Here is a 57,671-nt window from a genome sequence, read left to right on the forward strand (position 1 = left end):
TGGCAGGTGTTCAGGCGACTTACCGCTTCTAATTGCTGAGTAGATATTAGATACAAAAATGCCACTCAATCGAGTGGCATTTATTTTTCTATTTTTTAGTAATCGTCGATTTCGTCTAGCAGGTCGTCATCCAGATAACTCTCATCTAGCTCTGGTAAATCAGCCGCCTTACCGCCTCGGGCTTTAAACTCTTTATTCTGAAGGTAAGCATCACGCGCAAACGCGTATGGATCCGGTGAGTTGGTCAGCAAGCTTTCCTGTTGAACCAGGGCAGCTCTGTCTTCCATCCCTTCAAACATCCATTTCAGAATTGACTGCGGAAATGTCAGCAATGACAGTGGTGGATACAACCCATCGACGACATCCCCCGCCCCTTCTCTCAATGTAATAGGGCCGTAGACCGGGAACATAAAGTAAGGCCCTTGCCCAACATCGTAGTAACCCATTGCATCACCAAACTGGCGATCGGCAATTTTAGGGACATTTGCTGCCGAGGCGATGTCGATTAAACCACCAATACCAAACACAGTGTTTAGCCAAAAGCGGTTGAAGTGCGTCAGTGCTGCATCGCCATCAAGCATGACAATACTGTTCACCATGCTAGCGGGCTCTTCGAGGTTACTGAGAAAGTTGGAGATACCGGTTCGTGTCCAGCTTGGCACATAGTTCACGTAAGCCAACGACACGGGTTTCGCCACGTAGGGGTCAAGGTAGTCGTAGTTAACAGTCCACATCGCCCTGTTGAATCCCTCAAAAGGATCGTTAGGATGCGAAATATCGAACTCGGCATTGGTTTCAGCGTCAGCCTGTGACTCTTCCGGGGATTGGGCACAACCACTCAGTAAAACCAGCGCGCCAACTGCCAGAATAAGTTGTTTCCACATTGTTATAATTTGTCCTTTAGGTAAAAAAGAGGCCGGTTAAATACCGACCTTTTGTCATTATTTTGGCAGTATAAAGCACTTACTGCTTTTGGTTAATCACTAACTGTGAACTTCCACCGAGCTCAAACGGTACGGTTTCCCCAAACCAATCACCGTCACGGGTCATTACGTTGCCATCGTTATCGATGCGGGCTTTCACCATCACCTCTGGCAATGAAGACATCAAACGCTCAGGGATCATGCTGTCAGCATCTGTCAATTCGACCTCTACCGGGAAGCGGCTCAGCGGTAAACGCTTCGCTGCAACGGGCATTGGCGCACCATCTGCCGAATGAACCGATACAATTAATACACCTTCGCTTGGTAATTGGACTTGTTCATCCAGCGAAATTGTCACAGAAACGGACTGCCCTTCACCAACACCCATTTGCGCTTCCGCGCGTTGAATGCTGCGCTCCAGCATAGAGATACGTGGATCGTCCGCAGGCAGCAGTTGTTTCATGGTTGACCAAGCAGCCACAGCTTCGTCATAGGCTCCGCGCTCAAAAGCATCAAATGCAAGCAATGAGAACGCTTGGAGGTTGCCATGATCCACTCGAATCACTTCGCGCAACAAGTTGCGCGCTGTATTGCTGTTTTGCTCATCACCAGACAGCATCAGAGACTGCGCATAGCCGAGTTTCACATCGCTGTCGTCAGGCATCAGATTATAGGCTTTTGCCATCGCACCTTCCGCGGTTTGCACATCACGGTTAGCCAAACCAATTCTACCCAGAAGTAACCACCCCATCGCGTCATCAGGCGTCTGTTGAAGCTTTGTGCGAAGGGACAATGTTAGATCAGCCATTTCCTGATCTGTCATCGGCTCATTGGTATCTGCCATCAAGCGACGGGAAAGTTCAGGCAAACGAGATGCTGTCTCCTGCCAGGAAACCACTTCACGATAGTTGCCCATGGTGCTGTATAGACCATAGCTCATCGCAATCATAATAAGAATGCCTGGTACCAAGACGACAAAAGGGACCTTGCTTTGTGTCGCTGATTTTTCACTGGCTGGAATGTCATCCAACAGCGACTGCTTGAGTTCTACCGCCAATTCGTTCTGGTTCTCTACCAGACCTTCCTCGGCTTCTTCATTAAGCTCTTCCATACGATCACGGAAAAACGCTTTGTTCAATTCATCACGGCTCGCCGCTTCGTCCTGTTCCTTACCGCGGTAAATCGGCAAAATAAATAAGCCAACAGAGACCACCATCATTAAGGCTGTGATCAGCCAGAACCACATTTCAGTCATCCGTTGTTATCCTTATTCTTATTATCTGCAGACTCTTCATTCAACAGCGCGTCCAGGCGCGCTTGCTCTTCGATGTCGAGTTCAGCTTTTGCGGTTTTCACTTTAGGCTTGCGGCTGCGCATTACCAAAACGGTAAAGCCAATCACAACAAACAATGCTGGGCCAGCCCAAAGAATCAATGTCGACGCCGTTAGTGGCGGGTTGTAAGTCACGAAGTTTCCGTAGCGTGCAACCATATAGTCCACAATCTCATCTTCGTTCTTACCTTGCTTGAGCATTTCATAGACCTTCAAACGAAGGTCCTGAGCCAGGCCTGCATTCGAGTCAGCGATGTTGTTATTCTGACACTTAGGACAGCGCAACTCTTTACCCAACTTTTTAAAGGCTTCTTCCTGCTCAGGCGTATCAAACTCATACACTTCAATGGCCGCTGAGACAGAAAACGCTGCGCTCGCAGCCAGCATGATTGCTAACAGAAAACGTTTCATCAGCCTTTTGCCTCCGCCAGCATTTGCTCATACATTGGGCCCAGCTTGTCATTCCAGTTACGATCATTCACATCACCGACGTGACGGTAGCGAATCACACCATTGGCATCGATAAGAAAAGTCTCTGGCGCGCCATACACACCAAGATCCAAGCCCAACATACCGTTACCATCAAACAGGCTGATCAAGTACGGGTTACCCAACTGGTTCAGCCAGCCGATCGCTTTTACACGGTCGTCTTTGTAGTTCAGGCCAATAATTTTTACGCCATTTGCCGCCAACTCATTCAGGTAAGTGTGCTCTGCATAACAAGTAGGACACCAAGTTGCCCACACGTTCAAAAGCAGAGGTTCGCCTTTGAAAATGTCCTGATCGTAAAGCTTGCCAGCTTGCGCCAGATCTTCGAGACGAAACTCAGGCACAGGTTTACCTACAAGGACAGATTCAAGCTTGGTTGGGTCATCACCTTCGGCGTTTTTACCCAACTGCACAAAGAAAACACCAACCAGCACCATAAAGAGTGCAAATGGAATAAAGAGCAAAGGTTTGTTCACCTTTAAGCCTCCTTCACTGGCTCAGCAGAGACTTCTGATTGAGCTTTCTTACGGAAACGGTAGCGCTTGTCAGAGATCGCCAACAATCCACCCAGTGACATCACCAAAGAGCCGAACCAAATCCAACGCACAAATGGTTTGTAGTAGATACGCACTGCCCAAGACCCATCGTCCAAACGTTCACCCATTGCCACATAGAGGTCACGGGTAATACCGCGGTCAATCGCCGCTTCGGTCATCATGGAGCGCTGAACCGTGTAGAAACGTTTCTCAGCATGCAGTGTGTTCACGCGCTTATCGCCACGGTAAATGTCAAAGTCCGCGATATAACCATCGTAGTTCGGACCATCTTTGTCACGAAGACCAGCGAAGTGGAAATCATAACCTTGCAGTTCAATGCGATCGCCTGGTGCCATTTTCACGTCGCGCTCAATGTCATAGTTCTGAACCATTGCAATGCCAAGCACGGTAATTGCCAGACCGATATGACCAAGCACCATCGCCCAATGGCTTCGACCCAGCTTACCGAGACCGGTGACCAAGTCATGACGATGAGTCGCACGCTGATACACTTCAATGCAAGACAGAGTGATGACCCAGAGACCCATCACAGCACCCAACGCCGCCAGCGGCATAAAGACATCAGCAAAGATCCAAACCAGTGCAACGCCAAGAACCACAGAAACTACGCCACTAAACAGCAGTTCTTTTTTCACGTTCTTCAGGTTGTCTCGCTTCCAGCGGATCAGCGGACCAATACCAAGAAGGAAGGCAAACGGCACAGACAGCCAAGTGAACAGAAGGTTGAAGAATGGTTCACCAATGGAAACCGACCCCAGACCAAGCTGTTTGTGAACCAATGGCAACAATGTACCAAGCAGGACAACAACCAGTGCAGCAACCAAAAGAATGTTGTTCGCCAACAGGACGTTCTCACGGGAGACCAGCTCGAAGTTACCACGCACACGGACTTCTGATGCACGCAATGCATAAAGCAACAGCGACCCACCAATAACCACCACTAGGAATCCAAGAATAAACAGGCCGCGGCTTGGATCAGAGGCGAAAGCATGTACTGAAACCAGTACACCAGAACGTACCAGGAAGGTGCCTAACAAACTTAATGAGAATGCAGACAATGCCAACAATACAGTCCATGCTTTGAACGTGCCGCGTTTTTCCGTCACTGCCAATGAGTGCATTAACGCGGTACCCGCAAGCCAAGGCATAAAAGAGGCGTTTTCTACTGGATCCCAGAACCACCAGCCGCCCCAGCCAAGTTCGTAGTAAGCCCACCAAGATCCCAGTGCGATACCCAGCGTCAGGAATACCCAAGCTGCAGTCGTCCAAGGACGTGACCAACGTGCCCACGCCGTATCAAGACGACCCGCCATCAAAGAGGCGATTGCAAAGGCAAATGCCACAGAGAAACCCACATAACCCATGTAAAGCATCGGCGGGTGAACAATCAGCCCCGGATCCTGAAGAAGCGGGTTGAGGTCACGACCATCAACTGGGAAATAAGGCAGTGTGCGCTCAAACGGGTTCGAAGTCAGAATGATGAACAGCAGGAAGCCGACACCAATCATGCCCATCACTGCCAATACGCGGGAGACAGACTCCAGCGGCATACCACGGCTGAAAATGGCAACGGCCAGTGTCCAACCAGCCTGGATAAGCACCCAAAGTAGCAACGAGCCTTCGTGTGCGCCCCAGACTGCCGTCAGACGGTAGTACCACGGCAAGGCACTGTTTGAGTTACTCGCCACGTAAGTGACCGTAAAGTCGTTAACGTAAAATGCCCAGCTCAATGCGATGAAAGACATCAATAGCATCAGGAACATGCCGATAGCCAATGGACGCGCGGAGCGCATCATGGCCTGGTTTCCGACGTGAGCCCCCCAAAGAGGGTAAATGCTCAGAAGGACGGAAAAACCAAGAGAGATAATAAGGGCGAAGTGCCCTAATTCAGCAATCATTAGTAGCTACCCTGTTTTTGCTGCTCGGTGTACTCAAGCGGTTTATGTCCCTTGTTCATCGCTTCTGCGATTTCAGGTGGCATATATTCTTCATCGTGCTTCGCCAAAACTTCGCTTGCGAACACGGTGCGTTCATCAACCAGCACACCCTGTGCAACAATTCCCTGACCTTCACGGAAAAGATCTGGCAGAATGCCTTCAAATTCAACGGTGACTTCTGGGCCAATATCTGCCACGCGGAAACTCACTTTCAAAGATTCCGGGTCGCGCTCAACCGAGTCACTCACCACCATGCCACCAATACGCAGACGTTGACCCACCTCTGGTTTGGTGCCATCCGGCTTACCATTAACCAGCTCAGTTGGTGTGTAGAACAAGTCCATGTTTTGGTTCAATGCGTAAAGCACCAATCCAATCGTCGCGCCTACACCAAACACCAGGGCGAGAGCCAGCCCCAGTCGTTTCTTGCGTCTCGGGTTCATAGTGTGTTCTCCATTTTTTGGGCATTCTTAATGCGTTGCTCTCGGGCAACTTTGTTCTTAATTTCTTTAAACAATTTGCGACGGGCGAAGTGAGCCGCCAGTGCTACCCAAGCCAGTGCAATGAAAGTGATCGCGAAAGCGCCCCAGACGTATCCGGCGTAGCCGCCCATCGCTAGAAACTCAGAGAAAGAATCGAAATGCATGATTTATCCCCTTTCAACCAGCTCACGGACCCAAGGGCGGTGTGCTTCACGTTGTAGTATTTTGTTTTTCAATCCCATCAGCGATACAGCGCCGAAGAACAGAGCAAAGCCAAGGATATTCAGAAGCAGTGGCCACAGCATCTCTGGTGCAATGGAAGGTTTCGCAAATTTGGTGATAGTTGCGCCCTGATGCAGCGTATTCCACCACTCAACAGAGAAGTGAATGATAGGCAGGTTAATGACACCTACAATCGCCAAAATACCGGCTGCGCGACCGGCAGTGCGATCATCGTCAAAGGCGTTATATAGGGCAATCACGCCAAGGTACAGGAAAAGCAGAATCAACTCAGAAGTCAGGCGCGCATCCCACACCCACCAAGCACCCCACATAGGCTTACCCCATATTGCACCAGTCACCAAAGCGATAAAGGTGAATACTGCACCAACTGGTGCCATCGCAGCGGCTGCCCAGTCCGAAGTTTTGATTTGCCAAACCAAGCCGATAAATGCTGCAATCGCCATCGACATGTATGCGCCCATTGACCAGATGGCCGCAGGAACATGAATGTAGATGATTCGGAAACTGTCCCCTTGTTGGTAGTCTGACGGCGCAAATGCCAGTCCCCAAACGGTACCGGTGATCAGTGACAGTACTGCCAATACCGCAAACCACGGCAACAGCGTGTTACACAGTTGGTAGGTTGCCTCGGGCTTGGCATATGGATGAAGCCATTTCCACATTGCAAATATCGCTCTCAGTTAATATGAAGGGTCTGCTGACCCTATTAATAATTAGTATTATTGGACGCTCACCCGTAGGGCCGCAGACACGGCAAACGGAGAAAGCGTGGCCGAACCTGCCAGCATTGCGCCCATGATGGCAAGCTGACCGTTAATTGGAAATCCTCCAGCGGCCATATCAATCGCAGATGTCGCGAAGATAAGAACCGGAATAAACAACGGAAGGACTAAAAGGCTTAGCAGCGCGCCACCTTTTCGTAGACCTACCGTCAGCGCTACACCTATCGCGCCAAGAAAGCTCAATGTTGGCGTGCCAAGTAACAAGGTGAGCACCACCGCTTTATATGCTTCCCAGTCTAATGACAGTAATACCGCTAGAAGCGGACTTATGATCAAAAGTGGTAAGCCAGTCAGTAACCAGTGCGCAATAATTTTCGCAAACACCAGAACTGATAAAGGTTCTGGCATCAATAACATCTGCTCAAGTGAGCCATCCATAAAATCATCGCGGAACAGTCTGTCTAACGACAAGACTGCCGCTAACAGAGCAGCTACCCAGATAATACCGGGTGCGATTTCTGCCAGGAGATTCGGCCCGGGACCAACGCCCAATGGAAACAACGTGATGACGATGATGAAAAACCATAGCGGGTTCAGCATGTCGGACTGACGGCGAAACGCGACGAGAAGCTCTCGGCGGATCATGTGAAACATAGCAGATCCCATTACGCCCCCAACCTGATCCGACGCAACAATGGGTTGCCTTCGAACATATCTTGATGGGTTGTAAACAACACCATGCCTCCATCATTTACATGCTGTTCAAAAAGGTTCTCTAATACCTTCACGCCCTGTTTATCAATCGCTGTAAGCGGCTCATCCAAAATCCAGAGTTTGGATTGGCTAATCCAAAGTCGTGCTAAGGCTACCCGGCGATTTTGACCTGCAGATAGTTGAGCAGCCGGTACATCTTCACGACCCGCCAAACCCACTCTGGCAAGGGCTTCCCAAAGTCTCTCTTCATTCTCTTCACCATGCATACGCTGGTAAAACGCCAAATTTTCAAACGCGGTCATTTCACGCTTTACACCCGTGCTATGACCTAGAAACAGTAGATTGCTATAAAACTCTTCACGGGCTTTATTGACCAATTCTCCATCCCAGAGTACATCCCCAGACTCTGCCAGCCCTAGCCCGGCAATGATCCGTAAGAGTGTGGTTTTACCTGCGCCGTTTGGACCTTCAATTTGGACAAGATCACCGGATGACAACGTAAAACTGAGATCTTCAAACAGCACCCTTTCATCACGGATACTGCTGAGCTCGCGCACTTCCAACATGAGAAATTAGCTTTCCCGATAAAGTTATGAAAAATTTGCCCGATAATACCATAGAGGCGTTTAAAGTCGTTAGCCGCGAGGTCTCGCTAATGTCACTCAAGCAATCAAATCCTACTGATTGATGAGGTCTGGGTATATGCGCTAAGCGTTAATAATTGTGAGTAAATATGAAAATCGACAATATCAATCACATCAATACATTAACGCAGGAAACATTCAAAAATGTTCCAGTAAAAAGCTTGCTCGAAATGGGTAAGCCACTCCAACCATCCGGCCACACAGGCAGCCTGGGTAACGGCCAGCGTTCACAGCTTTCCCAGTTACTCGCCCTTATGCCACTTTATTCCCTGTTGCAAACAACCAAGTCGGACGCAAAAACACTCGCCCCTGTTGTCATCGCTCTTCTAAAGCAACTCACCATGCCCAGCGATAGCAAACAGGCTGCCAAATGGCTAGCCGAGCAACAGGCTGATAAAGGGTTGCTGGAAGCATTACGTCAAGCAACAGCTGCGGCAGGTGAACAAGACGGTGCAGGAAAACTTAAGTCATTACTCATGTTGATGGCTGAACAGCGCATCAACGAGCAAACCAAGCCTGGTGACTACCACTGGCTGTTCCCGTTCAGGGACAACAACCTTTCTCCGGTGCACATCAACGTCGAGAAAAAGACCGGAAGGAAAAAGAAAAAGTTGCGCTGGTGCGTCACGCTTAACCTGACTCTAGCCAAAAACCGTCACCTCACTGCGACAGCAGAACTTGAGGACAATTCCCTTTCTCTCAGCTTTTCCACCGATGCTGATGGCTTACGAAATCAGATAGAGACTGCAATGCCCAAACTGGAGGAAAAACTTGCCCAGCATCATATTGCACTGGAGCGATGTGAGATCAACACCTTAGAGAGCGTGCAGACAGAAACCATTTCGTCAGGAGTGAATATTCAGGTATGAAGAAAGCTAAAAGCGCAGTGGCGCTTAAATACGATGGTGTTAATGCGCCAAAGGTCTCTGCCAAAGGCTACGATGTGTTGGCCGAAAAGCTCATCGAAGAAATGGAGAAGAACGGCGGACTCATTCATAGTGACGAAGCCCTGATGAATTGGTTGGCTGCATTAGAAGTGGGTGACGAAATCCCTGAACAACTCTATTTGGTGATCGCAGAGTTGATTGCTTTTGCCTGGTACTTAGACGGAAAAACCCCGCCCGGTTGGGAGGGGTCAATGGTCAACAAAACGGTCTAATGTTTTAGGTATCAGATTAGCGCGTCATACGCTGCTTTCGGATATTCAGAAGAAGCTCTGCTTCTGCTTTCGGCAGGTCACATTCTTCCATCAACTCCCGAAGATCCGCCCCAAGCTCTACCATCTTACTGGCACGGCTGTATAGGCGACCATCTGGGTCCTGCATTTCCATCTCGTTTTGCTTATCGAGCAACTCATCAAAGCGCTGCGACAGTTCCGCAAGCTTTTGGCTCATGCCAATGGAGCCCGCACGCAATTCGTTGAATTGCTTAGACAGGCTCTCTTGTTGCTGACGGGCATTTTTATAAAGTAGCTCCATGGCTTGGAATTTCGCCTCCAAACTCTGGCGGGCTTTCTTTTCCCGTCTTAGCATCAGCAAGGCAACCACCGCAACGCTCAATGAAACGCCCAGTGGTAACCATTGCAACACAAGGTCGAGCATTACAGCATTGCCATCTCTGACCACTCTTCATCAGAGAGCAGTTTGTTCAGATCAACCAAGATCAGCAAGTGACCATTACGGTTGCTGACACCCTGGATAAACTTGGCGCTTTCATCGGTACCCACACTTGGTGTAGTGTCAATTTCAGATGTCTTGAGGTAAACGACCTCAGCCACACTGTCGACCATAATACCAATGACCTGAGATTCCGCTTCAATCACGATCACTCGGGTGTTGTCAGACACTTCACCTTGGGCAAGGCCGAAACGTGAACGGGTGTCGATAACTGTCACTACGTTACCGCGAAGGTTGATGATGCCAAGAACATAGTCTGGCGCACCTGGTACCGGCGCGATTTCGGTGTAGCGCAATACTTCCCGAACCTGCATAACGTTAATGCCGTAGGTTTCGTCTTCCAGCTGGAAAGTCACCCACTGCAAGACTTCGTCATTCACGTTTTCTTTTTGAACTTCAGCTACCTGAGACATTTATTTTCCTCTTTTCGTGCTGTGCTGCGTCACTTACGCCAACGCATTGGCATCAATACCCTGATTCAGCATGGCAATCAGCGCTTCGACGTGGATCAAGGCGCACATTTTTTCTTTGACTAATCCGGCCAACCAAGGCCGTTTGCCAGCTTGTTCGCGCCATCGCACTTGTTCACCATTGAGTGACTCTGTCCCGAGGAGGGCATCACAAGCCAAGCCCCATTTACTGTCACCCAAGATCACAATATAACTATAGTCATCGCGATGGCTGTTATCCGCTATTTTTTCCGGCATCACCCATTTGGCAGTATCTACTACATCCAACTGCTGATCCCGTTCAGTCTGGAGGCCCAGATACCAGTCCGGCCTTCCTATCAAGTGATTGCAATCTTCGAGTTTATGAATCCCGCCCAACTCAGCCAGGGGAACGGCGTATGTCACGCCAAACGACTCAAAGAACAACACCTGAAACGCATACTCAGAAGCAATGTTTTGCCAAGGTGGCGCAATGTCTTCATCAGCCTGAGTTTCTGGCTCACTAGCGGTTTCAGTCTCTGTATCGACAGAATCGGTCACTTCTTCAGTAACAGTTTCCTCAATTGCGACCTCAACCTCAGGCTCGGCAACAACTTCCGCCTCTACAGCTTCTTCCACCATTGCTTGAACATCGGTTTCCACAATGGTTTCAACGACTGGCTCCACGACCGCTTCTACCTCAACGGTAGTCTCGACGTCAGTTTCTACAGCCGCTTCGACATCAACCGCAGCTTCTGTGACGGTCTCAGTCTCTAAGACAGTTTCGGTTTCTACCTCAACCTCTATGTCTGTTTCTGTCTCAGTCAGCGCTTCAGTATAGGTTTCAACAGCCTGTTCACTGTTAACGATCACTTCCGTATCTGTCGATTCCTCGACTTCTACTTCCATGTCTTCATCAAGCTTGAGCTGACTAAGCAGTTTCTCTACCGAAGACAAGTCACGTTTGTCTTTGGTCAGCGTCGCGCCGCTGAATTTTTCAACCGGTTCCATCACCACTGGCTGAGGTTTCAGCGCAACACTGTCCTCTTCGGCCTGTGGCGTCACATCCGTGTCATGCTGCTGAGAAAAGTAATCTTCTTCCAACAGTGCATCAAAATAGTCATCCAGCGCCTGAACACTGGATAAGGCACGGCTATCTTTCATCCTGTTCAAGTCGCTCCAGATAAGAGAGCAGCGTTTTGTAGGCAAACACGCCGCGACAGTTTTTTGCGTAATACGATGGCGGCATGTGCTTTAAACTTGCATCGCGGAATTTTGTATCGATTGGCACTGCTGACGTCCAAATCTGATCCGGGTAACGCACCTTGAGCTCTTGAAGCGTTTCAAGAGATGCACGGGTACGTTTGTCGTACATGGTTGGGACAATACAAACTTTGAACGCTGATGCCCGGGACTTTTGCATGATCTGCAACGTGCGCACCATGCGTTCAAGGCCTTTCATCGCCAGAAATTCCGTTTGAACCGGGATAAGAATGCGATTGCTTGCTGCCAACGCGTTAACCATCATGACACCTAGAATAGGTGGACAATCAATTAAGGCGTAATCGTATTCTTCTTCAAGACATGCCAGCGTTTTCTTCAGCATCAAGCCCATACCACCGCGGTTGCCCATGGCACGATCGAGCGTCGCCAGTGACATGTGCGATGGGAGAATATCAAGATTTTTGTATTCGGTATTGAGGATCAGCGGTTTAACCGTATCACGGTTGATAGCCTGCAATTGGAACAGATCGAACAAGGTACGGGGCAACTGCTCCGAATCGTAATTCAGATAGGTTGTCAGCGACGCATGCGGATCGGTGTCGATCAGCAAGACTCGCTTGTTCTTTTCACTGAGAAGCCCAGCGAGGGTAATGGTGGTGGTGGTTTTCCCCACACCCCCTTTCTGGTTTGCAATGCTCCAGACTATCACAGCCGCTCCTTAAACGAGGTTGAGCTCAACGAGAATACGCTCGGTGATGCGGTCCAACGGCAAGTCTTCGGTTGATATTCCCGCTTTAGCAACAGCTTGCGGCATACCGTAAACAACACAGCTATCTTCGTCCTGTGCCCATACCGTTGAACCTTGTTGTTTCAACAATCTTGCACCGTCTCGGCCATCTGCGCCCATTCCTGTCAATACCATCGACAACACTTTGTCGTTGTAGACTTTGGCTGCAGAGCCGAAGGTTACATCCACGCACGGCTTGTAATTCATACGATCGCCGCCGTCAATAATTTTCACACGAGCAGCCCCCGGGCGTCCATCGATCATCATCTGCATACCACCTGGTGCCAAATATGCGGTACCCGGTTGCAGAGGATCACCGTCTTGCGCTTCTTTTACTGATATTTTGCATAGACCATTGAGACGCTGTGCAAAAGCAGCAGTAAAAGTAGACGGCATATGCTGGATGAGCACGATAGGCAATGGGAAGTTCGCCGGCAGTCCACTCAGCACTTTTTGCAGCGCAACTGGCCCACCGGTTGAGGTCCCAATCGCAACGAGCTGATAGCGTTTTCCGCTTGCTTTGAAACGTGCTGGCGATGATGCAGGTCTCACCGCTGGTGCAGCAGGTGCACCGCCCGTCGATGGACGGACTGGCGCACGCGCTGTCGGTGCGGCAGCGGTTGCTGGTGCAGCAGTTGCAGGCCGAGCAGCCGGTGCGGGTCTGCGCATGAACGCGCGCTTACGAGCAATTTCGCTCACGCGCTGTTGCAGCAGACTGACCGCTTCATCACGGTTACGTGCGATGTCTTCGAATTTCTTTGGCAGGAAGTCGAGCGCCCCTGCATCCAACGCATCTAACGTGGCTTTTGCCCCGTCATGCGTTAACGAAGAAAACATCAGAATCGGCGTAGGATTATTCTGCATGATCTCACGAACTGCAGTAATACCGTCCATCACAGGCATTTCGATGTCCATGGTAATGACATCAGGTTTTAGCTGTGCTGCCTTTTCAACTGCGTCTTTCCCGTTAACTGCACAGTCGATGACTTGAAGGCGAGGATCCCCGTTAATAATTTCACTAACACGGCGGCGGAAAAAACTTGAATCGTCCACCACCAAAACTTTCACTGCCATGTCGTTCCTTATGATTTTATCGACCAGCGTATCGCTTGAGCAGATTCGGCACGTCAAGAATCAATGCAATGTGGCCATCACTGGTGATGGTTGCACCCGCCATACCTGGCGTACCTTGCAACAACTCGTCCAGTGGTTTGATTACCACTTCTTCTTGACCAATCAACGAATCAACCACGAATGCGACTGGCTGGTGTCCCATCTGGATGATGACCACGTGGCCAGTCTCTCGATTCGTCGAGCGACTTGGGCACAGCCAATCCTGCAGATAGAACAGCGGAATTGCTTTTTCCCGGACGATAAGCGTGAGCTGACCATCAACGGTGTTTGTCTTCGACAAATCCAAGCTGATAATTTCGTTTACGTTCGACAATGGGAACGCAAATGGATTATTACCAATACCCACCATCAGCGTCGGCAGAATTGCCAGTGTCAAAGGCACTTTGATAGAGATAATGGTGCCGCGGCCCAATTCTGAGTCGATAGAAATCGTACCGTTCAGTTGGGTAATCGCCGTTTTCACCACGTCCATGCCCACACCACGGCCAGAGATATCTGAAATCTCGGTTTTGGTAGAGAAACCCGCCGCGAAGATCAAGTTGTAGGCTTCAGTGTCGCTTAGACGTGCTGCGGCATCGGCATCCATTACGCCACGCTCTACCGCGATAGAACGCAATTTCTCTGCATCCATACCGCCACCATCATCTTCGATGGTCAGCAGAATGTGGTCACCTTCCTGCGAAGCAGCAAGGGTGATGGTACCTGTGCGCGGTTTGCCTTTTTCCTCACGGACATCCGGCATTTCAATGCCGTGGTCAACCGAGTTTCGTACCAAGTGAACCATTGGGTCCGCAAGTGCCTCAACCAGGTTTTTATCCAAGTCGGTTTCTTCACCGCGCATTTCGAGCACGATGTCTTTTTTCAAGCTTCGTGCAAGGTCACGTACAACGCGTGGGAAGCGACCAAACACCTTCTTAATTGGCTGCATACGCGTTTGCATGACAGCGCCTTGAAGGTCAGCAGTGACAACATCAAGGTTGGTCACCGCTTTCGCCATGTTTTCGTCGTCGCTGCTCGCACCCAAGCTCACCAGACGGTTACGCACCAGTACCAGCTCACCCACCATATTCATGATGGTGTCTAGGGTAGAGGTGTTAACACGTACAGTTTGTTCAACCTGAGGTGCTGGTGGCTTTTTGTCGTCAGCTTTTGCTGGCGGCTTAGCAGCCGGCGCAGGCGGTTTCGCTGCCGCAGGCTCAGCTTTAGGAGCTGGCGCTGGTGCAGGTTTTGGCTCTGCTTTTGGTGGAGGCGGAGGTGGTGCTGAAGCAGCAGGCGCGGCACCACTCGCAATTGGACTCTTACCTTTGCCGTGTAAATCGTCCAAAAGCTTTTCAAACTCGTCGTCAGTGATTTCATCACTGGCAGGGCTTTCTACAGACGCATTTTGTGGTGGTGGTGTTGCGGCTTCCGCAGCTCCACCAGCCAGTGGACCTTTGCCTGAGCCGTGCAGATCGTCCAACAGTTTTTCAAACTCGTCATCTGTGATGTCATCACCACCGCCTGCGGCACCTGCATCTGCGGCAGGTGCAGGCGCGCTTCCGCCCGCTTGTGGTCCTTTGCCCGAACCATGCAGCTCATCCAGAAGACGGTCAAATTCGTCATCTGTAATTTCATCAACAGAATCACCAGCAATCGCTTCGCCGCCTTCAGCAGGCGCCTCAGCAACGACTTCTGGTTCTGGTTCCGGCTCGGGTTCTGGCGCAGGTGCAGCCGCTTCTACCGCTTCATCTTCTGAAGCAGGACGACTGTATCTGTGGAGTGCTTCAATGAGTGCAGGATCGGCCGCGGGCACCGGTTCGCGCTCTTGCACACAAGCAAACTGCTCGTTAACGGTATCCAACGACTGGAGGATGGTGTCCATCACTTCCGGCGTTAATTCACGTCCGCCATTACGCAGATTATCAAAGATGTTTTCTGCACCGTGGCAGGTTTCAACCAGCTCGGTGAGCGACAGGAAGCCTGCACCACCTTTGACGGTATGGAAACCACGGAATATTGCATTGAGCAGGTCTCTATCATCTGGTGATTTTTCCAGGTCGACCAATTGCTCGGACAACAACTCCAAAATCTCACCGGCTTCAATTAAGAAGTCCTGGAGGATTTCTTCATCCATTTCAAAACTCATAACGCACCCCTAAAAGCCCAGGCTGGAAAGCAGATCATCGACGTCATCCTGACTTTGCATCACTTGTTTCTCTTGACGCTCTTTCTCGGAGACGACCGGACCTTCAGCCACAATGCCAGATTGCTGTTGTTCTGCTTCTGTTTCTGGTTCTTTCTGATCGTCATCCAAACCAAAAGCGGTAAGGATTTCAACCAGTTGTTTTTCTACTTCCTGCACCAATTCAATGACACGACGGATAACCTGTCCGGTTAAGTCCTGGAAATCTTGTGCCATGAGGATTTCGGTCAATTGACCGTGGAGCTTGGTGGTGTCCCCTTCAACCTGTGTCAATAAACCATCGAGTTGGTGACACAAGTCCTTGAAGCTCGTTATATCAATCCGCCCCCCCATGAGGTTATTCCACTGCGGACGAACCTGAGCAAGGCATTCTTGTAGGTTGTCGGCGATTGGAAGGGTAGCTTCCACTGCATCCATGGTACGGTTCGCAGCCAGTTCCGTTTTTTCCATCACAAAGTTCAGGCGATCTTTTGCATCTGGGATCTCGCTGGTAGCCAGATCGCTGACGCGTGGATCTAAACGGAAATTGGACAACGAGTCATGAAGTTGTCGGGTCAGTTTTCCTACCTCATTGAAGAGCGGATTGCGCACGTCACTGGCCAGCTTAGCCAGTAATTCGTTCGCGCCGTCCTGATTCCCTTCTTCAAGCAAACTGACCAATTCTTTAGCTTGGTCGAGAGTTATCATCGTCTAAATAATCCTTCACTGCGCGAAGAAGAAAATCACATGCGCTCGAAAATCTTATCCAGCTTTTCTTTGAGCGTTGCGGCAGTAAACGGCTTAACGATATAACCATTCACACCAGCCTGAGCAGCTTCAACGATTTGCTCACGCTTGGCTTCTGCGGTGATCATCAGAACTGGCAGATGCTTGAGCTCATCATCAGCACGGATGTTCTTCAGCAGATCGATACCTTGCATGCCCGGCATGTTCCAGTCAGTAACGACGAAATCAATACCGCCTTTCTTGAGGATTGGCAGTGCTGTCAGGCCGTCATCTGCTTCAACAGTGTTGTTGAAACCCAGATCTCGAAGGAGGTTTTTAACGATACGGCGCATTGTTGAAAAATCATCAACAACGAGGATTTTCATATTTGTGTTCAAAGTGGCCTCCAGTGAGGTTCCTTATTATTGTAGAAACTTACTTTGACCAAGCGGAAAGCTTGGTCCGTAACCGCTGCATTGCCTGATTTTGTATCTGGCAAACCCGGGATTCACTAACCCCGATAATGGCCCCTATCTCCTTGAGGTTGAGTTCCTCGTCGTAATAGAGAGAGAGTACCAAAGCTTCTCTTTCAGGGAGTCCGCGGATGGCGTTCGCTAAGTGCGATTTAAAGCTGTCCCCGGCTACCTCCTCAAAGGGAAGGTTTTCGTCACGATGACTTTCTGTCACGAAAGCATCTTCTGAAACGCCTAAGTCATCGATACCAATCAGTCTTCCTGCGTTGATGTCGTTTTGAGCTTGGTAATACTGATCCAGGCTCATACCCAGACGTTTCGCAATTTCTTTGTCGTTGGGGTCTCGCCCCAACTCGCCTTCCAGCTGTGAAATCACTTCGCTGATTTGGCGGTTATTCTTATGAACCGAGCGAGGTACCCAGTCGCCTTTGCGGATGTCATCCAGCATGGCGCCACGAATTCGGATACCGGCATAGGTTTCAAAACTCGCTCCTTTTGTGGAGTCGTAGTTCTGTTGCGCTTCAAGCAAGCCAATCATGCCTGCCTGAATAAGATCTTCAACCTGCACATTTGGGGGCAAACGGGCTATCAGGTGATGTGCAATGCGCTTTACCAATGTGGCGTATTGCTCAAACACCGTTTCCGTTGATGCTCCTGTCCTGCTGTAGGTGAGCGCCCTATTCACTGAGGTAATCCCCCGCTGCCTCGTCTCGAACCAGCAGTCGCTCAACAAAAAACTCCAAGTGTCCGCCCGGGTTGCGCGGTACAGGCCATGTTAGGGCCTTGTTAGCCAGCGCATTCAGTGCAAGCGCGGCCGGAGACTTTGGAAATGCATCAATCACTACGCGTTGCTTCTTCACCGATTGACGCACATGCTCATCTAATGGAACACATGCTACTAATTCTAGATTAGCATTTAAAAATCTTTCTGTTACACGAGTTAATTTTGTAAATAAGTCTCGGCCTTCGCGATAACTGCGCACCATATTGGCAACGACTTTGAATCGGGTAACGCCGTGTTCTCGGCTTAACAGCTTGATCAGAGCGTAAGCGTCCGTAATGGAAGTCGGCTCATCACACACCACAATCAGTACGTCCTGCGCGGCACGTGAGAAGCTCAACACCATGTCGGAAATACCGGCTGCAGTATCCACCAGCAGTACATCGACGTCTTCTTCAAGTGTACCAAACGCCCTGATAAGACCTGCGTGTTGAGCCATACTCAACTCAGTCATCCCGCGCATGCCCGAAGACGCTGGTATGATCTTCATACCGTGCGGACCTTCGACAATGATGTCTTTAAGGTCGCATACGCCCTGCATAACATGGCTAAGGTTTTTACCTACACGCAAACCCAACAGAACATCGACATTGGCCAGTCCCAAGTCCGCATCCAACACCATCACTTTTTTGCCTTGTTTGGCCATGGCTGCAGCCATACCCAAAGTGATATTGGTTTTACCGACGCCGCCTTTACCACCCGTGACGGTTATGACTTTGGTGCGAGTCGGGTTTGTCAGGCGGCGGAGGCCGCTTGCTTGATCATGCATGGTTGTCTCAATCATAAAAGTCCGCCGCATTCGACTCTGGTACATCATGACTCCAGAAATGGTTTTGCTGCTCTGAATCTTGATCCATCAGTTCACTCGCCTTGTTAACCAGGTATCTCCCACTTGCCTGGCGAATGTCCTCGGGTACACGCTGGCCATCAGCCAGATAGGTAACCGGAAGGGCGTTTTCTATGGTCACACTCAATAATTCCCCCAGACTGAGGGATTCGTCCAACTTCGTCAGCACGCACCCTGAGAGGGGAATGCGTCGGAAGTGATCAATGGTCTCCTGCAGCACGCGACGCTGTGAGGTCGCTGGCAATACAAGGAGGCTTCGGATATGTGAACCACTGTTTTTGATAAGGGTATCAAGTTGTTCTGAAAGCCTAAGATCTCGCTGGCCCATGCCTGCGGTATCCAACAGGATCAGTCGACGGTGACGTAACTGATACAGTATATCGGCCAGTTCATCCGCATCTTTAGCAACTTTTACGGGGCAACCTAAAATTCTGCCATAGGTTGCCAGTTGCTCATGCGCGCCGATACGGAAGGTATCTGTCGTCACAAGAGCAATTTCTTCAGGGCCGAAGTCCATTGCTGCCCTGGCTGCTAACTTCGCAATAGTCGTTGTTTTACCGACACCGGTAGGACCAAGCAGTGCAATCACACCGCCCGACTCCAGCAGGTTTTCACTGGTGGTAATGACTTGATCTGCCACTAAGTCCAGTAACTCCGACCACGCTTCATTCGGTGGGGTATCTTCAGGAATGTAACCAGCCAGTTGGTCAGCCAGAACCGGGGAGATACCCATTTTTTCAAGTCGTTTGATCAGCATGGCACGCAGAGGCTCTTTACGCTCTACTTCCTGCCACATCAAACCGGAAAGTTGGTGCTCAAGCAGGCTGCGAATCGTCGCCATTTCTTTGCGCATCGCTTCGATTTCTTCGTTGCCTTGGCGTGCTGGCTGTCGATGAGGCTCGCTACGCAACTCAAAGCGATCATCACGACCCGGAGCACGGCGGTCTTGCTCGTCACGTTTTTGACGATACAGGCGGTCAAGCTCCTGACCTTTAGCCTGTTGCTGCGAGCGTGAGAAACCGTTGTTACCGTTATTGGTTGCGCCATTGCGATTGCCATTGCTCTGACCGTTTTGCCCGTTATGACCATTTGGGCGACGGGCTGGTGCAGCACTGTAAGTGTTTTCGCTTTGACGGGTGCGGGCGTCATTTTGACGTGCTAACAGCGCACTCAGCGAATCAGCTTCTTTCTGAGGCTCATCGGAAGTGTTGTTTTCCGGCAACTGGGATTGATAACGGTCAAGCAAGCTTGAGAACTTGCTACCGAGTGCTCCACCCAGTGGTTTTCTGGCTGCCTCTTTGTTGATGTCACGGCGCAGGTGCACAGTGTCGTCAGCCAGTCGGCGTGTTTGTTGAGCGCGGTCCATGTTTTGCGCCATCTGCGTTCTCGCCGCTTCCTTGCGCACATCACGGGTTGGTGCGTCAGTATCTACTGCCGCCACGATTTCGACACCGCCAGTCACTTTTTTGTTGGACATGATGACAGCGTCTGCGCCGAGTGCTTCTTTCACTTCGGCTAGCGCTGTTCGCATGTCTTTGGCAAAAAATCGTTTAATCTTCAAAATCGTCGTCCTGAGTTACTGATGTCGCAACATCAGTTGCCAACCGCTCTTACAATTCTTATTTGTTTTTCATCCGGCACTTCCTGATAAGACAGGACCCGCAGCGACGGAATAGTATTTTTTACAAACTTGGCCAGTGTTGAACGAAGTACCCCTGAAGTCAGCAGGACTGCTGGTTCACCTTGCAGTTCCTGATGCTGGGTCGCTTCTGACAGACTCTGTTGTAGCCTTTCTGCCAGCCCCGGTTCGATACCGGTCGATTCGCCACCTGACGCTTGCATAGTTTTATGCAATATCTGTTCCAGTTCAGGAACCAAAGTGATAACAGGCAATTCTGGCTCTACCCCATTGATTTCTTGAACAATCAGGCGTCTGAGCGAAATTCGTACAGCGGCAGTGAGAATGTCGGGATCTTGACTCTTCGGCGCGTACTCAGAGAGTGTCTGTATAATAGTCCGTACATCACGAATAGGAATCGCTTCATTGAGAAGGTTCTGCATCACTTTCACCACAGAGCCCAGTGAAATGAGATCAGGAATCAGACCTTCCACCAATCGAGGTGACTGCTTAGCCAGCATATCTATGAGGTTCTGTGCTTCTTCATGGCCAAGCAAGCGTTCTGCATTGTTGGTCAGCATCTGGCTCAAATGGGTTGCCAATACCGTCGCGGAATCAACCACCGTATAGCCAAGTGCCTGGGCATGTTCACGCTGTGACTTCTCAATCCACACCGCTTCCAGACCAAATGCCGGGTCAACCGTGCCTTCCCCATCTACTGGGCCAAACACCTGACCTGGGTTAATTGCCAGTTCTTTGTCAGGACGGATATCCGCCTCGCCGACCGCTACCCCCATCAAAGTGATGCGATAGCTGTTTGGTGGCAATTCCAAGTTGTCACGGATATGAACCGGTGGGATAAGAAAACCAAAGTCTTGTGATAGCTTCTTACGCACACCTTTCACGCGGTCAAGCAGCTCACCACCCTGGTCGCGGTCAACCATTGGAATAAGGCGATAGCCGACTTCGAGACCAATCACATCTACAGGCTGCACATCATCCCAAGACAGTTCTTTCGGCTTCGGCGGAGCCACTTCTTTGGCTGGTGCTTCTTCAGCTTCTTTCTTGGCTTTAGCCTGCTCTTTGGTTTTCCAATAAGCGAAGCCACCGCAAACAAGCGCCAGCGTCAAAAATGGAATGTGTGGCATACCCGGAACAATACCCATTACGGTCAAGATACCCGTCGCGATAATGAGTGCGCGTGGGTTGTCCACGAGTTGGAAGACCAGCTGCTGACCCATGTCTTCGTCAGTGTTCTGACGGGTCACCATGATGGCAGCGCCAATCGATAGCAAGAGCGACGGGATCTGTGCCACCAGACCGTCACCGATAGTCAGCAGGGTGTATATCTCAATGGCATCTGAAAAGCTGACGTCGTGCTGAATCATACCGATGGAAAGACCACCGATAATGTTAATCGCCAGAATCAAAATACCGGCGATGGCGTCACCTTTAACGAATTTTGATGCACCGTCCATCGAACCATAGAAGTCCGCTTCTTTGGTGACTTCCTGACGGCGGGTACGCGCTTGATCCTGATTAATCAGACCTGCGTTCAAATCCGCATCGATAGCCATCTGTTTTCCTGGCAAGGCATCAAGGGTAAAGCGTGCACTTACTTCAGAAATACGGCCCGCACCTTTGGTGACAACCATGAAGTTGATGATCATCAGGATAAGGAACACCACCAGACCAACCGCATAGTTACCACCGATCACCACTGAGCCAAAAGCATCAATCACCTGACCGGCTGCGCCCGGACCTTCATGACCATGAAGCAGCACTACACGGGTAGAAGCAACGTTCAGCGCCAGACGCATCAAGGTCGCAATCAGCAACACCGTTGGGAATGCCGCGAAATCCAGCGGTCTACGGGTGTAAACGGTAACCAGCAGCACGACCAAAGAAAGGGCAATGTTAAAGGAGAACATCAGGTCGAGCAGCAATGGTGGCATCGGCAGCACGACCATCGCAAGGGTTGAGAGTACGAGGAGCGGCGCACCAATCGCAGGGAATGCAGACCCTCGCTTGAATGGAATTTTGTCCTGTACCTTGTCGTAGAACGGCAAAGAAAGCTTCATGTGTCGTTATATGTTCTTCTGGGCTTAATCACTAAGTCCTCAGAAGCAAAAAACGAACCAGTTTTACAATACTTATTAATCAATAAGTTATTGATGGCATATAGCCAAGTATTACATCAGCGACGTAATTCCGGCGGTATTGGCAATTGCTGATCGGCGAGCGGATTAGGTTTACGTCCACGCCCTTTCTTGTACTGCTTCAACTGGAACACATAAGCGAGCAACTGAGCGATCGCCGTAAACAAGCCATCCGGGATCTGCTGCTCCAACTCGGTACTGTAATACACTGCACGGGCGAGCGGCGGTGCTGGCACGATCGTGATGTCATGTTCAGCGGCTATTTCCCTGATTTTAAGTGCCAGGAAGTCCGAACCTTTGGCGACTACCACTGGCGCTTTATCGATTTTACTGTCGTAACGAAGCGCAACCGAGTAGTGCTCCGGGTTGGTGATAACGACGTCTGCAGATGGGACTTCTGCCATCATACGACGCTGCGCCATTTCGCGCTGGAGCATCCGGATCCGCCCCTTAACTTCAGGCTTACCCTCGGTTTCTTTGTATTCGTCTTTGATTTCCTGCTTGGTCATCTTGAGCTGTTCATTGTGCTGCCAGATTTGGAAAGGCACATCAATCGCCACTACCACCAGCAATGAGCAGCAAATCAGCAGTACGAAATTCATCAGAATCTCAAGCGCGTGATAGAGGTTGGTCGGAAAGGTTTCGATGTTCAGTTGGTAGAAGTCATCGAGGCTCGCCCACATGAGGTAGAAAGCAACACCGGATACCAGCGCCACTTTCAGAATCGACTTGAGAAGCTCAACCCAGCTTTGCTTGCCGAACATCCGTTTAATGCCCTGCAACGGACTCATTTTGGACAATTTAGGCCTTGCTGCTTCCCAAGAAAAGGAGACACCCCCCAGCGCGGAAGCACCAATCAAACCGGCAATAAACAACATCAGCAGTACAAAGGTGATCGGCCAGACAATATGAAATATCGCCCCATAAGAAATCAGCCCCAGCGAGGTGACGTCAAAAATCTCCTCACGCGTGAGCGTAAAGAGTTTTCGCATCATCTCCATCAAGGCTTTACCAAGACTCTCACCAAACCACATCAATGCAACAGCGCCCACCACGAGCACTGCGACTGATGCCAGTTCTCTTGAGCGCGGTACCTGACCTTTTTCCCGCGCCTGCTGTCGCCTTCGGGGCGTGGCGTCTTCTGTGCGTTCCTGACCGTCGTTCTCTGCCATCAGGCACCTCCACCTACTGTGCAGTCGAGACGGATAAGGTCACAGATAGTATTCAGCCCTGTGTCCCAGTGATTCAGGTAATGCGGCAAAATTCCGTTGAGCAGATACATACAAATCATCAAACCCACCAGCAACGCAAATGAGAAACCGAGTGAGAAGATATTTAGCTGAGGTGCGGCACGGGTCATGACACCGAAGGAAAGGTTTACCGTGAGCAAGGCGATAATCCCTGCCAGTGCCATTCCGAGCGCCACGCTGAACATGATGCCAAACCAACTCGCTAGCGCGCGGTAATCGGCAACACCGAGCATTTCACCCACAGGTAGGGTTATAAAACTCATTACGACCAGATTAAGCATCTGAAGATGCCCATCGGTGGAAAGGAAAATCATGGTCGCCACGAAAAGATAAAACTGACCCAGCAAGGGCGTGTTCTGCCCATTGGCCGGATCGACCATAGAGGCAAAACCCAAGCTCGACTGCATACCGATGATTTGACCGAGCAACACGAATGTTTGAATCACAAACTGGGTCACAGTGCCCATCGCAATGCCAATCAGGATTTGTTGCGCCAGTACCACAAAGCCGCCAAAAGAAACCAACTGGATAGTTTCAGGCACTTGAGGAAGCGCGGGCATCACCGCAAAGGTGATAGCCAGAGACAGATACAAACGGATGCGAACCGGCACAAATCGAGCACCGAAAAACGTCATCGTCATCATCATTGATGAGATGCGCGCAAACGGCCAGAAGTACTGTGCCAGCCAATTAAGAATGATATCTGCCGGGTATTCCATGCCTGATGCTCAGTCAGTAAAGCAGCTGAGGTATTTCTTCAATCAATCGGAAGAAATACTCCATCAGCATGCGCGTCATCCAATGGCCGAAGAACATCAGCGCCACAAGCGTCGCAATCAAACGCGGCAGAAAACTCAAGGTCTGTTCGTTAATCGAGGTCGCGGCCTGAAAAATCGCCACCAGTAAACCAACGATAAGACCGGGGATGATAATGGCGCAAACCATGACCAGGATGAGATACAGCGCATCCTGGAACAGTTCGACAAAAGCTTCTGGTCCCATGATTCACTCCTACCCGAAACTGCCTGCGAGGGTCGACAGGATAAGGTTCCAACCGTCCACCAGCACAAACAACATCAGCTTAAATGGCAAAGACACGATCATTGGCGAGAGCATCATCATACCCATCGCCATCAGTACCGAGGCCACCACGAGGTCGATAATCAAAAACGGCAGGAACAGCATAAAGCCTATCTGAAAGGCGGTTTTCAGCTCTGAGGTGATAAACGCTGGGATAAGCACAGTCATCGGTACTTCTTCCGCTTCTGTCACTTGCGAGCCGGACATGTTCACAAAGGTTTCGAGATCTTTAACCCTTGTCTGTTGCAGCATAAATTCACGCAATGGCACCTGAACACGGTCAAACGCTTCGCGGGCAGTTATTTCCTCATTGAGATAAGGCTGAACCGCTGCGACGTTCATTCGGTCGATCACAGGCGACATGATGAAGAAAGTCAGGAACATGGCGATACCGATGATGACCTGATTTGATGGTGTCTGTTGCAGACCCATGGCCTGACGCAGTATTGCCATCACAACCACAATACGGGTGAAGGACGTCATCAGAATAACAATCGCAGGCAGGAAGCCGAGCGCTGTCATCAACGCCAAGATCTGCAAAGTGACCGAGTAGTCTTCACTGCCATCCGGGTTGACAGTCATGGTCAGTGCTGGAATGCCACCGCCATTTCGCGCCTGGATCATCGAGGCTTCGCCCGCATCGTTAATCAGGGTTTCAGTAATGGTTTCTGACGCTGGCGCTGGCTCTTCTTCAGCCAGTGCAAACGGGGTGACAAAAAAGCAGCAAAGCGCCAGAAAAATGGCAGTGACGGATTTAAGACGCATCATTTTTCTTCAGGATTTGGTTGAATTGGGAAGAGAAAGATTTCGTGGATTCCGAATCAGTAATCGGGTTTTCCAGCGATTTTATCAGTGTAATTTGCTGGGACGTGACACCAACCAGTACCTGTTCACCATTTACATCGAGCACCACAACACGCTCCTTCTGGCCTAAGGGAAGCTGGCTAACCACCTTCAGCCCAGATTTCGTGCCCATCAGTGATGGCACCTGCATGCGTTTGAGCGCCCAGGCCAAGCCGAAAATCACACCAATCACCAGCACCAACGCCCCGAGGGTCGTCGCCAGATCTTGGCCATCCGGTGCTGCCGCGTAGGCGCTTGGGGCAAACATCAATCCAATTGCAGCTCGTCGCAGGAATACCATGAACTCTCTTTCTCAGCCTATGTTTTTCGGGTAATACACCCCATTAAGCAAAATCCAGGCCTAAAAAAACGCCCACCGCAAAGCGGCAGGCGTCTTCAATACAGCAAGCAAAGAGTTTGTCGTTAACGCAGCTTTTTAATTCGTTCTGTTTGGCTGATAACGTCAGTGAGTCGGATACCAAATTTGTCGTTTACCACAACAACTTCACCGTGGGCGATCAGAGTGCCATTCACCAGTACATCCAGCGATTCACCTGCCAGACGGTCCAGCTCAACGACCGAGCCCTGATTCAATTGAAGCAGGTTACGAATGTTGATATTGGTGCGGCCCACTTCCATTGAAATGGTCACCGGAATATCAAGAATCGCGTCCAGCTTTCGGGCTTCATCCGCGTTGATGGGTGGCGTTTCATCCACCAGCTCATCCAGCGGGGCAGTCTGTACATCATCACCGCCTTCTACTACAGCCTGTTCGGCAAGCGCTGCAGCCCAATCGTCTTCTACATCACTCATGATTATCTACCAACGTATTAGTTATTCGTCCGAATTTTTGTCGCTCAAATCTTCGAGCAGCTCAATCGGGTCGTCTTCCAACAGGGTGACATCACTCTTCATCACTTCAGGACGTTTGAGCTTGTCAGTAATCTTTATTGCCAGATTGTCGTTTGACTGTCCCATCTTGCCGCGGAATGTCGGCAAATCTTCGATGTAAACAGTACAGGCATCCGGCATTTTCACGGGGATCACATCACCCGCTTCCAATTCCATTAAATCACGCAGCGAAAGAGACGTTTCCAGCAATTTGGCTGTCAATCCCACTTCCACATCCATCACCTCATCCTGCAGCGCTTTGGACCAGCGCTTGTCAGTATCCATCTTGTCACTCTGGATACCGGCATCGAGCAATTCACGGATTGGCTCAACCATGGAGTAAGGCATGACTACATGGAAGTCACCGCCACCACCATCAAGTTCGATGTGGAACGAGCTCACGACAATCACTTCTGTCGGGCTCACAATGTTCGCCATAGCCGGGTTCACCTCTGAGTCGAGGTATTCGAACTCAACCTTCATGACCGGCGCCCAAGCGTCTTTGTAGTCTTCAAATATCAGCTTAAGCAGCATTTGAATGACACGACGCTCAGTTGGGGTGAATTCACGGCCTTCGATACGCGCATGGAATCGGCCATCACCGCCAAAGAAATTCTCTACCAAGATGAAAACAAGGCGCGCTTCCATGGTCACCAGTGCGGTACCTTTCAGCGGGCGGAAGCGAACCATGTTCAAACTGGTCGGTACAAACAGTGTGTTTTGGTATTCGCCAAACTTCACCATCTGTACGCCGTTAATTGACACTTCAGCCGTTTTGCGCAGCATGTTAAACAAGCTGATACGCATATGACGTGCGAATCGCTCGTTTATCAGCTCCAGGGTGGGCATTCGCCCACGGACGATACGGTCTTGTGAGGAGAAGTCAAAATTCGAGGCCGAGGCGATATCGCCGCCACCGCCGCCGGAATCCTGTTCCTCTTCTTCAACGTCGTCTACACCATGAAGAAGCGCATCAATTTCGTCTTGACTGAGGAGATCGGTCACATTGCACCTATTGCATTACAAAGCCAGTAAATAACACCCGCTCAACCACTGTTTTGCCGGTGACTTTTTCCATTGCAGCCTGCACAGTATCGACAGCCTGCTTGCGGACTTCCACCTGTCCTTGCGGCGTACGCAGTTGCTCAACGGTTGCAGCCCCGAACGTTGTCAGAAGGCTATGTTCAACCAGAGGCAAATTCTGCTTCGCCAGTGTCTCATTCTGGTCGCCACGCACCATCAGCTGCACTTTTACCTGTACTAACCGCTGTTGCATGTCGCCGGTTACGTTAAACACAAAAGGCTGCGGCAACGTAACGTAAATAGCTTGAAGGTTCACCGGTTCAGGCTCTTCAATCACGATATCTTCCTGCGGCGCGCTATCGCCGCCCATCAGGAAGAAGAAAGCACCTGCACCACCACCGAGTAACAACACTGCCGCCACGATGATAATGATCAGTTTCTTTTTACCGCCACCACCACCGCCAGCTTCAATATCTTCATCTGCCATGATTCACCTCAGTTAGGGTTTAATTCGATTTCCAGTTTCAAAACAAGCGCAGCAAGAATGCTACATTAAGCATAATAGTCAACACGATCTTTTGGTGTGTTGACATAGAGCTCATGGTTTGTCACAGAGTGATCTGCGTCTTGTTCATCGCCTCGCCCAAACCCGGAGGAATGACCTTGTCCGTTCTGTCCGCCCTGACCTTCACCTTGTTGGGCTTGGTTCCCGGCAAAAGACTGTCTGCCGCCTGCATCTTGATGCTGCACGGAAGACTGCGCCAGTTGCAGGCCTTGTTGCTGCATCATTTCACGAAGACGTGGCATGGACTGTTCCACCAGATCTCTCGCCGCTTGATTCGCCACCGTAAACTGCACGGATGCCTGATCGCTGTTTACTGACAGTTTGATTTGCAGCCTGCCAAGCTCTGGCGGGTCGAGGCGAATATCAACATGCTTGAGGTTTTTCGACATCATCATGTTGACGCGTTCAGACAAGGCATTTGCCGCTTCTGTCTGGTTCTGACTCATTTGCAATGGCGTCTGTGCAGCTGCAGCATCAAGTTTCGCTGCGGTTGTACCCGCCTGCTGACCAAAGCTCGATGCCAGCTGCTGTGCCAAATGATCGGCTTTTGCTTCAGTACCTGGGCGCGCTGTTTCTGTCAGTTGCTGAGCTGCGGTGGCTTCTAACATAGCCAGACTTGCCGCAGGTTGAGGTTGATTCGCGCCATTTTGCATTGCCGCTGGCGTCCACGGTATAGCGGCGAACGCTGACATTGGAGTCGTTGGCTGGGTTTGCGGATTCACTGCCGCCTGAACTGCTGAGGCAGCTTGACTCATGTTTGCCTGAGCAGTGGGAGTTAGCCCTTTCGCCTGCAATTCTGCCGCGAGTGCTTTATCTGGCCCACCATTCATGGTCGATGCTGCAGCCATTTGGGCTCGCATCATCATATCCTGCTGTGCTTTAGTTCCCGCCCACTCCGGAGACTGACTTGCTTTTGCCATCATTTCTGGTGTGATTTCCACGTCACCATTTGCCGCTACCATTGAAGCTGCCTGAGCCATTACCGGCGCTGCAACAGTAGGTGTATCAGGTTGTGTTATTTCTTGTGCTGTCGATGCGCGAAGGGCATCCACTGCGGCAATCAGCTCTGCGTCGCTCAAAGGTTTCGTTTCCGTTTTTGTGACACCACTTTCTGATGACACATCCAGTGAGCCTTTTTCCGATTTAACGATAAGCTGCTGAATAACAAGCTTTTCTTCGTTAGTCAGAAGGTTAACAGGCTTGGAAAGCAAAGCATCTACTTCAGCTTCCACTGCTTTATCCAAGGGAGGCTTGACCATATCAGTGGGGAGCTTTCCGTCAGACTGACGGGTAGCGGCTTTCAGTTCTGCTTTCGGTGCCTGAGCCTGCAACGCCAGTGCAGCTTTTACCTCTTCAGGCAAGGCTTCACTGTTCTTGGCTTGTTGCGGCAAGCTTTTGCCTTCAGCCTTAACTGCTTCTACCTGGGCCACTTTCAGCTCTGGTGAAGCCTCTTCTGGCTTGGTCTGAAGCACTTGATTGGATTCATTCAATCGTTGAAGCAGGACTTCACCGTCCTGTTTAGCGACCTGTTGGCGATTCGCGATACTTTCATCACCACTCTCAATCGCTTTTGTGGCTTTCAGGACTTCAGCATCTGACTTACCATCAATAGCAGGCTTAACGGTTACTTCTTCACCGTCTGCGTCAAAAATCGCTTCATCCAGCGCCAACTTTTCGGCATCTTCACCTTCAGCGCTTGCCAGTGATTTGGTCAGTGCGGCATTAATTGCCTCTTCACTGGCAGCATCACCTTCTGTAGCGACTGCTTTTTCACCTGATACGGCTTCGGCTTCACCGTCACCAGAAACCAGCTGTGCCAGTTGTGCGAAGAAACCTTCTCCTTCACTTTCAGACACTTCTGGAGACATGACAGCGTTGCCTTCGCCCATTGGCGCTTTGCTGTTTGATAAACCGGAAAGTAAGAAACTGGTTTGGCTCATAATTATCCCGCTTCAGATTCTTTGTCGTTTAACGCCGGAAACCTTGTCCGGCAACGTGTTAGAAAGGTAAAAGCAATTATTAGGCCAAAATACTAGAACGAGGATTTCTGACGGGTGTAGATCAAGGTGGCGAACTCATCCATCTGCTTTTGCTCCAGACGTTCAGCCCGCATTTTTGCTTCCTTCTGGCGCTTTTCAACCAGCCACTCCAGCGACTTGGTCTTTTGGCGACATTGCTGCCAATGCTCGCGGCACTGCTCGACATTGTCTTCAAAATCCATTGCCGCCTGGCGCTGTTTTGCCAGTGTTTCATCAAGTTGGACGATAAAGCGGTTAAGGTGGCCATAGCTACTGGCGCTCAAACCAGCCTGTCCACGTTCAGACATCTGGCGAAAGTAGTCCAGACGGTATCGCTCAATTTGCTCGACCTGGATGTAGTAGCTTTGCAGCTCCTGCTGAGCAGCAACCAGCGCCAAATGCGCCTGATGTTCCTGCTCTTTGGCTTGGTCGATAAGAAGGTTCATTGCTGCTTCTGACATGATTCACCTATTGGAGGGTCGAGCGCAGCATGTTGACGCACATGTCATACGGCACTACGTCTTTCATACCCTGTTGGAGGTACATATCCAAACGTGGCTTGAGGGTGAATGCTTGGTCAATAGCCTGATCGGTGCCCGGTTTATACGCACCGATTGACACCAAATCCTGATTTTTACGGCAAACGGAAAGCACTTGCCGCACCGCACGCGCCATCAACATATGCTCATCATTCACGATATTTGGCATCACGCGACTCACAGAGCGTTCAACGTCGATCGCCGGATAATGCCCTGCATCTGCCATTTCGCGGGAAAGCACGATATGACCATCGAGAATCGCTCGTGCAGCATCTGCAATCGGGTCCTGAAGATCATCGCCTTCGGTCAAGACGGTAAAAAATGCGGTAATTGAGCCCTGCCCTTCGTTACCATTACCGGCACGTTCAACCAGCGCTGGCAATTTAGCGAAGACTGAAGGCGGGTAACCTTTAGTTGCAGGCGGCTCGCCAACAGACAAAGCAATTTCACGCTGAGCCTGAGCGAATCGGGTCAGTGAGTCCATGAGAAGCAGGACATCCAGACCCTGATCACGGAAAAACTCTGCGATAGTGAGTGCCGTCTGACATCCTTTCAAACGCATCAGTGGTGATGCATCGGCAGCCGCTGCAATCACGACGGAACGCTCACGGCCTTCCTTACCAAGGATTTCATCAATGAACTCTTTGACCTCACGGCCACGCTCACCAATCAAGCCAACCACAACCACCTGTGCAGTCGTACCTCGGGTCATCATGCCGAGCGTCACCGATTTACCGACACCGGAGCCAGCAAACAGACCAATACGCTGGCCTTTACCTACGGTTAGCAGGCCATTAATGGCTTTGATGCCAACATCCAATGGCGTATCAATGGGTTTTCTTGCCAAAGGATTGATAGCAGCAGGCGTGAAAGGAGCCGTTTGTCCGGTAAAGATATCCCCTAACCCATCCAGAGGATTACCAACACCATCAATCACACGACCAAGCAATTCGAGGCCAACAGGAATACCTTGTTCGCCAACCATTGGAGTCACACGTGCCCCCGGTAACACACCGGAGATCTGCTCGCTTGGCATCAAATACAGGGTTTCACCGGAAAAACCCACCACTTCAGCTTCAATCGTGCCGTTGAGGGTGTCGACTTTACAAAGGCTACCAACCGGGGCGCGACAACCAATGGCTTCCAGAGTTAAACCGACGACTCGCACCAGCTTGCCAGAGGCAACCGGACGCGTGGAAAGATTATCGGTTTTTAGCGTGGCGAGCCGCTCAGACAGGCTGACCATCGTCATCTCCTGCCTGAACGTCTGCGTCAGGGATTTCTTCGTCTGCAGATTCTGCATCTTGTGCAGGCTCAGCAGCAGATGTGATTACGTCTTCATCCTGAGGTTCAGACGAAGGCTCTTCAGGCTGCTCAGGCATATCGCCTGTCACAACTTTGTCGGCACCCTGAAGGACATCCGCGCCCAAGCCATCGGCAGATGGTTCAGGCTCTTTCGTCATGTTTTGGCCAGCAAAACGGGTCAGCATTTCACGAATGCGATCTTCCATGCGGTAATCCACCACAGAATCTCCGCACGCGACCTGAATATCACCTCGGTTAATCGCGGGCTCAGCAATCAATCGCCATTCGCGATCGCGCAGTGACTCCATGCTATGAGCTGTGGTCACCACATCCAAATCTTCAGGGTGAAGATAGATAGTAATTTGACGGCCCGTCATTGGCAGCGCATTCACGGCTTCGCGAAGCGTGTTTAAAATCACCTGAGGGTTCGTTTGAACTTCAGTCTGAATCACCGCTTTAGCAAGGTGCAACACCAATTCGACCACTTGGTTTTGAACTTGGTGGTCAATCTGCTCCAACGGGAATGCAAGCTTGGAAAGGATGGCATCAAGGTGATGGCAGCGATTTTCAATCAACTGCTGACCATCATCCATGCCTTGCTGGTAACCTTCTTCTTTACCTGCTTCGAAGCCTTCTGTTTTGCCTTCTTCAAAGCCAGCCTCTTTACCTTCCGTAAAGCCCGCTTCGCGGCCTTCTGCCATACCCTCTTCAACAGCAGACTGGCGGATTTGCTCCAACGAGTCAGCGGTCAGCATGGAAAGGTCAAGTTCCGGCTCCTGATCTTCTTCGAGAAGCTCAGCAGGTTCCCAGCCCGGATCGTAGTTCATCGCCGTATCACGCGGAGGCGCGTTGGACGGATCGTAATTTGGAATATCCCAACGCTCCAGAACGCCTTCTGGCTGCTCGCTTGCACGAATATATCCGCGACGACGTTCTAAGCTCATGTTGCTACCTTATAAAACTCTGTGTTGAAGCGTTGTTGAAATTGAAAAAGGGGCGGAGTTACAAGAACTCGTCCGCACCACCACTGCTCAGCATGATTTCGCCAGAGTCGGCCAGCTTGCGTGCCACAGACAGAATTTCTTTCTGTGCTGCTTCCACATCTGCCACTCGAATAGGGCCCATGGCTTCGAGATCGTCCTGCAACATTTCTGCCGCACGCTTCGACATGTTGCCAAGGATCTTGTCGCGAAGCCCTTCTTCCGCACCTTTGAGCGCTTTGAGCAGTGCTTCTTGAGGCACGTCTTTGAGAATGGCCTGGATACCGCGGTCGTCCACATCGGCAAGGTTGTCGAAGACGAACATGAGATCCTGAATTTGCGATGCCATCTCTTCGTCGGTCTGACCGATTTGTTCCATCAGTGCCGACTCGAGTGAATTGTCCATGTAGTTCATGATATCTGCAGCGGCTTTCAAGCCACCAATCTTCGCAGCCTGCGCACCGGCTTGACCTGCGAACTGTTTCTCCATGATTTCATTCAGCTCATGCAATGCTGCTGGCTGAACTTCTTCAAGGTTGGCAATACGCATCACCAGATCGAGAGCATCACGCTCCGCGAACTGGGTAAGAATTTCAGCTGATTGTTCCGGTTCCAGATAAGAAAGAACGATAGTCTGGATCTGAGGGTGCTCGTTAATGATGATGGACGCCACTTGGCGGGGATCCATCCATTTGAGCGAATCGAGACCTTTTGAGCCACTGCCCAGAACAATTTGGTCAACCAGGTTGTTGGCTTTATCTTCACCCAGTGCCGCAACCAGCGCGTTACGCACAAAGTCTTCACTGCCCATACCTATGGCGGTATAACCCTGAATTTCTTCGAGGAATGCACGATGAACCGCGTTCACTTTGTCCTGGTTCAAGTCAGCCAGCTGCGTCATGGCACCACCTACTTTCTGAACCTGCTTAGGTTCCAAATGGCGGATGATGCTCGCAGCATCCTGCTCAGTCAGGCTAAGCAGAAGAATAGAGGCTTTTTCTATACCTGATAGCTGCGAGACGTCAAAGTCACTCGCAGCGCCGTCTTTATCGTCGTTAGCCATCGTTACTTACCCAGCTTTTCACTACCTGAGCAGCAAGATCAGGTTCATTGGCAACCAATGCCCTGACTGCTTTAAGCAGGTCTTCATCTTTGTGGAGATCAGGCAGGTTGAGGTTCGACGAGCTCATACCAAAGGCATTTGAACCATCGAGTTCTGCACCAATCAAACCAATATCGTCATCCGGGCTGAGCGGCAGACCGTCTGGTCCTAGCATCTCGCCGTTTGGTCCCAGCATGCCATCTTCGTCTTTCGCTGGGTTGATAAGTTTGGACATGGCTGGGCGAATCAATACCAGCACCACCACGATGATGACGAGTGATGCAGCCAGCCAGCGTACCCAATCATTGAAGTTCTCGTGTTCCCAGATAGGCACTTCACCCAGCGCCACTTCTTCCGGCGTCACGAACGGCACAGAAATCACTTCTAGAATATCGCCACGATTCTCGGCGTAACCTACACCGCCAACGAGCAGGCGGCGAATTTTCTCAAGCTCTGCATCACCCACTGGTGTACGGGTAATTTCACCGCTTTCCGGGTTCGTTGAAGCAATATAGTCCACCGCAACAGAGACGGTTTGACGGGCAATGGTGCCAGTCTGACCGCGGCGATGGCTGATGGTGGTATCCAATTCAAAGTTTCGGGTCGCTTCGCGGCTCAATGAACCTTTGTCTCCAGCACCGCCGTTTTTCAGGTCCTGCACATCCTGAGGAATGGCAGAGTCAACTGGTGGCTGATTGCTGAGTGCGCCCGGAACACCGGCTACGTAATCGGTGTTGTTGTAATTCTCACGGGTATATTCACTTCGCGTCGACGAAGTCGCAGGGTCAAAACGCTTACGGGTTTCCTCGATCGAACTGAAGTCCATGGTGACATCAACCTGAGAGGTATAGTTACCCAGACCCAGTACAGGGATCAGAATCGCATCAATTTTCTCGCGCAAAGCTTGCTCTTGCTTACGCTCAAGTTCATATTCCTTGCGGCGCTGTGAAGCCATTGGATCCTGACTACCCGAGCTCAGCAGACGGCCATGTTGGTCTGTCACCGTCACACGGGAAGGTTTAAGGCTTGGCACAGCTGACGCCACCATGTCGACAATAGAATCGACTTCTTCCTGACCCAGTTGCGTGTTGCCACGAACGGTGAGGAAAACGGTGGCCGAGGCCTCCTGATTGTGGCGAACAAAGACACTTTGTTTTGGCATTGCCAACAGCACGCGGGCTTTACTGACTGCACGGATTTTTTCAATGGCTGCGGCAAGCTGACGCTCACGGCTCAATTTGAGGCGTTCACGTTCCAGTTGCTGGGAAACACCAAAGCCCATGTCCTGCATCAGAATGTCATCACCTTCTTCGGAGGCTGAATTCAGACCTGCACGGCTCAGGTTCAGTTTGATGGTCGAGTAATCTTTGGCAGGCACACGAATCGTGTTGCCTTCCAGTTTGTAATCGATTTTCTGTTGGTCAAGGTGGTCAAGAACCGGGATCAGTTCTTCAGTTTCATAGGTGCCCAGTGGGCGCATTTCAGGTTCCTGAACCCACAAAAACAGCAACACAACAAGGGAGATACAAATGGCGACGGCAGCGACAAGGATGAGTTGACGCGCGATGTCAATCCCACCCAGCGGACCGGTTGGGGTGACATTACGCTCCATCATATCCGGATCAGCAAGCGAAGATCCGCTATCCGTGGTGGCGGGTAATGCCGCGGCACCATCGTTGAGGGCGAGTTGTGTGTTGTCGTTATCTTCCGCCACAGGTTACGTCCTACATTAAACAGGCATGTTCATCAGTTCTTTGTACGCTTCGACCAGCTTGTTGCGGGTCTGTACAGTCGCTTCGAATGCTACGCTTGATTTGTTGCGAGCTATCATCACGTCTGACAGGCTGACACTGCGGTCACCCTGGTCAAAACGCGTCGCCAGTTCACTGGAGGTCTTTTGGATGCCATTCACTGAGTTGATGGCACCTGACAAAAGTTCGCCAAAGTCTTGTGAGACCTGTTGACCAGTCGCAGCACGTGACGTGTTCTGCGCTTCCAATGCCATGGTCTGCATTTCATGCTGCATCGGGTTAATTTTCATAGGTCATCCTCGCTGTCAAAACTTTGGCAATTCCCGTCAGTTCGGGCTTTTTGGGCTTTCTGATTACTATTTATGCAATTATTAAGCCAACCATTATAACGCACTCACTCAACAAAAAGCATCGCTTCACTGAGGAATGTCGATGCCCGCATCACGCATTTTGGCGAGTTTATAGCGAAGCGTACGTGGGCTGATACCGAGACGCTCTGCTACATCCTTACGGCGGCCTTCGCACGCACGAATGGTTTCCAGAATGATGGCAAACTCTTGATCGCGAAGCTCACTTCCAAGACTGTCGGCCGAAGCCACGATAGATTCCGGGCGGTGTGGGACCGCTTGAGGCTGGATCACTGGCTGTACGATCTCGCTGGAAGCCACCAGATTTTGTAGGCTACCTGCATCTTGCCAGTCGACGCCTTCCAGAAGGATATCTCCAGCTTCAATCACGCCTTGATGACAAAGGATCAGCGCACGCTGCATCACGTTATCCAGTTCGCGCACGTTACCAGGCCAGCGGTACTGTGTCAGTTTCCCGGCAGCGCCCTGAGTCAGTTGAGGAACCGCTTGTCCCAGCTTGCAGCAATGGCGTTTCAACAGGTGTTCAGCAAGCGGAATGATATCTCCTGCACGCTCGCATAGAGGCAGCCAGGAGATTGGAAAAACGTTCAGGCGGTAGTAAAGGTCTTCACGGAAGTTACCTTCTTCAACATACTGGCGAAGATCGCGGTTACTGGTGGCCAGTACACGCACATCCAGTTTGATGCTCTTACGGCTACCTAGACGTTCCACTTCACGTTCCTGAAGCACACGCAGCAGTTTGGCTTGGAGTGCCAAATCCATCTCACTGATTTCATCAAGCAAAATGGTGCCGCCTTGCGCTTGTTCGAATTTACCCGGGCATGCCTGAACAGCACCGGTAAATGCACCTTTCTCATAACCAAACAGGGTCGCTTCCAACATGTTTTCTGGAATCGCAGCACAGTTAATGGCAACGAAAGCCCCTTCAGAACGCAGTGATTGACGGTGAATATGACGCGCCATGACTTCTTTACCCGAACCGCTTGGGCCCAAGATCATCACATTGGCATCAGTTTTCGCCACCCGATCTGCCAGAGCAATCAGCGCCTGGCTTTTCGGATCTGCCACAACGGCATCGCTGTTGTCTGCTTTTACCGGCGCATAACGGCTTACCATGTTCAACAGCACTTCCGGTGCGAAAGGCTTTGCCATGTAGTCGATTGCGCCTTCTTTCATGGCAGCAACGGCATCCTGAATATTGGCGTAGGCTGTCATCAGAAGCACTGGTAGGTTTGGATAATTCAGTTTGAGGTTTCTCAATAACCCCAGACCATCCATGCCTGCCATCTGTACGTCAGAGACCACGATGTCGACCGTTTCATTTTTCAGTAGCAACAAAGCCTGCTCGGCGCTGTCTGCTTCCAGCCACTGGTAACCTGCTAATGCAAGGGTATCCACCAAGGCTTCGCGCAAGCCTTCATCATCTTCAACGATAAGTACTTTGCTCTGATTCATTGTGCTTCTCCTGATACCTCTTCCTGCGTGGTATCGCAGTTGTCTGCCAGTGGTAGGCAGAGCGTAAAACAGGCACCCTGGCCCGGTTGAGATTGAAGTGTCAGCCTGCCTTTATGGGCATGGCAGACCATTTGAACAACAGCGAGACCAAGGCCTGTGCCCTGTTGTCTCGTTGTGAAAAAGGGTTCGAGAATCTTGCTTTGTAGCTCTGGTGCGATACCTGGACCATTGTCAGCCACAGACAGGAACAGTTGTCCCTGAATCTCCCGGGCATCGACAACGATTTTGCTGCCTTTGCCTGCCACTTGAATGGCATTAACCACCAGATTCGACAGTGCACTCGCCAGTGCATTCATGTTCCCGAGTAGCTGATGAGATTCATCATCACAGTTGATTTCAAAATCGACTTGCTGACTGCTCACCAAGGCTTCGACCATAGGTTCAAATTCATTAAGCAGGTGCTCTAAGGTAAAGGTATTCACGACTTTGTTGTCGCCACCTTTGGCGAACAGCAGCATGTCGTTGACCTGCTTTTCGAGATCATGAAGCCTATCCACCAACTTCATCTGGAAGCGTTTGCGGGTAGGCTCATTAAGATTTGGCGCGCCAAGGTTTGCCGCATAAAGCAAGGCACTGGAAAGCGGTGTACGCACCTGATGCGCCAACGAGGCAACCATCTTACCCAGCGAGGACAGGCGCTGGAGATCGCTGACACGCGATTGCAAAAGGCGGGTTTCTGTCATATCGGTGATCATAATGAGCTGACCGGAATCAGAGGCGGAAATACTAAGCTTCACTTTGCGCCCGTCACGCAGCGAAACTTCATGACCGTCATCTTCACGGGGCGAAAAAGCGCGGTTAATCACATCAACCCAGCGTTCTTGGGTTAACGGTGTGCCGAGCAGACGAAATGCTTCTGGGTTGGCCTCCGCTACACGACCGAACGGGTCCAGCAATATCACGCCTGCTGGCATGACATCTAATACTTGTTTGTATCTCAGAACCTGCTGATCAACGGTTCCCAAAGGAGAATGATTGGCTTCCATGATGCTCGACTATTTAGCTCTCTTTTTCTGACGCTAGATAGCTCTAAGCAGGTAATGTGCCAATTATTAATTCATTACAATTCAGTAAATTAGAAGAAATAGGAACAAAAAAGCGAAGTCAAAAAAATGACTTCGCTTTCATATCAATCAATTCAGTATTACGGCGGACAATTGCGTTCAGGTAATATCTTCTTTGTTGAGACCATACTTACGCATCTTCTCAACCAGTGTGGTGCGTCGCATACCCAGCATATCCGCTGCACGCGCCACAATGCCCATTTGCGCTTCCAAAGCCTGACGAATCATTTCAACTTCCAGATCAGCCAGCATGGCTTTAAGGTCAACACCTTCCGGCGGGAGCCCAGCGGTAGAAGGGTTAGAGAAACCTGGCATCTCTTCTTCCGGTTCGTCCATCGCAAACACCGCATGAAGCGCATCACGTTCCAGATCTTCCTCAGCTTCAAAGCCACCCAGAGTTTCAGGTTGGAATTCAGGAATGTCGCTGTAACGATATTTCTTCGGTAGTCGGTTTACATCCACCATCTGGCCTGGATACAGGATAACCATGCGTTCAATCAGGTTCGCCAGTTCACGAACGTTACCCGGCCAGTCATGTTCCATCAGCGAGCTGATAGCACGGGGGGTCAGATGCACTTGGTTGCCACCTTCTGCTTCCAGACGCGCCATCAATTCCTGAATCAGCAGCGGTGTGTCTTCAATACGCTCTCGCAGTGCAGGCATTTCGATTGGGAACACGTTCAGCCGATAGAAAAGGTCTTCACGGAATGAGCCTTCTTCAATCATGGTATCCAGATTGCGGTGTGTGGCAGCCACAACACGTACATTGACCTGAATGGTCTTGTTGCCGCCGACACGCTCAAAACAGCGCTCTTGAAGCACACGAAGCAGTTTGACCTGCATCGGCTGAGGCATATCGCCAATTTCATCTAAGAAGAGCGTGCCGCCTTCAGCCAGCTCAAAACGGCCTTTACGCGCAGAAATTGCACCGGTAAATGCCCCTTTCTCGTGACCGAACAGCTCACTTTCCAACAGTTCAGGTGGAATCGCACCACAGTTTACAGGCACAAATGGCCCTTTCCCGCGTTGCGAATGGTAATGGATGTTACGTGCAACGACTTCTTTACCGGTACCGGATTCACCCAGAATCAGTACGCTGGCGTCGGTTCCTGCAACTTGCTCAATAAGATGACGAACATCGGCAATCGCTTCACTGCGACCTACCATGCTTCTGAATAGCGTATTTTTTCGGCTAAGTTGAGGAATATTAAATGCACGCTTGCCGGAAAACTCCTGACAGTGTCGGAGTGCATCAGCAAGTTGGGGATAATTTAGTGGCAGCTCAAGCTCACCGACAAAATTTGGCAGTCCAGACAATTCCGTTTTGTGTTTCGCAAGTGCAATAACAGGAATGTGATTGTTTATCGCCAAACTATCCAGCACTTGGGAAAAGCGCTGTGGTGAGTGGATGTTACCCAGAAAACAAGCGCCCTCGGCTTGCTTCCAGTGCGAATCATTTAGCTCAGTGGTTGCACATAGCAGGTATTGCTCACCAATAAACTCCAAGATAACGCCTAAATCGTGACGAAATTTTTCATCATCCTCGATAACAAGAATCTTCGTTAAACCTTGCATGTGTGAGATATATCTGCCCTAAAACCATCTAAGTCATCGGCGCGACGGATGTCACCAATAACAGAATAATCCAGCTATTGTAATTATTGCTTGGTATAAGGCAACCAGAGACACAATAAAGCTGTGACTCCAGTGCCAAGACAGATTAGATTGTAGTGAATCTGACGCGATTTTATGCGTCTGCAGAGGTGATATTGTGATACTCAGCCGGTATTTGATCCCATGCTGATTTAATTTCGCGCAAAATATCGATCACATCATCGATGGGCGCATCCAAGTTGTCTCGGTTTGCCTCAGAAATTTGACGGATCATAAAGTCGTAAAGTGCATCAAGATTGGATGCAATTTCACCACCATCGTCCATCGACAAACAAGTACGCAGGCTGATGATAATATCCAGCGCCTTACCCAGACGTTCACCTTTCACTGCAACGTCGCCTTGCAACATTGCTGCTTTGCCCTGAACCAAGCGTTCAATAGCACCCGCCATCAGCATTTGGATCACCTTATGTGGTGACGCTGCACTCAGTTGGCTGTCTACTGAGACTTTTTTGTAGGCCTGAAGTGACCCTCTCATAACATTCCTCACCTACTCGAACTTTTTATAAATTTGCACTGACTGACGCCCTTTCTTAAAACGACTGGCATGGGCTGCAGCACTATCACGCTGTACTTTTATAAGGCTAAATAACTGCTCGGTTCTGGCGATTGCCTTTGACCATGCAGCTTGTTCCGGCTTTTCCGGCAACATCGTGATTTCTGCCAGACATTGTTTTCTATGATTCAATAACCGTGCCATCTCACTGGAGTCAACAGGGTCTGAATTCAGTACCGTCAGGAGTTGTTCATCAATCTCTGACAGTTGGGACAGCAAAGCTTGCATGTTCATCTCACTTACATTGCCGGCATGATATTCATCATGGCGGACAGTTGAGATTGCATCTCTGCCATCGCGTTATCCATGGCGGAAAACTGCTTCAAGGTGCGGTTTTCCAAATCCTCCATTCGGCGATCCAGTTTGTCCTGCTCATCTTGCAGTCGAATTCGCTGATCGCCCAGGCTGGATTCGCGGTTACGGATTGCACCGCCCACCCCGGTAAAATTCTGCACGGTTTCTTCTACTTTTCGGGCAAAGCCCTGATTACCACCGAAGAAACCTTCTAACGCGCCGTAGTTACGCGTCAGTTGTTTGTCCAACAGGTTGTAGTTGATTTCCAAACGTCCATCCATTGTGGTGGAGATACCGAGCTCACTGAGTGTTTTCAGTGAATCCGGAGCGCCTTCAATCGGCGTGGAAAACAACGAACGCATTTGGTTAACCGCTGAACGGATAACGCTGTCGCCAACCAATGGACCACCCTGTTGGGTTTCCGGGTCGTATTTAGACAGCGCTTTAGTCACTTGATAGAAAGCGTTGTAAGCATCAACAAAGTCTTCCAGTGATGCTTTCACTGTGTCTCTGTCTTCGTCCACATTGACAATCACAGGGCCATCTGAAGGAGACGTCAGTTGCGATACTTCAATCTCAACACCACGAATGGCGTCAGAAAACGTGTTGGTATCGCTGGACACCGATGCCAGTCCGTCAATCAGAATGCGGGCGTCCAGAGCTGCCTGCATCTCATTCATCGAATTAGTTTGACTGGTAGGGTCATAGGCCAGTGCCTGCAGCGGTGACGTCACCGGCGCATTCACACTGACGGAAATTTGGTTATCTACACCTGTTTTATCACCACCGAGGATCAATCGCGCGCCACTGTCATCATTGATAACGGACGCTTTGATACCAGGGTTATTTGCACTGCTGTTGATGGTGCGCACGATATCGAGCAGTGAACTGTTGTTCGCGTCGATATCAATGGTGGTGGTTCGACCGCCCAGACTCAGCGTGATTTGCCCTGCGCCAAAATCGGCTTTGGAATCTAAACCGTCAGAAACCAGTTTGTGGGACTGCGCGAGTTGCTGTACGTCGATGGAGTAGACGCCGGTAACGGCTTGGTGGTCAGCGGATGCGGAGACAGCTTCTTCGTTGTTTGAAACTGTACTCCGCGCCGCGAAGGTATTGTTACGGCGAAAGTCATACATCAAATCTTTCATCGTATCGAGGGAAGTTTTGAGTCTACCGTAGGCGCTGATGTTAGTTTCAACATCGTTCAGGCCCTTAACGATTCGCTCCTGTTTAGGCGCACGCTCAGCTTCAACAATTTTGCTGACCATGGAGTTGATGTCCATGCCACTGCCAAGGCCCGTTGCGCTTAAACCCATTTTTCACTTACCTCAGTTATACCTTTTCTGCAACCAGCCCCCTCGCATGAAGAGACAGTTGCTGTGCTAGCTCTAGCATTTCTTTCTCAGGAATCTGTCGGATGATGTCACCACTACTCATTTCATAGACAGTAACTACGCTTCTTCCAGAATTCTCATCGAGTCGAAATGACAAGCCTTTGTTAAAGGTAGACACAAACTCATCCAGTCGCTCAACCAGCATTTCGAGCTGTTCTTGCTGCATCTCCCGTGTATCTTCAAGTTTTTGGACTTGCTCTACACGGCGTTGAGACAGCTTTTCAACATTCTCTGCCATCTGCCGCTGGTTCGTGATGTTGGGTTGAGTCCCCTCCACAGATTGTTTACTGCTAGCAACTTTCGTGCCTGACTGTGGAGTCACATGAGACAGGGATGACGTTGAAACGGATGATAGGTCCATCGTAGTTCACCTCCTGTTAGCTATTGACGGTGAGAGGCAAGCTCACCGTCATTTTTGGTCTTGCTATTAGCCTAACAGGCTCAGTGCAGCTGACGGTGCTTGCTTCGCTTGTGCAAGTATAGACGTACCAGACTGCTGCAGTATCTGAGATTTGGTGAACTGCGTCGTTTCCTTAGCAAAATCAACATCACGGATGCGGCTGTTAGATGCGCTAACGTTCTCGTTAACGTTATCCAGGTTAGCAATCGCGTGGCTCAGACGGTTCTGCTTCGCACCCAGCTCTGCACGGTGTGAATCGATGTATTGCATCGCATTGTCCACCAGACCAACTGCGCGCTGTGCGCCACCTACAGTACTAACGTCAACGTCTTGTACTGTTTGGTCAACTTTCGCTGCACCAGCGATACCCAGAGAGGTCGCCAGAGCACCGGTGAATGCTACGTCTGCACCAGATGCAGAAACAACTTGCAGTTCGCCGTTTTCAGTGACAGACGCAGATACTTTGCCGTCAGCCTGACCGTTGATGTAGGTAGCCACTTCTTCCACGTCATCGCCTGCTTTAGCAGAAACGTTAATGGTCGCAGTCGTACCGTCAGCATTGGTGATAGCCATAGACAGTGTTGAACCACCAGTTGCGGTCCAAGCAGCCATGTCAGCAGACGCAGCTACAGTCGCCTTATAGGTCGCACCACCCATCATCGCTTCGTCAGCACGGATATTCTTGAATTCCATGAAGACCGCTTCACCAGCGTCAGCACCGATTTGGAATGCTTTTGTACCGTAAGTACCATTCAGCAGTTTCGCACCACCGAAAGACGTCGTTTCCGCGATACGGTTCAGTTCGTCTTGCAGGGCAACGATTTCTTCTTGGATTGCCACACGCTCTTGGTCACCGTTAGCGCCGTTAGCAGATTGCAGTGACAGGTCACGCATACGCTGCAGGATGTTGGTGGATTCTTCCATCGCACCTTCAGCAGTTTGTGACATTGAGATACCGTCGTTTGCGTTACGTACTGCAACGTCTAGACCACGGCTTTGTGAAATCAGGCGGTTAGAGATTTGCAGACCTGCTGCGTCATCCTTTGCGCTGTTGATACGGAAGCCCGAAGACAGACGCTCCATCGAATTGTTCAACGCGTCGGTTGAGCTGTTCAGGTAGCGCTGAGCGGTCATTGCAGGCACGTTAGTGTTTACTGTAATAGCCATAACTATTCTCCTTTGGTACTAAGTCCGGCTTCCGCCCAGCAACCCAGGGAAAACCAGTTCTAAATCTCTCACAACCCATGTAACGGCACGTTTGGAAAAACCTTTACACCTTTTTTCCTACTTTTTTTACAAGCCACCGTGGAGGGTGAAAAGCCGTAAAATCATGGTGCTATGAAGGTTTTCGCCTTAGTGGGGAAAAACTTTAGTGATGATTTTAAAAATTTGTCGACAAAAGCAGATAGAAAGACAGAAAACCCAGTAATAACAAGGCTTAGGGAAAGAAGTAATGATTAGGAGGTTCAGGCTATTTGCTGAAAAAAAACACAAAAAAAGCGGCAATGGCTTGCCGCTTTTCGGGTTCTACAATCCAGATTACTGGAGCAGATTGAGCGCCGCCTGTGGCAACTGTTTCGCTTGAGCAAGAATAGAGGTACTTGCCTGCTGCAGGATTTGGCCTTTGGTGAGCTCTGTTGTTTCTTTCGCGAAGTCGGTATCGCGGATGCGGCTGTTAGACGCAGAAACATTCTCTTGGATGTTGGAAAGGTTACTGATGGTGTGGCTCAAGCGGTTTTGCTTCGCACCCAAATCAGCACGCTGACTATCAATATACTGCATGGCTGAGTCGATAATACCCACCGCCATTTGTGCACCACCAGCATCACTGACATCAATGTCTTGCGCCGTGGTTGCTGCACCTGCGCCAGTGACCAGGCCCAGAGATGTTGCCAAACCACCACCAAAGGTTACGTTGCCAGAGAGCTTCTCTTCCGCAACGAAAATCTGTAGTTGGCCAGCTTCATCAACAGACGCCGTCACCATCTCGTCAGACTGACCATTAATATAGGTCGCCACTTCCTCGATATCATCGCCCACTTTCGCGTCAATATTCAGGTTGATGGTGTTACCGTCTTTGGTCGTAAACGCCATGGTCAGAGTTGCGGCTGTACTTGCCACTTCCCAACCCGCTGATTTACCGTTTGCGGCAATAAACTCGGTACCACCCATTCGGAAATCATCAGCACGAATACTGGTTAAGCCCATAATGATGGCCTCACCCGAATCAGCACCAATTTGGAAAGATGCTTCACCGAAAGAACCATTCAACAGTCGACGGCCACCAAACGCAGTGGTTTCTGCAATACGGTTAAGTTCGTCTTGAAGTGCTGACACTTCTTCCTGAATCGCGATACGTTCAGACTTACCATTCGCACCATTTGCCGATTGCAGAGACAGGTCACGCATACGTTGCAGGATATTTGTGGATTCCTGCATTGCACCTTCTGCAGTTTGGGCAATTGAGATACCGTCATTAGCGTTGCGCATCGCAACATCTAGGCCACGGGTCTGGGCGATGAGTCGGTTCGAAATCTGCAGACCAGCGGCGTCATCTTTCGCACTGTTGATCCGACTACCAGACGACAAGCGTTCCATCGACGTATTTAGATCGTTTGTCGACTTGTTCAGGTAACGCTGCGCAGTCATCGCAGACACGTTGGTGTTAACTGTTACACCCATTTTGCTCTCCTTTGACTTTCGCGTATTTTGCGAAACAGCCTACCCGCGACAAACTTGTCCGAATGTAGAAGCGGGACCAGCCTTCAGTTCGTTATCAGGAACGGTATCAGTGCAACTGACACCTCATGCCGAATGTTATTCAAATAGCATGCCAATTTTTGGAAAGTCTTGTTTATCATCAACTTAGGAGCAATGAGAGCGGAGTCGATTAACAAAACGGCAAATAATTTGATTTTCTCCTCAAGAAAATCGGCAACTTGCCGCCTCCGGTCATTGCCTCCTCATAACCATAGCACCAGATCTTGTAATTAAGAGGGATGAATCACATTTTGTTCGAATAAATTTTCATTCTCAAAACAGAGACAAAGCAGTCTGCCCTTTATACACGTGCGAATTTATCCATAAAGTAAACGTCTTTCGGCACGGTATTTGCTGTCTTTTATTTAGTTTAAAAACTTAAGTTTTTCGCACGAATAACTATATGGATTCCTTATGAACAATCCCTCCCAAGCCAATGAAAGTGCTATGACACTGGAACAAGCGTTTGAGCATGGCGTTTCGCTCTATCAACATCAGAAAAAACGCGAAGCCAGAGAGGTGTTCGAACAAATTCTTTCTCATGCTCCCGATGCCTTGCCTGTACTGCAAGTACTGGCGGTGATGGACAGCGAAGAAGGTGCTTGGCAAGAGGCACTGAAAAAGCTGGATCATGCGCTGACCGTTGAGCCAGGCGATGCTTCAATCCTGTTTGATAAAGCGACGCTGCTGGCACAAAACGGGATGAATAAAGACGCTCTTGAGATTGTGGACGCCTTGCTTGGCGTGGCACCGGATCACCAAGAGCTGCTCGCCATGCGGCAACAACTTACCGCCGCTATCGGTAAACTGGGCGAAAGCCGTCGCACAGCAAAGCAGATGAACCAGGTTGCCTCGCAGAAAAATGCTGCCATGGACGCCGAAGTATTGGAAACCCTCTCCCTCGCCAACCAAATGGTGGCAAGCGGCAATCTGGATCAGGCTAAACAGCTTTTTAATGCCGTGATCAGCGTAGCTGGCGACAATCCTTCAGCTTTACTAGGTTTGGCGAAGCTATACATGGGCGAAGAAAACTTTGGCCTTGCCCGCCAAAACCTACTGCGTGCATTTGATGAAGACACGTCAGAAAAAGAAATTGTGGTTCTACTTAGCCACAGTGCAATCAAGATTGAAGATTTCAAAGCAGCGCGTGATCATGCCCGCTTCGGCCTGAACGCCTGGCCAGCCGAGCCACTGTTTTGCCGCTTGATTGTGCTCAGCTACGAAAAAGAAGAAAACTGGCTGGAAGCCTACCGACAAGCCAAGACCTTTATTAAGCAATATCCGACCGACACGGATTTGCTGAACAGACTGGCGACAGCAAGCTTCCAGTTACTTCGAACGCGTCATAACTTCACGCCCGCAGCCATTTTGGAGTGTCAGCAACACATTCAGCAAGCGGCAGGCGTCGCCAATGAAGAAAACAAGCTGCGTCTTTCCACTTATCTTGCTGAGGTTCTTTGGTACAAGGGTGAAGCCAAAGCATCAAAAGCTTTGCTTGAAGATTACATTTCAAAGTATCCGGATGATGTGGAGGCAGGCTTTAACGTCAGCTTTGTTTACCGCACCCTCGGCGAATGGGAAAACTATTACCGCGCCAATGAATTGGGCCTGACCTGTCATCGTCGCTTGCGTTACAGCGGCAACATGCCGCAATGGAACCTTGAGCGCCCGAAAGATGACGTTGTTCTGGTCATGCCAGAACAGGGGGTTGGCGACGAAATTCTTTACTTCCATAACCTTGCCATGGTGCTGGAAAACACCCAAAAGGTCTATGTGGCCTGTGATCCGCGCTTGGAATCAGTGCTCAACCGCGCTTACCCAGAAGCCATCATGGTGCCTATTAAGCGCATTGAAGGCGAAGACATTCATATCCCTGAAGAAGTCATGAACGACATTACGTCCTGGGTTGCCGGTGGCAGCCTGGCTGGCATCTGCTTTGAAAAACATGGCCGCCATGTTTACCAGTCCGGATATGTGAATTTGCCGGAAGACACCAAAGCGCACTGGCAATCCAAGTTGACTGAAGTCCGTCACCAACATGCAGAGAAGAAATTGATTGGTATTTGCTGGCGAAGTGGCCTTGCTGCGGCAACACGTAACATCCACTACTTGATTGCGGAAGAAGTCGCGCATTTAGTGAAGCAGTTTCCAGACGCAGTGTTTATCAATCTCCAATACGGTGATTGCAGCAAAGAACTTAACAAGATTGAAAAGCTCTCTGGCATCAGAGTGTTGCAGCTTGAAGGGCTGGATCTGCGTGATGATTTTGACGGTACAGCTGCCGTCATCAAAGGATTGGATGCGGTGATCACTGCGGGTACCGCAGTACACCGCCTGACTACTGCTGTTGGCACCCCTTGCCACGTATTCTTTGCGGGCACGGAAGAGTCTGATTTCAACCAGCCTGAATCTTTGTATTGCGACATCGAGTTTGGTTACTTCTATCCACCTATGCTGGAAAACAAATATCCGCTGCTAGAATCGATTGCCCGGCACATTCAGGCAAGCTGATTCAAATCCGAATAAAATGGCCGCATCAGTTTGATGCGGCCATTTTTTATCTGAATTCACTGGGCATATTCTTTCGGCGTGCAGCCTTCCCAGCGCCGTAACGCACGATGAAAGGCCCGTGGCTCTGAAACGTTCAGCAGATGCCGAACTTTTCAGAGTATTCTCTTACATTTCAGCAGCCTGTTTTACGCTTCCGCCGCAATGCTTGATGTGCATGGAGGGCGTCGGGTCTCCCTAGCCGAAAGTAAAAGCAAACCAAAAGCAACGGCACCTGCTGCCAGCATCGCGAGAATCACTGTATGGTAATTATGAAGCTCGGCCACAAAGCCCACTGTTACACTGGACGCCAGGCTTGCCATCATAATGGCGTTATTGAACAAAGTGGTCGCTACGCCCATCTGATTTGGCATTTTGTTCTGAATCACCACCATACCCAGGCTGGCACTGATGCCTACAGCCAAGCCGTTCAATAATTGCAGCGCGTACATTTGCCACAGTGCATCGGCATTAAACAGCAAACTATAGAAAGTACAGGCTGACGCAGCGCTCAGCACCATCAAACGTTGTGGGGCAACTTTGGCAGCCCAAAGGCCAGCCAACACCATCACCGGAATTTCAACGAATGCCGCCAAGCCGAGCAACTGGCCTGCCACTGACCCTGCCATATCGAGCTCCTTCGTCACATACAAAGGAATCGACATGACATACATGTTGTTGGCCAAAAACAACATGAATACCGCCCCCAGATATAGCGGCGCTCCCGGAATTTTGCGCCATGATTGACGCACTTCCACTTCACCTGTGGAATCGGCTTCTTTGATTTTGGTTGACGGGAACATACGCCAAACAATCAACACCGAAATAACCATAGTGACAGCGGCAAACAGGAATGCGCCGTTAAAACCGAAGGCATCGTACAGGATGAAAGCCAGTGGCGGGCCAATTACCCAAGACAAGGACATCATGGCGCGCATCAGCGATACAAACAGCGTGCTGTTATCGCCGAGGTTCTTGTCCGCAAACTCGCGGCCAAGAGCAAACGTTTGTGGCAAAGCTGCTGCCGAAAAACTCGAGATGAAGATCATCACAGCCAAGGCCAGATAAAAATCGCGGATCATCATGAACAACACCATGACGACGATAAACGCGCTTTGAGCCAACAAGATAATTTGGCGGCGATCCCAACCCACATCTGACAACTTGGCAATACGCTGTGAAACAATCACACCGCTAAAAATCGAGATGGCGAGAAACACGCCCATTTGCAGCGGTGTTGCGTCCAATCCATCGACAACAAAAATCCCTAAAAGTGGATAGAAAAAGCCACCGCCGAGACCAGCAAACAAGCTGACCAGCAGGTAACAAAGCGCGGCTTTATTGGTCAAAAAACTTACGTAGTTTTTCATGTTTCTCTTCTCACAAAAAATTTGTGTGGACGTTGTTTAGGTTTATTTGTGATGCAGTTTAGGGACAAATATGCATCCTGTGTGATAGCCATCGAGCAACCACTAATACTATTCATTCAATTTCTTCCAACCCACTGACAATCCGGGTAAAACTAGTATCAGCAGTCATCAATTACCCTTGAGAGATCGTCATGCGGCCAACCATTGAACGTGTTCAAAAAGATGTCAGTCCAAGCTGGCATTTTGTCGATTACCACTGCATCGAGCCTAAGATTGGCGTGCAGTGCGGTTGGCATTACCACGATGAAATAGAGCTGGTGCTGTATTACGATCCCCATCATGTGGCCCCTGGAAAAATCATCATTGATGATTACGTCGGCGAGGCGGCACATGGCAATGCCTACCTCACCGGACCCGGTTTGCCGCACATGCTGACGCGCGTTGCTTCAACAGCCACGCCGGAACGCCCCAGTAGCTCTCATGTGCTCTGGCTTGATCAGTCTTGGATTCAATCCCTGGTAGCCACGGTACCGGCATTGTCTGCCGTTAGTGACATGTTGGTACGCGCAAACAAAGGGCTGATGTTGTCCAAAGCAACGTTTGATGCTTTGTACCCTTTGATGAATGGCGCGTCGCAGCTGAAACCCGCCGCACAGTTTGTGCGGGTGGTGGAAATCCTTATGCTGCTGTGTGAAGACAAATCAGCGCAAACACTGACCTCTCGCCCTTTCTGCTTTTATGTGGCGAAAGATACGCCGATCCTCGACAAGCTGGAAAAAGCGCAGCAGTTTATCGCCGACAACTACAATGAGCAAATATCTGTTCAAGATATATGCAGCCACCTCCACATGAGCGAGAGCTCGGTATACCGAATGTTTGAAAAACACTTCGCGGACAGCTTTTCAGATCACCTTAAAAACTATCGACTTGGCAAAGCCTGCGAGATGTTAGTGCGCTCAAATATTCCCGTTTCGGTGGTTGCTGAGCGGGTGGGGTTTTCTAACCTGTCTAACTTCAACAGGCAGTTCAAGACAACCAAGGGCATGACACCGACCGACTTCAGAAAGTTGTTTGGGTAGGAAGTAGCTTGAAACGAGAGTTCCCAGAGTCTAGGGGCTGTTGACCTTTGGTGGTTAAATTTTGTTCTCGCCATAAGCGTTTTAGGCGCGGCGAGGTGTGTGCCGCCTAGTCATTCTAAGCAAATACACCTCAACAAAGCATAAAACGCTTAGGGTACGGGACGCGCAGTCGAACCCTTTGGGCAGCGTTTGTGGGGACTTTCTGCCGCGTTATCGGCTTCTCACGTAGGCTAGCTACACATCGAAGCCTCTGCCTTGCATAAAATCCCCACAAACTGCTGCAAAAATCATCACCAAAGGTCAACAACCCCTATGAACTCAATCACGTTAGATGTAGTTGAAGAGCGAAAGATCTTTGGTCTTGGCAAAAGCTTGTTGCGAAGCCTGCAATGCCAACATGTTTTCATTCATGTCGATCACCGCTGTCGAATAGTCCAAGTCTTCCATGGTGCCGAGTGAACGGTTGAGCACCAGCTTGAAGTCTTTGTGCATGCTTTCTTGTCTATCCAAGGTCGTCAGACGGGTACCGACTTCAGAACGCGCTTTGTTGAGGTGCTTAAAGGCAGCAGAAAACTGTTCGGTCACCTGATGCAACTCAGCGGTTGCAGACGCATTGAAGATACTCTCATGTGACAGTTCGATTCCGTTCTTGAAGGCATCAAACACGTTAAACGTATCCTGACGCTCTAACACAATCTTGTCGCCATCCAGCATTTCACCCTCAAAACTCAGGCTCAGTGTTCCCCACTGCACGCCGTTTTGTGGATCGTAGACGCCTGCGCTTACCACGCTGCCATTTTGAGTCAGCTCATAAGTGGTTTGCCCAGCACCGTCCACACCGAAACTCACGGCATAGTCTGAGTTATCAGCATTATTGGTGTTCGTTGCCTGTGCCAACAGCAGCAAGGAACCGCTGTTCAAGTCATATTCCGGCTGATAATCACCAAATGGGTTTTTGATTTCCATAAACACCTGATCGCCCGGATCGCTGGTTTGTACTTCAACCGCCGGTGCGACTTGCGCAGTACGGTGATAGCTGTCACCGGCATAACGCACATTCAGCGCGCTGTCGCGATAGAAAGGCTGCTTGCTAGACTGGGTGCCAGAGAACAGAAAATTGCCCGATTCGTCTTTCGCGTTGACCAGATTCATGAAGTTGTCGAACAGACCTTTCAGATCCTGACGGTGAGCTGTGCGGTCATCGTCTGAAAGGGAACCATTGATCATTTCCATCGTTTTGCGCTTTGCACTGTCGACCAATTGCTCTGCATCATCCACCGCAATTTCCGCGCGGGTTTGACGGTTACGGGCAAGCGTGATCGAATCAATGTACTGATCAAGCTGCTTGTCCTGCTGGCGGAAGTTCTGGATATAAATCGAAGCAACCGGATCTTCACCTGCTGTCAGCACACGTTTGCCTGTGGCGAGCTGATCTTGGTTATCCTGCAACTTCACCTGCTGGCGCATCAGGTCATTCGACACTGACTGGTAGTTGTGAAAACTGGCAATACGGCTAATCATCACTCAGATCCTTATCGGGTTGCATTCAGCAGGGTTTCAAACGTTTCGTTCGCAGCCGTCATGATTCGGGAGGACGCCATATAGGCTTGCTGGAACTTCATCATGTTGGCCGCTTCTTCATCGAGGTTAACCCCGGAGATTTCGGCCACGCGCCCTGCTGCTGCATCATGCTCAACACGGCTGACATCCTCAAGGCGGGCGAAAGAGGCTTTCTGCACACCTAAATCCGTATTCAGGCCTTCATAAACATCAATCAGGCTAGAACGGCCACCATCCATCAGCTTCTGGGTTTGCAGTTGCTGCATGCGGATAAGGTTTCCGTTCTCACCATCAGCAGGGAGCAGACTGACCGCAAAGATATCTTCAGCCGCTGCACCCTCAGTAAGTTCAAACGTGGTGCCATTCACGGTTACAGGAGATGCCGGTGGATACGCCTGCGGCGCAAGGAGAATATTGCCTTTCATATCCAGCACGGCGAATTGAGAGGCATCCGGCGAGATAGCGACCTGAAATTCTTGCTGCGCCCCTTGTTGAAGGACTTTCAGGCTGCCTTGGCCAGTAATCACCGATTTGGAGCTGACATAGCTCTGTGCGGCAATTTTTGCCGGATCTTCCATGGTGACGGCAATTTGACCCGCACCTTGTCGCACAGGACGGAGAATGACTCGCTCACCAGCAGCCAAGCCGACGTCGACTTGAATACGCAAACCGTCATATTCAATGGATGGCGGCGAACCGGAAGGCGTCACCGCCACCATGTTCTTTTCAGGATCGACCAAAGTGTATTGGCTACCATCAAATTTCAGTTGGTAATCGCCGATTTTCAGTTGAGCCAAATCGTCAATGTATACTTTCAGTTCAGCGGTGGAATCCGATGCTTTCACCACGCGATCGCGGGCGAAATCCTCACTGTTAAAATCCACATAAATGTTTTCACCCACTTGACCACTGAGATCAAAACCTTGCGATTGAAGCTCGTTAATTGACATGGCAAAGCCTGCCGCCAAACGGCCTAATTCATCGCGCGCTTGTGCCAGCGTGTTGTCGCGGTATTCAAACATCGCACCCAACTTGCCACGGATGTCATCATTGTCGATAGGTTTTAGCGTTTTACCTTCCACCAGCGCCAAACGGCGTTTCTGGTAGTCCGGTGTACCTGGCACAGTTTGCAGTTCGCTCGAGTGCAAACCGGACACCAGCGTATGACCGCTTCCGATAATGACGTTATAAAGTCCATCATCACGCTGATTCACGCTCACCTGGGTAAACTCAGACAGTTCATTGATGAGTTTTTGATGACGGTCGAGCAAATCGTTATCCACCGCCTGTGATTTCAAAATTGCTTTATGGATATCGACAATTTCCGCGCCAATGTCATTCATGCGCTGGAGTGTGGCATCAATTTCGACCGTGGTGTCCGCTTCCTGATTTTGCAGAACATTGTTGATGTCGTTCAGGCCAGCAGCAACAAGACGGGATTTTTCCAGCACCACTTTACGGGCGCCCATATCACTCGGGCTGTCCGCCAGACCTTTCACCGCACCATAGAACTCATTCATGTTCTCAGGAATTTTCTTCGCGGAGTGGGACATCATGTCATCCAACAGGGTGAGCTGGCCGTTACGGGTTTGAGCATGTGCCAGTGCAGACGTGGTGATGTTGTATTCGTTGACCGCAAACTTGTCATAGTTGCGGCGAACCGCAGCCGCATGCACACCGTGGCCCCATTGGTTTGCCGACCAATAGGCGGAGTCATTGGCACGCTGCTCAACGGACTGACGGCTATAGCCATCAGTATTCACGTTCGAGATGTTGTGACCCGTTGTATTCAGCTGCCGCTGTGCTGTCAGAACGCCCTGAGAACCGAGCGTCAGCAGATCAAACCCCATTCTGCCCCCGTATGCGGAAACGCATAACCTACGAAATTGTCTATTAAGCAGAACAATTCAAGAATCGTGCCACAGAGTTTAAGGTCTGAAATTCAATGAGATGGATGATATTTTCAACAACTTGGCGTCGCTCTGTGCCGCAAAGGGCAAGGCATTGCCGCTACGTTATCTACCCAGACGACCGGAAGATGCTCGCTGAATCCGACATCTTCCGGTTGTTTGGTTAGATCAACTGTTAAGCCAGCTCCAAAGACCCAGCGAAAAGTTGGGCAAAAGATCGATGCCAAGGAATGACTTCAGCAAATACAGCGAGGTGATGACAATAGAAAACAGCACAAAGCTACCTACCAACAAGGCAACAACCCGCCCTGCACTCGCCGCTCTTTGCTCCGCACGTGTCAGTTCACGACGGTTACGCCCGAACAGGAAAACCAGATAATAATTCCAGCCAAAACCGCCAATAATAGGCCGGAAGTCAACTGCATGCTGAGCCTTGGCACGGGTACCAAACATAAGTTTGAGTTGAAGGAGTTGTGCATCGGTGAACGACTCCGCGATATCTTTCGGCGTTTTATCGAGAAAGGCGCGGATAAAGGGATCGCGGTGAATAGACCCCTGAGCGTGCTTCGCCAGACTTTGCGGGCCTGGCGTCGGTGCCTGTTCAGGAGATGATTGTTGCTCTGCCATGGGTTTCTACCTTTCGCTGTGACAGAGCGGACAACAACTTACCGCTCACGCGAGTTATTGCTCCATCATTCCTTTTACGCGGTTGAACACGCTGATCACTTTGTCAGAGTACTGAGGATCTGTCGCGTAACCCGCTTGATGCAAACCTCGGATAAACTGCTCCGGTTCTGCTGTCTGTTGAAGCGCCATTGAGTAGCGAGGATTCCGGTTCAGGAAGCTCACATAATCATTGAAACTGTCTTCATATGAAGGATAGGCACGAAATGAAGCCATTTCCTGCACTGGGATATCATCGTGGAACTCCAGCGTCTGGGTCGCCACTTTATTGCCGTCCCAACGTGGGTCCGCTTTGATGTTGAAAAGGTTGTGGCTGGAACCACGCGCATTGGCGATCACCTTTTTACCCCATCCCGTTTCCAACGCGGCCTGTGCAATCAAAATCGCAGGGTCTGTGCCTAACGTACGCGCAGCCTTTTTCGCGTAAGGTGTCAGGCGGCTAACGAACTCATCCGGTGTTTCGAACGGCTTACTGCTTTCCACTTTTGGCGCTGTGTTTTGCTGTGCCAGCATATGTGGCGTTGGAATAACCGTGTCGTCAGAAAGTGGCTGCAGTGCTTGCTCTGCTGCGTCTTCTTCCGCCATATTTGGCGCGAGTGGTAGGGTTGGTTGCAGGCGAATACGATCGCTCGCGCTGTTGTCACCCACGTCCATAGGCTCGCTGTTTTGCAGTCCTTTAAATTGCTGGACAATCAAGTCAGCCAGACCCAATGACCCCTCTCGTGAAAGTGCACTGGAAAGCTGCTCATCCGCCATTTGCTCATAGAACTTGGAGGTACGGTTATCTATCAAATCTGACTCGAAGGCTTCGTTAGCGCTTCTCATCGATTTGAACAGCATCTGAGTAAACAGTGCCTCGAACTGTTCTGCCGCTGCATACAATGCATCGTCTGACTGCTCACCATTCGCCGCCTTCTGGCGAAGAATGTCCAAGCGGCTGAGGTCGTGAATAAATCCGGTATCTAATGGTGCTTTCATGGCTTAAATCACTATCAGTTGACCGTCGATGGCGCCCGCTTGCTTGAGCGCTTGCAAGATTGCCATTAAGTCTGATGGTGCCGCACCAACGCCATTCACTGCGCGGACCAAATCATCCAGTGTGACACCTGGCTTGAAGTGGAACATTCGGCCATCTTCTTCTGTCACTTCCACACCGGAATCTGGCACTACCACGGTTTCGCCACCTGAAAACGCGCCCGGTTGACTCACCTGAAGGTTTTCATTAATAGTGACCGTCATACCGCCGTGCGTAATAGCCGCAGGGCGAAGACGAACGTTTTGTCCAACGACAATAGTACCGGTACGGCTGTTAACAATGATTTTTGCGGCTGCGTCTGCTGGCACAAACTCAAGGTTTTCTACCGTAGAAAGGAAAGCAACACGCTGGGATAAATCACGTGGTGCACGAACACGCACTGATGTGGAATCCATCGCCGATGCAGTATTTGGTCCAAGGAAACTGTTGATGGAGTCCGCCATGCGCTGTGCGGTCGTGAAATCAGACTCAAACAGATTGAAGGTAATGTGATCGCCACGGCCAAAAGGTGAAGGAACTTCCTGCTCGACTGTTGCGCCATTGGTAATACGGCCAACGGTTGGTGTATTACCAACAATCGAGGAGCCGTCAGCACCTTCTGCACTGAAGCCGCCAACAATCAGGTTACCCTGTGCCACAGCGTAGACTTTGCCGTCGAGACCTTTCATAAAGGTCTGAACTAACGTGCCGCCGCGTAAGCTCTTTGCAGAACCAATAGACGACACTGTGATGTCAATTTTCTGACCTTGTTTAGAAAACGCTGGCAGCTCAGCACTCACGGCAACAGCCGCCACGTTCTTGGTTTTAGGTTTAGTGCCTGGGGGCAATTGAATGCCGAAGTTCTTCAGCATGGCGTTAAAGCTTTGATCGGTAAACGGTGTACTCTCACCAGTTCCGGCAAGACCTACCACCAATCCGTATCCCACCAGTTGGTTACTTCGTACGCCTGCAACTTCCGACACATCTTTAATGCGGGCAGCCTGCGCCACTGGGGCAATCAATACGGCAATCAAAAACAGCTTTAGCCAACTCTTCACGTCAATTCTCCGGCAACTTTGTTACGCGTTATAGAACGACATTAAAGAATCGTGCCAAGAATCCCTGATCTTGCGTATCTTGACGATCACCAGTCCCTGAGTACTGAATTCGTGCGTTGGAAATACGCGTGGACGCAATCGTGTTTTCTGAGGTGATATCGTCAGGACGTATGGTACCACTGAGGCGGATATACTCATCGCCAGTGTTCAGTGTCAGCCATTTCTCGCCACGGATCATCAGGTTACCATTCGACATCACATCAATCACTTCTACAGAGATCGAACCGGAAATGCTGTTGCTCTGATCTGCACTGGTTGAGCCGCTGGTTGAATTGTCATGCGCAGCTGCATAAGAAAGATTACGCTCGCCAATCGTGACTTCCTGACCACCGAACTCCAATGGATCCATGCTCAAGTCACTGGATTTTGCCGCATCACTACTGGCGCTCTTTTTCGCCTGCGTTTTCTCTTCCAGCATCACAGTCACAATGTCGCCGATACCGCGCGGTTTTGTATCATCGTAAAGATCTTGCGCGCTCACGGCGCTGAACAATGAACCTGTCGCGGTGGCATAATGCTCAGGTTGACGCGTCGGATGAAGCGGCGTCCAGTTTGGGTCTCCCGCAACCGGGTCTTCGCGTTCGCGAAGCAAACCAATCAAACCTTCGTTGCCTGGATCAGTGGTACCCTCAACGGCATCAGTTTCTGTTGTGCCCTGCACCACTTCGCTCTGGTTTTCTGCGAGAAAAGCTTCAGGGCTCATCATTTCACAGCCGGATATTGTTGCCAGCATAAAACCTGTGATCAGTAACTTTTTCATCCGCGCTTTACTCCGTTATAGCTGCTGGTTGACGTAACTCAGCATCTGGTCGACAGACGAAATCACCTTGGAGTTCATTTCATAAACTCGCTGCGCTTCGATCATGTTTACCAGCTCTTCGGTTACGTTAACGTTGGAGGTTTCCAGCATTGATTGTCGAACGCTGCCAAGACCATCAAGACCCGGCACACCCTCTTGT

59 protein-coding genes (2 of these 59 only partly in view) are annotated in these 57,671 nt (G+C 50.3%); 5 read left to right on the forward strand and 54 right to left on the reverse strand.

Annotated elements, in window-relative coordinates; all coding sequences use genetic code 11:
• Positions 1-32, forward strand: the 3' end of a protein-coding gene (locus GCE9029_RS09605) for an outer membrane protein transport protein (RefSeq protein ID WP_062662958.1). The gene continues 1,279 nt to the left of window position 1, outside the view; only the last 32 of its 1,311 coding nucleotides appear in the window; its start codon lies off the left edge, out of view; the stop codon is at positions 30-32.
• Between the two features lie 63 nt (positions 33-95).
• Here GCE9029_RS09605 and GCE9029_RS09610 read toward each other — a convergent pair whose 3' ends face one another.
• The 10 genes from GCE9029_RS09610 to ccmA form a co-directional block, all read right to left on the reverse strand.
• A complete protein-coding gene (locus GCE9029_RS09610; protein WP_062662959.1) occupies positions 96-884 on the reverse strand; it encodes an MlaA family lipoprotein in 789 nt (262 codons plus the stop codon).
• A 79-nt stretch (positions 885-963) separates the two neighbouring features.
• A complete protein-coding gene (ccmI, locus tag GCE9029_RS09615; protein ID WP_062662960.1) occupies positions 964-2,178 on the reverse strand; it encodes a c-type cytochrome biogenesis protein CcmI in 1,215 nt (404 codons plus the stop codon).
• On the reverse strand, positions 2,175-2,666 hold the full coding sequence (locus GCE9029_RS09620; protein ID WP_062662961.1) for a cytochrome c-type biogenesis protein: 492 nt from the start codon (positions 2,664-2,666) through the stop codon (positions 2,175-2,177). The genes ccmI and GCE9029_RS09620 overlap by 4 nt, the downstream gene beginning before the upstream one ends.
• Positions 2,666-3,220, reverse strand: a complete 555-nt coding sequence (locus tag GCE9029_RS09625; protein ID WP_062662962.1) for a DsbE family thiol:disulfide interchange protein — start codon at positions 3,218-3,220, stop codon at positions 2,666-2,668. The genes GCE9029_RS09620 and GCE9029_RS09625 overlap by 1 nt, the downstream gene beginning before the upstream one ends.
• Positions 3,221-3,222: 2 nt before the next feature.
• Positions 3,223-5,199 (reverse strand): heme lyase CcmF/NrfE family subunit, encoded by a 1,977-nt coding sequence (locus GCE9029_RS09630; RefSeq protein ID WP_062662963.1) that lies wholly within the window; start codon positions 5,197-5,199, stop codon positions 3,223-3,225.
• On the reverse strand, positions 5,199-5,681 hold the full coding sequence (gene ccmE / locus GCE9029_RS09635) for a cytochrome c maturation protein CcmE (RefSeq protein ID WP_062662964.1): 483 nt from the start codon (positions 5,679-5,681) through the stop codon (positions 5,199-5,201). Before ccmE ends, GCE9029_RS09630 begins: the two co-directional genes overlap by 1 nt.
• Complete coding sequence (gene ccmD, locus GCE9029_RS09640; RefSeq protein ID WP_062662965.1) at positions 5,678-5,884, reverse strand: heme exporter protein CcmD; 207 nt, start codon at positions 5,882-5,884, stop codon at positions 5,678-5,680. Before ccmD ends, ccmE begins: the two co-directional genes overlap by 4 nt.
• A gap of 3 nt (positions 5,885-5,887) precedes the next feature.
• Positions 5,888-6,625, reverse strand: a complete 738-nt coding sequence (locus tag GCE9029_RS09645) for a heme ABC transporter permease (RefSeq protein WP_062662966.1) — start codon at positions 6,623-6,625, stop codon at positions 5,888-5,890.
• Between the two features lie 57 nt (positions 6,626-6,682).
• Positions 6,683-7,351 carry a heme exporter protein CcmB gene (gene ccmB / locus GCE9029_RS09650; RefSeq protein ID WP_062662967.1) on the reverse strand — a complete coding sequence of 223 codons (669 nt, stop codon included), beginning with the start codon at positions 7,349-7,351 and terminating at the stop codon, positions 6,683-6,685.
• Positions 7,351-7,965, reverse strand: coding sequence for a cytochrome c biogenesis heme-transporting ATPase CcmA (gene ccmA, locus GCE9029_RS09655; protein WP_062662968.1), 615 nt, complete (start codon positions 7,963-7,965; stop codon positions 7,351-7,353). The genes ccmB and ccmA overlap by 1 nt, the downstream gene beginning before the upstream one ends.
• A 167-nt stretch (positions 7,966-8,132) precedes the next feature.
• On the opposite strand from ccmA, the gene GCE9029_RS09660 reads away from it, so the two are divergent.
• Together GCE9029_RS09660 and GCE9029_RS09665 are read left to right on the forward strand one after the other, a co-directional pair.
• The gene (locus tag GCE9029_RS09660; RefSeq protein WP_062662969.1) at positions 8,133-8,912 is read left to right on the forward strand and encodes a flagellar hook-length control protein FliK; all 780 of its coding nucleotides are present in this window, start codon (positions 8,133-8,135) and stop codon (positions 8,910-8,912) included.
• A complete protein-coding gene (locus GCE9029_RS09665) occupies positions 8,909-9,202 on the forward strand; it encodes an EscU/YscU/HrcU family type III secretion system export apparatus switch protein (protein ID WP_062662970.1) in 294 nt (97 codons plus the stop codon). The genes GCE9029_RS09660 and GCE9029_RS09665 overlap by 4 nt, the downstream gene beginning before the upstream one ends.
• Before the next feature lie 16 nt (positions 9,203-9,218).
• On the opposite strand, the gene GCE9029_RS09670 is transcribed toward GCE9029_RS09665, so the two are convergent.
• The 36 genes from GCE9029_RS09670 to GCE9029_RS09845 all read right to left on the reverse strand — a co-directional run bounded on the left by GCE9029_RS09670 (position 9,219) and on the right by GCE9029_RS09845 (position 45,351).
• Positions 9,219-9,644, reverse strand: coding sequence for a DUF2802 domain-containing protein (locus GCE9029_RS09670; protein ID WP_062662971.1), 426 nt, complete (start codon positions 9,642-9,644; stop codon positions 9,219-9,221).
• Positions 9,644-10,132: a chemotaxis protein CheW gene (locus tag GCE9029_RS09675; RefSeq protein WP_002537841.1), complete on the reverse strand. Its 489-nt coding sequence runs from the start codon at positions 10,130-10,132 to the stop codon at positions 9,644-9,646. Before GCE9029_RS09675 ends, GCE9029_RS09670 begins: the two co-directional genes overlap by 1 nt.
• Positions 10,133-10,165: 33 nt before the next feature.
• Entirely contained in the window at positions 10,166-11,311 is a 1,146-nt protein-coding gene (locus GCE9029_RS09680; protein ID WP_062662972.1) for a chemotaxis protein CheW, read from the reverse strand.
• A complete protein-coding gene (locus tag GCE9029_RS09685) occupies positions 11,301-12,080 on the reverse strand; it encodes a ParA family protein (protein ID WP_062662973.1) in 780 nt (259 codons plus the stop codon). The genes GCE9029_RS09680 and GCE9029_RS09685 overlap by 11 nt, the downstream gene beginning before the upstream one ends.
• 9 nt (positions 12,081-12,089) lie before the next feature.
• Entirely contained in the window at positions 12,090-13,232 is a 1,143-nt protein-coding gene (locus GCE9029_RS09690) for a protein-glutamate methylesterase/protein-glutamine glutaminase (protein WP_062662974.1), read from the reverse strand.
• Positions 13,233-13,248: 16 nt separating this feature from the next.
• Positions 13,249-15,417, reverse strand: coding sequence for a chemotaxis protein CheA (locus GCE9029_RS09695; protein ID WP_062662975.1), 2,169 nt, complete (start codon positions 15,415-15,417; stop codon positions 13,249-13,251).
• A 9-nt stretch (positions 15,418-15,426) separates the two neighbouring features.
• Positions 15,427-16,161 (reverse strand): protein phosphatase CheZ, encoded by a 735-nt coding sequence (locus GCE9029_RS09700; RefSeq protein ID WP_062662976.1) that lies wholly within the window; start codon positions 16,159-16,161, stop codon positions 15,427-15,429.
• 35 nt (positions 16,162-16,196) lie between these two features.
• On the reverse strand, positions 16,197-16,565 hold the full coding sequence (cheY, locus tag GCE9029_RS09705) for a chemotaxis response regulator CheY (RefSeq protein ID WP_002537850.1): 369 nt from the start codon (positions 16,563-16,565) through the stop codon (positions 16,197-16,199).
• A 49-nt stretch (positions 16,566-16,614) separates the two neighbouring features.
• The gene (locus GCE9029_RS09710) at positions 16,615-17,337 is read right to left on the reverse strand and encodes an RNA polymerase sigma factor FliA (RefSeq protein WP_062662977.1); all 723 of its coding nucleotides are present in this window, start codon (positions 17,335-17,337) and stop codon (positions 16,615-16,617) included.
• Positions 17,330-18,217 (reverse strand): MinD/ParA family protein, encoded by an 888-nt coding sequence (locus tag GCE9029_RS09715; protein ID WP_062662978.1) that lies wholly within the window; start codon positions 18,215-18,217, stop codon positions 17,330-17,332. The genes GCE9029_RS09710 and GCE9029_RS09715 overlap by 8 nt, the downstream gene beginning before the upstream one ends.
• On the reverse strand, positions 18,210-19,841 hold the full coding sequence (flhF, locus tag GCE9029_RS09720; protein ID WP_062662979.1) for a flagellar biosynthesis GTPase FlhF: 1,632 nt from the start codon (positions 19,839-19,841) through the stop codon (positions 18,210-18,212). Before flhF ends, GCE9029_RS09715 begins: the two co-directional genes overlap by 8 nt.
• Positions 19,842-19,873: 32 nt before the next feature.
• Positions 19,874-21,979, reverse strand: coding sequence for a flagellar biosynthesis protein FlhA (gene flhA, locus GCE9029_RS09725; protein ID WP_062662980.1), 2,106 nt, complete (start codon positions 21,977-21,979; stop codon positions 19,874-19,876).
• A gap of 116 nt (positions 21,980-22,095) precedes the next feature.
• Positions 22,096-23,229, reverse strand: a complete 1,134-nt coding sequence (gene flhB, locus GCE9029_RS09730) for a flagellar biosynthesis protein FlhB (protein WP_062662981.1) — start codon at positions 23,227-23,229, stop codon at positions 22,096-22,098.
• Positions 23,229-24,026, reverse strand: a complete 798-nt coding sequence (fliR, locus tag GCE9029_RS09735; protein WP_062662982.1) for a flagellar biosynthetic protein FliR — start codon at positions 24,024-24,026, stop codon at positions 23,229-23,231. Before fliR ends, flhB begins: the two co-directional genes overlap by 1 nt.
• Before the next feature lie 13 nt (positions 24,027-24,039).
• Positions 24,040-24,309 carry a flagellar biosynthesis protein FliQ gene (gene fliQ, locus GCE9029_RS09740; RefSeq protein ID WP_062662983.1) on the reverse strand — a complete coding sequence of 90 codons (270 nt, stop codon included), beginning with the start codon at positions 24,307-24,309 and terminating at the stop codon, positions 24,040-24,042.
• Between the two features lie 9 nt (positions 24,310-24,318).
• The gene (gene fliP, locus GCE9029_RS09745) at positions 24,319-25,152 is read right to left on the reverse strand and encodes a flagellar type III secretion system pore protein FliP (protein ID WP_062662984.1); all 834 of its coding nucleotides are present in this window, start codon (positions 25,150-25,152) and stop codon (positions 24,319-24,321) included.
• Positions 25,142-25,531: a flagellar biosynthetic protein FliO gene (gene fliO, locus GCE9029_RS09750; RefSeq protein ID WP_062662985.1), complete on the reverse strand. Its 390-nt coding sequence runs from the start codon at positions 25,529-25,531 to the stop codon at positions 25,142-25,144. Before fliO ends, fliP begins: the two co-directional genes overlap by 11 nt.
• Before the next feature lie 122 nt (positions 25,532-25,653).
• Entirely contained in the window at positions 25,654-26,043 is a 390-nt protein-coding gene (fliN, locus tag GCE9029_RS09755) for a flagellar motor switch protein FliN (protein WP_002537865.1), read from the reverse strand.
• A gap of 21 nt (positions 26,044-26,064) precedes the next feature.
• Positions 26,065-27,126 (reverse strand): flagellar motor switch protein FliM, encoded by a 1,062-nt coding sequence (gene fliM, locus GCE9029_RS09760; protein WP_062662986.1) that lies wholly within the window; start codon positions 27,124-27,126, stop codon positions 26,065-26,067.
• A gap of 7 nt (positions 27,127-27,133) precedes the next feature.
• Positions 27,134-27,631 (reverse strand): flagellar basal body-associated protein FliL, encoded by a 498-nt coding sequence (gene fliL, locus GCE9029_RS09765; RefSeq protein ID WP_062662987.1) that lies wholly within the window; start codon positions 27,629-27,631, stop codon positions 27,134-27,136.
• A 65-nt stretch (positions 27,632-27,696) separates the two neighbouring features.
• Complete coding sequence (locus GCE9029_RS09770; RefSeq protein WP_062662988.1) at positions 27,697-29,649, reverse strand: flagellar hook-length control protein FliK; 1,953 nt, start codon at positions 29,647-29,649, stop codon at positions 27,697-27,699.
• A gap of 92 nt (positions 29,650-29,741) precedes the next feature.
• Positions 29,742-30,188 carry a flagellar export protein FliJ gene (gene fliJ / locus GCE9029_RS09775; protein WP_062662989.1) on the reverse strand — a complete coding sequence of 149 codons (447 nt, stop codon included), beginning with the start codon at positions 30,186-30,188 and terminating at the stop codon, positions 29,742-29,744.
• Positions 30,189-30,195: 7 nt separating this feature from the next.
• The gene (gene fliI / locus GCE9029_RS09780) at positions 30,196-31,512 is read right to left on the reverse strand and encodes a flagellar protein export ATPase FliI (protein WP_062662990.1); all 1,317 of its coding nucleotides are present in this window, start codon (positions 31,510-31,512) and stop codon (positions 30,196-30,198) included.
• Positions 31,496-32,515 carry a flagellar assembly protein FliH gene (gene fliH, locus GCE9029_RS09785; RefSeq protein WP_062662991.1) on the reverse strand — a complete coding sequence of 340 codons (1,020 nt, stop codon included), beginning with the start codon at positions 32,513-32,515 and terminating at the stop codon, positions 31,496-31,498. Before fliH ends, fliI begins: the two co-directional genes overlap by 17 nt.
• A gap of 58 nt (positions 32,516-32,573) precedes the next feature.
• Positions 32,574-33,614, reverse strand: coding sequence for a flagellar motor switch protein FliG (gene fliG, locus GCE9029_RS09790; protein WP_062662992.1), 1,041 nt, complete (start codon positions 33,612-33,614; stop codon positions 32,574-32,576).
• Positions 33,607-35,367: a flagellar basal-body MS-ring/collar protein FliF gene (fliF, locus tag GCE9029_RS09795; protein ID WP_062662993.1), complete on the reverse strand. Its 1,761-nt coding sequence runs from the start codon at positions 35,365-35,367 to the stop codon at positions 33,607-33,609. Before fliF ends, fliG begins: the two co-directional genes overlap by 8 nt.
• 15 nt (positions 35,368-35,382) lie before the next feature.
• The gene (gene fliE, locus GCE9029_RS09800; protein ID WP_002537874.1) at positions 35,383-35,694 is read right to left on the reverse strand and encodes a flagellar hook-basal body complex protein FliE; all 312 of its coding nucleotides are present in this window, start codon (positions 35,692-35,694) and stop codon (positions 35,383-35,385) included.
• Between the two features lie 126 nt (positions 35,695-35,820).
• Positions 35,821-37,227: a sigma-54-dependent transcriptional regulator gene (locus tag GCE9029_RS09805; protein ID WP_062662994.1), complete on the reverse strand. Its 1,407-nt coding sequence runs from the start codon at positions 37,225-37,227 to the stop codon at positions 35,821-35,823.
• Complete coding sequence (locus GCE9029_RS09810; protein ID WP_062662995.1) at positions 37,224-38,273, reverse strand: sensor histidine kinase; 1,050 nt, start codon at positions 38,271-38,273, stop codon at positions 37,224-37,226. Before GCE9029_RS09810 ends, GCE9029_RS09805 begins: the two co-directional genes overlap by 4 nt.
• Before the next feature lie 177 nt (positions 38,274-38,450).
• Entirely contained in the window at positions 38,451-39,926 is a 1,476-nt protein-coding gene (locus tag GCE9029_RS09815) for a sigma-54 dependent transcriptional regulator (protein WP_062662996.1), read from the reverse strand.
• Positions 39,927-40,098: 172 nt separating this feature from the next.
• A complete protein-coding gene (gene fliS, locus GCE9029_RS09820; protein ID WP_062662997.1) occupies positions 40,099-40,503 on the reverse strand; it encodes a flagellar export chaperone FliS in 405 nt (134 codons plus the stop codon).
• A gap of 12 nt (positions 40,504-40,515) precedes the next feature.
• On the reverse strand, positions 40,516-40,815 hold the full coding sequence (locus GCE9029_RS09825) for a hypothetical protein (protein ID WP_231870064.1): 300 nt from the start codon (positions 40,813-40,815) through the stop codon (positions 40,516-40,518).
• Between the two features lie 5 nt (positions 40,816-40,820).
• On the reverse strand, positions 40,821-42,191 hold the full coding sequence (gene fliD, locus GCE9029_RS09830) for a flagellar filament capping protein FliD (RefSeq protein ID WP_062662999.1): 1,371 nt from the start codon (positions 42,189-42,191) through the stop codon (positions 40,821-40,823).
• 16 nt (positions 42,192-42,207) lie between these two features.
• Positions 42,208-42,507, reverse strand: coding sequence for a flagellar protein FlaG (locus GCE9029_RS09835; protein WP_231870065.1), 300 nt, complete (start codon positions 42,505-42,507; stop codon positions 42,208-42,210).
• A gap of 189 nt (positions 42,508-42,696) precedes the next feature.
• Positions 42,697-43,836 (reverse strand): flagellin, encoded by a 1,140-nt coding sequence (locus tag GCE9029_RS09840; protein WP_062663001.1) that lies wholly within the window; start codon positions 43,834-43,836, stop codon positions 42,697-42,699.
• A gap of 372 nt (positions 43,837-44,208) precedes the next feature.
• A complete protein-coding gene (locus GCE9029_RS09845; RefSeq protein ID WP_062663002.1) occupies positions 44,209-45,351 on the reverse strand; it encodes a flagellin in 1,143 nt (380 codons plus the stop codon).
• A 492-nt stretch (positions 45,352-45,843) separates the two neighbouring features.
• Here GCE9029_RS09845 and GCE9029_RS09850 point away from each other — a divergent pair, with 492 nt between their 5' ends.
• Entirely contained in the window at positions 45,844-47,940 is a 2,097-nt protein-coding gene (locus GCE9029_RS09850; RefSeq protein WP_062663003.1) for a tetratricopeptide repeat protein, read from the forward strand.
• Between the two features lie 185 nt (positions 47,941-48,125).
• On the opposite strand, the gene GCE9029_RS09855 is transcribed toward GCE9029_RS09850, so the two are convergent.
• A complete protein-coding gene (locus GCE9029_RS09855) occupies positions 48,126-49,346 on the reverse strand; it encodes a sugar efflux transporter (RefSeq protein WP_062663004.1) in 1,221 nt (406 codons plus the stop codon).
• A gap of 191 nt (positions 49,347-49,537) precedes the next feature.
• On the opposite strand from GCE9029_RS09855, the gene GCE9029_RS09860 reads away from it, so the two are divergent.
• Positions 49,538-50,425, forward strand: a complete 888-nt coding sequence (locus GCE9029_RS09860; protein ID WP_062663005.1) for an AraC family transcriptional regulator — start codon at positions 49,538-49,540, stop codon at positions 50,423-50,425.
• Positions 50,426-50,752: 327 nt separating this feature from the next.
• Here the strand turns inward: GCE9029_RS09860 and flgL are convergent, their stop codons facing one another.
• The 7 genes from flgL to flgG all read right to left on the reverse strand — a co-directional run.
• Positions 50,753-51,946: a flagellar hook-associated protein FlgL gene (flgL, locus tag GCE9029_RS09865; RefSeq protein WP_062663006.1), complete on the reverse strand. Its 1,194-nt coding sequence runs from the start codon at positions 51,944-51,946 to the stop codon at positions 50,753-50,755.
• An 11-nt stretch (positions 51,947-51,957) separates the two neighbouring features.
• On the reverse strand, positions 51,958-53,835 hold the full coding sequence (gene flgK, locus GCE9029_RS09870) for a flagellar hook-associated protein FlgK (RefSeq protein WP_062663007.1): 1,878 nt from the start codon (positions 53,833-53,835) through the stop codon (positions 51,958-51,960).
• Positions 53,836-54,063: 228 nt separating this feature from the next.
• Positions 54,064-54,522 carry a hypothetical protein gene (locus tag GCE9029_RS09875; RefSeq protein ID WP_062663008.1) on the reverse strand — a complete coding sequence of 153 codons (459 nt, stop codon included), beginning with the start codon at positions 54,520-54,522 and terminating at the stop codon, positions 54,064-54,066.
• Positions 54,523-54,576: 54 nt separating this feature from the next.
• Positions 54,577-55,557 carry a flagellar assembly peptidoglycan hydrolase FlgJ gene (gene flgJ, locus GCE9029_RS09880; RefSeq protein ID WP_062663009.1) on the reverse strand — a complete coding sequence of 327 codons (981 nt, stop codon included), beginning with the start codon at positions 55,555-55,557 and terminating at the stop codon, positions 54,577-54,579.
• 3 nt (positions 55,558-55,560) lie between these two features.
• Positions 55,561-56,652, reverse strand: a complete 1,092-nt coding sequence (locus GCE9029_RS09885; RefSeq protein WP_062663010.1) for a flagellar basal body P-ring protein FlgI — start codon at positions 56,650-56,652, stop codon at positions 55,561-55,563.
• A gap of 28 nt (positions 56,653-56,680) precedes the next feature.
• Positions 56,681-57,472 (reverse strand): flagellar basal body L-ring protein FlgH, encoded by a 792-nt coding sequence (flgH, locus tag GCE9029_RS09890; RefSeq protein WP_062663011.1) that lies wholly within the window; start codon positions 57,470-57,472, stop codon positions 56,681-56,683.
• Between the two features lie 15 nt (positions 57,473-57,487).
• On the reverse strand, positions 57,488-57,671 hold the 3' portion of the coding sequence (gene flgG / locus GCE9029_RS09895; protein WP_002537902.1) for a flagellar basal-body rod protein FlgG. It continues 605 nt past the right edge of the window; 184 of the gene's 789 nt are visible here — the last part of the coding sequence; its start codon lies off the right edge, out of view; it ends in the stop codon at positions 57,488-57,490.

The organism is Grimontia celer (genome assembly GCF_900055185.1).
In the GTDB taxonomy this organism is placed as follows: Bacteria; Pseudomonadota; Gammaproteobacteria; order Enterobacterales; family Vibrionaceae; genus Enterovibrio; species Enterovibrio celer.

Coding starts and splice junctions, on each gene's coding strand:
- GCE9029_RS09660 (WP_062662969.1), top strand. CDS start 8,133: ATGAAAATCGACAATATCAATCACATCAATACATTAACGCAGGAAACA.
- GCE9029_RS09860 (WP_062663005.1), top strand. CDS start 49,538: ATGCGGCCAACCATTGAACGTGTTCAAAAAGATGTCAGTCCAAGCTGG.
- GCE9029_RS09770 (WP_062662988.1), bottom strand. CDS start 29,649: ATGAGCCAAACCAGTTTCTTACTTTCCGGTTTATCAAACAGCAAAGCG.
- GCE9029_RS09840 (WP_062663001.1), bottom strand. CDS start 43,836: ATGGCTATTACAGTAAACACTAACGTGCCTGCAATGACCGCTCAGCGC.
- ccmD (WP_062662965.1), bottom strand. CDS start 5,884: ATGCATTTCGATTCTTTCTCTGAGTTTCTAGCGATGGGCGGCTACGCC.
- GCE9029_RS09620 (WP_062662961.1), bottom strand. CDS start 2,666: ATGAAACGTTTTCTGTTAGCAATCATGCTGGCTGCGAGCGCAGCGTTT.
- flgJ (WP_062663009.1), bottom strand. CDS start 55,557: ATGAAAGCACCATTAGATACCGGATTTATTCACGACCTCAGCCGCTTG.
- fliQ (WP_062662983.1), bottom strand. CDS start 24,309: ATGGGACCAGAAGCTTTTGTCGAACTGTTCCAGGATGCGCTGTATCTC.
- GCE9029_RS09815 (WP_062662996.1), bottom strand. CDS start 39,926: ATGCAAGGTTTAACGAAGATTCTTGTTATCGAGGATGATGAAAAATTT.
- fliN (WP_002537865.1), bottom strand. CDS start 26,043: ATGAGTGATGTAGAAGACGATTGGGCTGCAGCGCTTGCCGAACAGGCT.
- fliS (WP_062662997.1), bottom strand. CDS start 40,503: ATGAGAGGGTCACTTCAGGCCTACAAAAAAGTCTCAGTAGACAGCCAA.
- GCE9029_RS09630 (WP_062662963.1), bottom strand. CDS start 5,199: ATGATTGCTGAATTAGGGCACTTCGCCCTTATTATCTCTCTTGGTTTT.
- fliP (WP_062662984.1), bottom strand. CDS start 25,152: ATGCGTCTTAAATCCGTCACTGCCATTTTTCTGGCGCTTTGCTGCTTT.
- fliG (WP_062662992.1), bottom strand. CDS start 33,614: ATGGCTAACGACGATAAAGACGGCGCTGCGAGTGACTTTGACGTCTCG.
- GCE9029_RS09665 (WP_062662970.1), top strand. CDS start 8,909: ATGAAGAAAGCTAAAAGCGCAGTGGCGCTTAAATACGATGGTGTTAAT.
- GCE9029_RS09645 (WP_062662966.1), bottom strand. CDS start 6,625: ATGTGGAAATGGCTTCATCCATATGCCAAGCCCGAGGCAACCTACCAA.
- cheY (WP_002537850.1), bottom strand. CDS start 16,565: ATGAAAATCCTCGTTGTTGATGATTTTTCAACAATGCGCCGTATCGTT.
- ccmI (WP_062662960.1), bottom strand. CDS start 2,178: ATGACTGAAATGTGGTTCTGGCTGATCACAGCCTTAATGATGGTGGTC.
- GCE9029_RS09845 (WP_062663002.1), bottom strand. CDS start 45,351: ATGGGTGTAACAGTTAACACCAACGTGTCTGCGATGACTGCGCAGCGT.
- fliE (WP_002537874.1), bottom strand. CDS start 35,694: ATGAAAATTAACCCGATGCAGCATGAAATGCAGACCATGGCATTGGAA.
- GCE9029_RS09850 (WP_062663003.1), top strand. CDS start 45,844: ATGAACAATCCCTCCCAAGCCAATGAAAGTGCTATGACACTGGAACAA.
- fliJ (WP_062662989.1), bottom strand. CDS start 30,188: ATGTCAGAAGCAGCAATGAACCTTCTTATCGACCAAGCCAAAGAGCAG.
- fliR (WP_062662982.1), bottom strand. CDS start 24,026: ATGGAATACCCGGCAGATATCATTCTTAATTGGCTGGCACAGTACTTC.
- GCE9029_RS09810 (WP_062662995.1), bottom strand. CDS start 38,273: ATGGAAGCCAATCATTCTCCTTTGGGAACCGTTGATCAGCAGGTTCTG.
- fliI (WP_062662990.1), bottom strand. CDS start 31,512: ATGGTCAGCCTGTCTGAGCGGCTCGCCACGCTAAAAACCGATAATCTT.
- GCE9029_RS09875 (WP_062663008.1), bottom strand. CDS start 54,522: ATGGCAGAGCAACAATCATCTCCTGAACAGGCACCGACGCCAGGCCCG.
- GCE9029_RS09835 (WP_231870065.1), bottom strand. CDS start 42,507: ATGGCAGAGAATGTTGAAAAGCTGTCTCAACGCCGTGTAGAGCAAGTC.
- ccmB (WP_062662967.1), bottom strand. CDS start 7,351: ATGGGATCTGCTATGTTTCACATGATCCGCCGAGAGCTTCTCGTCGCG.
- GCE9029_RS09825 (WP_231870064.1), bottom strand. CDS start 40,815: ATGAACATGCAAGCTTTGCTGTCCCAACTGTCAGAGATTGATGAACAA.
- fliL (WP_062662987.1), bottom strand. CDS start 27,631: ATGGCAGATGAAGATATTGAAGCTGGCGGTGGTGGTGGCGGTAAAAAG.
- GCE9029_RS09675 (WP_002537841.1), bottom strand. CDS start 10,132: ATGTCTCAGGTAGCTGAAGTTCAAAAAGAAAACGTGAATGACGAAGTC.
- GCE9029_RS09610 (WP_062662959.1), bottom strand. CDS start 884: ATGTGGAAACAACTTATTCTGGCAGTTGGCGCGCTGGTTTTACTGAGT.
- GCE9029_RS09855 (WP_062663004.1), bottom strand. CDS start 49,346: ATGAAAAACTACGTAAGTTTTTTGACCAATAAAGCCGCGCTTTGTTAC.
- fliO (WP_062662985.1), bottom strand. CDS start 25,531: ATGGTATTCCTGCGACGAGCTGCAATTGGATTGATGTTTGCCCCAAGC.
- flhB (WP_062662981.1), bottom strand. CDS start 23,229: ATGGCAGAGAACGACGGTCAGGAACGCACAGAAGACGCCACGCCCCGA.
- ccmE (WP_062662964.1), bottom strand. CDS start 5,681: ATGAACCCGAGACGCAAGAAACGACTGGGGCTGGCTCTCGCCCTGGTG.
- fliD (WP_062662999.1), bottom strand. CDS start 42,191: ATGGGTTTAAGCGCAACGGGCCTTGGCAGTGGCATGGACATCAACTCC.
- GCE9029_RS09700 (WP_062662976.1), bottom strand. CDS start 16,161: ATGATAACTCTCGACCAAGCTAAAGAATTGGTCAGTTTGCTTGAAGAA.
- flgK (WP_062663007.1), bottom strand. CDS start 53,835: ATGGGGTTTGATCTGCTGACGCTCGGTTCTCAGGGCGTTCTGACAGCA.
- flhA (WP_062662980.1), bottom strand. CDS start 21,979: ATGAAGCTTTCTTTGCCGTTCTACGACAAGGTACAGGACAAAATTCCA.
- flgH (WP_062663011.1), bottom strand. CDS start 57,472: ATGAAAAAGTTACTGATCACAGGTTTTATGCTGGCAACAATATCCGGC.
- GCE9029_RS09680 (WP_062662972.1), bottom strand. CDS start 11,311: ATGAAAGATAGCCGTGCCTTATCCAGTGTTCAGGCGCTGGATGACTAT.
- flgL (WP_062663006.1), bottom strand. CDS start 51,946: ATGATTAGCCGTATTGCCAGTTTTCACAACTACCAGTCAGTGTCGAAT.
- fliH (WP_062662991.1), bottom strand. CDS start 32,515: ATGAGCTTAGAACGTCGTCGCGGATATATTCGTGCAAGCGAGCAGCCA.
- GCE9029_RS09670 (WP_062662971.1), bottom strand. CDS start 9,644: ATGCTCGACCTTGTGTTGCAATGGTTACCACTGGGCGTTTCATTGAGC.
- GCE9029_RS09690 (WP_062662974.1), bottom strand. CDS start 13,232: ATGGCAGTGAAAGTTTTGGTGGTGGACGATTCAAGTTTTTTCCGCCGC.
- GCE9029_RS09715 (WP_062662978.1), bottom strand. CDS start 18,217: ATGATTGAGACAACCATGCATGATCAAGCAAGCGGCCTCCGCCGCCTG.
- GCE9029_RS09805 (WP_062662994.1), bottom strand. CDS start 37,227: ATGAATCAGAGCAAAGTACTTATCGTTGAAGATGATGAAGGCTTGCGC.
- GCE9029_RS09695 (WP_062662975.1), bottom strand. CDS start 15,417: ATGAGTTTTGAAATGGATGAAGAAATCCTCCAGGACTTCTTAATTGAA.
- ccmA (WP_062662968.1), bottom strand. CDS start 7,965: ATGTTGGAAGTGCGCGAGCTCAGCAGTATCCGTGATGAAAGGGTGCTG.